The sequence below is a fragment of the Novosphingobium colocasiae genome, from assembly GCF_014652555.1.
In the GTDB taxonomy this organism is placed as follows: domain Bacteria; phylum Pseudomonadota; class Alphaproteobacteria; order Sphingomonadales; family Sphingomonadaceae; genus Novosphingobium; species Novosphingobium colocasiae.
Window position 1 is genome coordinate 1 of record NZ_BMZA01000009.1, and the last position, 57,093, is coordinate 57,093.

The window sequence follows — 57,093 nt, forward strand, 5'->3', positions numbered from 1 at the left end:
CCAGCCGAAACTTTCAACCCGTTGCACTTCGGATGTGAATCCACACCCGGATCAAGTCCGGGGTGACGTAACAAGACGAACTTCGGTTCCACCACGCCAGAAGCCGTGGGCGGCTCGGGATGACGAACGCGGTGATGTGGTGGCAGTCGCGTTCCGTTGGCCGCGATCAGTTCTCCGAGACGACCGGCTTGGGCGTTACCGCCTCTGCAGTTAGCACGCGGGGCTTGGCCGGTCCGCTGGCGATAGCAGTCGCCAGGGCCTGGGCTTGCGGGCAATCGTTGCCGCACAGGCTCTTGAGCCGCGTCAGGTTGCGGCCCGCCTTGTCGAGCGCGCCCTTTTCGGCCAGCGCCAGACCTTCGCCACTGATCGCGTCGAGGTTGCGCGGATCGGCTTCGAGCGCGGCGCGGTAGTAATGGACCGCCTTGCCCTGCATCCCGGTGCGCCGCGTCGCATCCGCCAGGCCCAGCAGCACGCTGACGCTGCCGGGCTGAACGGTTAGCGCCGATTCGTATGCGTCGATCGCACTATCGAGGTCGCCGGCACGCGCGGCAGTGCGCCCTTCCTCGACCAGCGCCGCGGCGCGAGGATCAAGCTGTTCAGGCGGGGCGGAAAACGATGCACTGGCGGAAATGGCCGCAACGAGCGACAGCGCCAGAGCAGCGGGAGTATAACGCATCAACAGGTCCTTGGCCGAGGGCAGCGTCCTCTTCATAGGGCTTCACGCTAACACAGCCGCTCGAACCGCGCGACGAAAAAGCCGTCGGTCCCGTCGTGCCACGGTGAAAGCCGCAAGCCGTGGCCGCGCGGTTCGCCGGCCGGCAGGCCCGGCGGATCGGCGCGCCAGCTATCGCCCCGATTGGCCAGAAACGCCGCCGCCTGCCCGGCACCTTCGGCATCCAGCAGCGAACAGGTCACGAACACCAACCGCCCGCCCGGCCGCACCAGCCGCGCGGCGATATCGAGCAGGCGGGACTGCATCTGCGCATAGCGATCGAGCTGCACCGGGGTCAGCCGCCAGCGCGCCTCGGGATTGCGCCGCCAGGTGCCGGTGCCAGAGCATGGTGCATCGACCAGCACCGCATCCGCTGCGCCTTCGACTGCCGCCAGCGCCTGCGCCTCGCGCTTCGGATCGAGCAGCAGCGTCTCGATCAGCGATGCCCCCGCGCGGGTCGCGCGTTCGGGCAGGCGGGACAGGCGCGCGCGGTCGATATCGCAGGCGAGAAGCCGGCCCCGGTTCGCCATCGCCGCCGCCAACGCCAGCGTCTTGCCCCCCGCTCCGGCGCACAGATCGACCACCGTTTCGCCCGGTTGGGCGGCAACGGCTTCGCAGGTAAGCTGCGAGCCGGTGTCCTGCACTTCGATCATGCCGGCCCGAAATGCCGCGCTTTCCTCAATCCGGCTGTCGGCGGGAAAGCGCCAGCCATGCGTCGCGACGGTGCGCGTGCCGCCTTCGGGCATTTCTGCCGTATCTGCGCGCAGGGTGTTAAGGCGCACGTCCAGCGGGGCGCGATCGAGCAGCAGTGCCGCATCGGTCAGGGCCACACCGCTCTGCTCCAGCCGCTGTTCCAGCCAGCCTGGTGCCACTCCTGCGGCGGCGGGGGTCTCATCAGCGCCGATCGGTGCCGGGGCATGTGCCGATCCGTCGAACAGCGCGGAAACCGCCGGATCATCGCTCGCCAGCCGCAGCATCGCCGCGCGGCCGCTGGCCGGAACCTCTCCACAGGCGCGGATAGCGCGATAGGCAAGCTCGCGCACGGCGCGACGGTCCTTGGAGCCGGCGAAGCGGCGGGTGCGGAACCAGTCTGCGATCAGCCGGTCAGCCGGAGCCCCGCCCGCCTGCGCGGCGGCGATCACGCCGTCGAGGATCTCGATGGCGGCCTGGACGCGGGCAGCCGGGGTCACCGGGCCGGCTCAGCGGGTCGGGTAGTTGGGTGCTTCGCGGGTGATCGTCACGTCGTGGACGTGGCTTTCGCGCAGGCCGGCATTGGTGATGCGCACGAACCTGGCGTTCTTGCGCAGTTCCTCGATCGTCCCCGCGCCGGTATAGCCCATCGCCGCCTTGATGCCGCCCACCAACTGGTGCAGCACATCGCGCGCCGGGCCCTTGTAGGCCACCTGCCCTTCGATCCCTTCGGGCACCAGCTTCATCTGGTCCTTGATATCGCCCTGGAAATAGCGATCGGCAGAGCCGCGACCCATGGCCCCGACCGAGCCCATGCCGCGATACGACTTGTAGGCGCGGCCCTGGTACAGGAACGTCTCACCCGGGGCTTCCTCGGTCCCGGCCAGCATCGAGCCGACCATGATCGTCGACGCACCGGCGGCCAGCGCCTTGGCGGCATCGCCCGAAGTGCGCAGGCCACCATCGGCGATGACCGGCACGCCCGACTTGTCGGCCTCTTCAGCGGCTTCCATCACGGCGGTAAGCTGCGGCACGCCGACCCCGGCAACAATGCGGGTGGTGCAGATCGAGCCCGGTCCGATACCCACCTTCACGCAATCCGCGCCGGCATCGATCAGCGCCCGCGCCGCTTCGGCGGTGGCGACATTGCCGGCGATGACCTGGGCGGAGTTCGACAGCTTCTTGACCCGCTCCACCGCCAGCGCGACATCGCGGTTGTGGCCGTGCGCGGTATCGATGACGACGACATCACACTCCGCCGCCAGCAGCGCTTCGGTGCGCTCGAAACCCTTTTCGCCCACCGTCGTCGCCGCCGCCACGCGCAGCCGTCCGGCCCCGTCCTTGGTGGCGTTGGGGTAAGTGACCGCCTTCTCGATGTCCTTCACGGTGATCAGGCCGACGCAGCGGAAGGCATCGTCGACGACCAGCAGCTTTTCGATCCGGCGCTGGTGCAGCAACCGACGCGCCTCTTCCTGCGAGACGCCGGTCTGCACGGTGGCGAGGTTCTCGTGCGTCATCAGTTCGCGCACCGGCTGGAACGGGTTATCGGCAAAGCGCACATCGCGGTTCGTCAGGATGCCGACCAGCCGGCCGGAGGCTTCGACGACCGGGATGCCGCTGATGCGGTGCGCGGTCATCAGGGCCTGCGCCTCACCCAGCGTCGCGTCAGGCGCGATCGTGATCGGGTTGACGACCATGCCGCTCTCGAAGCGCTTGACCGCCCGGACCGCCGCGCACTGTTCCTCTACCGTCAGGTTGCGGTGGAGCACGCCGATGCCGCCCATCTGCGCCATCACGATCGCCATGTCCGCTTCGGTCACGGTATCCATCGCCGAGGAGATGACGGGGATGTTCAGCCCGATCGTGCGGGTCAGGCGGCTGCGGGTATCGGCCTGGGTGGGCACGATGTCGGACTTGGCGGGACGCAGCAGAACGTCATCGAAAGTCAGACCGAGCGGAATTTCCATCAGTGCCACCTTGAGCGGTTGTCATGCCCACAGGAGGGCACAGCCGGGGAGAATCGTGGCGGCCCATGTAATCAAAGGGACCGTCAAGGGCTAGGCGGTATTTTCGCCGGCCCTGCCGCCCCTATCGCCCCTGCCCGGCACCTTTGGAAAGCGGCGTTGGCGGGACCTTGCGGACATCGGCGAACCAGCGCCCCAGCGCCGTCAGCATCTTCACGTCCTCCGCCGCGCCGCCCAGTTCGATCGGGTGCGACAGATCATCACCCGGACGGTGATAGTTGCCGTCGAAGAACGCGCGCATGAGATCGAGATTGCCGTAGGCGGTGGTCACCATCACCGCAGGAATATCGTGCTGGAGCAAGGCCCAGCCGTCCTGGCGGCGGACGAACTCGTTCGCGGCATCGCCATCGACCAGATTGAACCGCTCCGCCTTGGCGACACGGGCGATATCGCGGTCCAGCCCGGTCATCCCCCGGCCGACGACGGCGAACGGCGTCCCGCGCGGGGCGACCGCAACCGAATCGATGTTGAACGCCGCGACGATATGCGACAGCGGCAGCGGCGGATTGTCGGCAAAGGCATGCGCGCCGAGCAGGCCCAGCTCCTCACCGGTGGTGGCGAGGAAATAGACGTCGCGATCCAGTTGCGGCAGGCGCGACAGCCGGCGCGCCACTTCGGTCAGCGCCGCCACCCCGCTGGCGTTATCGACCGCGCCATTGCACACCAGGTCTTCGGCCGGCGGCTCGGCGCAGATGCCGAAGTGGTCCCAGTGCGCCAGGAACAGCACCGCGCCATATTCCGGATTACGGCCGGGCAGCCGGGCGATCAGGTTGTGGGTGTTGATCGTGGTTTCGCGGGTGGTAGCTTCCATCGATACGCTCAGGTCCAACGGCACCGGCAGGAAATCCGGGGAAGCGGCCTGCTTTTCGTACCAGTCCAGCGAATGCGGGCCGCCGGACATGACGTTGGCCATCGCATCCCGGCTGATGAAGGCTTCGAGATCGCCGCCCAGCGAATCCTGCGCCAGCGCATAGCCCGACCGCTGCCGCCGCGCCGCCACCTCATCCAGGTTGCGATCACCATCCAGAACGGTCAGCACCGCCGAGGCACCCGCCGCCAGCAGCGCGTTCTGGCGGGTGCTGTCCTGGCTGTCGGCATTGTTGCCGTCCAGCACGACCGCCACCCTGCCCGCCAGTTCGGTGCGCGAATAGTCCTGCCCCCGGGCGTAGCCCACGAACAGCATCGGCGCATCGCGCACCAGACTGCGGCGGCCCGAAGTCAGCACCAGCACCTTGGCCGGCATGTAGATCGCCCGCCGCCCCTTGCGCGCGAACTGAGCCACCGAATCGGCCGGCTCGCGGGCCACCATCGTCACCGGGGCGAACCATTCGTTGCCGGGATCGTTCGTGCCCGAAACCAGGCCGATATCGTACCACTGCCGGGCGATGTAGCGCAGCGTCTTGGCCTCACCCTCGGTCCCGGGCTCGCGGCCTTGCAGATCGTCGCTCGCCAGCACTTCGATGTGGCGGCGCAGTTGCGCTTCCAGTTCCTGATCCGCGCGACTGCGGGATGCCGCATTCAGCGGCGCGGCGGGGAGCAGGATCAGGGCGCAACTGCACAAGCACAGCGCGTGCAGCACCCCCCCTGCCCGACGCATCGCGCCGGCCAGCCCGCCCAAGTTTTCGGTTCCCACCCTGCCGCTGCGATTCACGCCCCGAATATACGCCGTTTGCGCAAGTTGGCGCGGGGAATCTGCGCGCCGACGGACCATACCGTCCTTTTCCTGCAAGCCGTGAAAGCTGCGCCGTGGGGGCTGTCCAGAACCAGCCGGCACGCTATGCGTTAGCAGCAAGCCGATCCATCGTTTCAAGGGTAGCCAGGATGCGTCTCGACAGGTTCAATCCCGCCAATGTCCGCGTCAGCAATTCCGGAGGCGGCGGGGGCTTTCCCGGCGGGGGTGGCGGAAAACTGGGCTGCGGCACGCTGATTCTGGTGCTGATCGGGGCCACCGTGTTCGGCATTGATCCTCGGCAGATGCTGGGCACGATCGACGCCGTCCAGCAGCAGACCCCGCAGCGCCAGGAGCAGCAGGCCGGGCCGCAGGACGCCGAAGCGATCTGCGCCGCCAACGATTACGCGCTGGAATCGTGCAACGCGCTCAGTTCGCTGAACACGACCTGGCAACCGCTGTTCGCCAAGGCCAACATCCCGTTCGAACAGCCCACACTTAACTTCTACAACGGCGGCACTCGGTCCGGCTGCGGCGCGGCGCAAAGTTCGATGGCGCCGTTCTACTGCCCGGCAGATCAGGGCATCTATATCGACACCAGCTTCTACGACCAGCTTGATCGCGAACTGGGCGCAAAGGGCGATTTCGCGCGGTACTACGTGATGGCGCACGAATATGGCCACCATGTCCAGAAGATGGTCGGCCTCGAAAATCACGTTCGCGAGGCGCAGCAGCGCAACCCTTCGCAGGCCAACGCGCTGCAGGTGCGGATGGAACTGCAGGCCGATTGCTACGCCGGGGTCTGGGCCGGCAAGCACAAGGACCTGATCGAGCCGGGCGACCTTGAAGAGGGCATGACCGCGGCCAGCGCCATCGGCGACGATACGCTGATGAAAAACGCCGGGCGCGAAGTCGCGCCCGAGAGTTTCACGCACGGCACCAGTGCCCAGCGGATGGAATGGCTGCGCAAAGGGCTCGACACCGGGAACGAGGACGCTTGCGACACGTTCGGTAACTGAGGGTCGGACGGGCTACCGATCAACAGGAGGATGAAATGCGCAAAGTCTGGTTGATCGCCGCTGCCGCCGGCACGCTGCTGGTCATGCCGGCACAGGCCCGGCAGGACAAGCCGGCAGATGCCAAGCAGGAAAAGGCCGAACGCCCGCTTACCGATGGCAATCCCAACCTTGTCGATGCCGCCAAGACCCCGCTCAGCGATCTCAACATCGACAAGAAGGACATCCCGCCGACGCTGACCAATGCCATCGCCGAACCCTATACGCTGGACGGGCTCAAGGGCTGCAAGAAGCTCAGCTCCGCGATTACCGAACTCGACGGCATCCTCGGGCCGGACATCGAAATGCCGCAGGAAGATCGCGAAAAGCTGAGCAGCGGCCGCATCGCCAAGTGGGTGGTGGCCAAGTTCATCCCGTTCCGTGGCCTGATCCGCGAGATTTCAGGTGCCAACGATCAGGAAGTGCAACTGCGCACCGCCGTTCAGGCCGGCATGGCCCGCCGCGCCTTCCTCAAGGGTGTCGGCGAAGCGCGCGGCTGCAAATATCCCGCTCGCCCTGCCCCCGCGAGCATGATCGCCGCCCGCAAGGCCGAGATCGTGGCAGCACGCGAACAGAAGAATGCCGACAAAGCAGAGGGCAAGACGGTTGCCAAGGCCGATTGACGGGCCGCATCAGTCGGACTGGGGCGCAACCTGCTTGCCGACAGTGCCCCAATCCACCCCGCGCGTCGCGTACATGACCCCGGCCAGCGCCACGAACAGCAGCAACGCGCCGATCATCAGTGACCAGGCCTCCAGATTGAGCAGTACGAACAGCAGCGCATAGAGCCCGACCAGCAGGGCCCCGATGAAGCGCGCGCGTTTCCAGGTTCGCAGCACGGCGGCGCTGTAGCAGGTGAGCAGGCCGATCATCGCCCCGCCCGCCACGACATAGGCGGGAGTGAACCCGATCACTTCGGCAAAGGCCAGCAACAGCACGAAGAACAGGACCAGCCCGGCCCCGGTCAGCAGGTATTCCACCGCCGCCACCCGCGCCCCGCCGACCACGTCGAACAGGAAAAAGGCAAGGAAGGTGAAGCCGATGAACAGGAACCCGTACTTCACCGATCGATCGACCTTGGAATAGAGGTTCACCGGCTCGATCAGGCTGATGTTCAGGCTGTGGCTCGGGCCCCCGACAACTTCGTTCGCGCCGCCAGCGGCAATGTCCACCGCGCTTGGCGCAATAGCTTCCGCCATGCCGTAGCTGTTCCCCGGCGGCTGGGGCAGGCCGAAATCCTGCGTCGCCACCGGCGGCTGGCCGAGCGCGAGCTTGTCCACCTCGTAATGCGCGGTGAAGCCCTTGTCCGACACTTGCGGTTTTTCGGGCAGGAACGAGCCGTCGAAGCTAGGGCTGGGCCATGCCGAGCGGACGTCCCACTCCGTCGATCCGCCGCGCGGGACCAGGCTTATGGTGCGGCTGCCGCGCAGTTCGAAGCCGTAATCGACATCGAGCGCGCCCAGCCCGTCCCAGGCGAGGAAAGCGAAGAAACCCTGTCCGCCGGACGATGCCGGGCCTTTGCCGGGCTGCACCTCCAGCGGCCGACCGTTGGCGAGGAGCCTGCCGCCCGTGGTCAACCCCCGCGCGTCGGAAGCGCCCATCCGCAATTCGGCACGATCCCACAGCAGGCGTTCACGCGTCACCCCGAACCGCGCCAGATCGCCCGGCAGCGCAAACCGCGCCTTGCCCTTGGTCTGCGCCACGAACAGCACCGAACGGTAGATCGACTTGCGCCGCTCCTGCGGATCGATGCGGGTCGTCGCGCGGTTGCTGACCGGCGAGATGTAGAGGTTCTTTTCCACCTCGACCACGCGGCTGACCTGCTTGCCGTCGACCGTTTCGTTCTGCGTCTGCGTGGTGCGGAACGGCACCACCAGCACCGGCCCGGATATGACCTGCGGCCCGCCCCACCCGGCGTTGATCGCCGCCTGCGCCGTGGCCGATTGTTCCTGCCGGTCATAGACGAGGGCGTAGACCAGCATCAGCGGCGCAATCAGCACCAGACTGACGAGACCGACGAACAGTAGCTTCATTCCGGGAGAACGCTCACGGCGCGGGGTGGGCTCGGTCATGTCCTCTCCTGCGGTTTATCGGTGCGGACGAACCGGATGACACACGCGGCCTGTGTTCCTGCCATCGCGCTGAACGGATACTATGCGGATTATCATCCAAGTCCATGGCCCACCAGCCAAACCGAGCAACTGCCATGCTCGCTGACAGGATTCATCTGTCATCGTCTTTGCGAGCGACCAAAGGTCGCGAAGCAATCCAGGGCCGGCGCAATCCGCCCTGGGTTGCTTCGCCTACGGCTCGCAACGACGAGGAACGGGAACGGATGAACCCGTTTCTCGGGGAGACAACAAGGCGCTGCGAGCCGATGCAACCAGATAGATCATGATTATATGGGCAGGCGTTGCCATAAAAAGCGTGTCCACCGCCGTATTGGCGATGATGAGACCCACGCCCGCGATACCCACACCGGCGATCGTGGTCACGATCCATGACCGTGCAGTTCTGTTGGCGTCCCATTGCCAGAGCGATGCAGGCAGTCTGCCAAACCCTATCATCAACACAGCACCTACCGTGGCCGAGATTGCTGCGATGATAGGATACCCGATTGTCGCACTGATGATTGGGATCCCCGCGCTATCTGCGCACAACGGCACATAATCACCGCGCCGGACGTCAAGGACAATACTAACAACGAAGCCGACCCAGCCGACAGCAAGCGCACAAAAACCCAGCACGAAATATGTCCGCCTAAGAACAGGCGTCGTAGGCCAGCGTCGGTCCCTATCGGGGAACATCTTAACGAGGAGAAGCAAGACGACACCGGCCAGGACTAGGCTGGCACCACCCTGCATAAGCGGATACCGCCAGGTCAAAAGCGGCAACAGCTCATCGTTCCATCCGGAACGATAACGGCCATCCAGCCCGCAAGCGGCCAGCTTGATCCGCCCGGCAAGTTCAGGGTTCTTGTAAGCCGGAAAAAACAGGCCGCTGGCGAAAATCAATCCGCCAGCGGCCGTAATTATTGCTGCAAGTTTGCCCGTCGTGAAGCCGGCCAGACCTGGCATGGCTCAGTAAACGCGCGCCTTCGGCTTGATGTATTCCACATCATCGGTCAGCGTGAATTCGTGGACCGGGCGGTAGTCGAGACGCACCGCGCCGCCCTTGCCGCCCCAGCCGTCGAACCAGCCCACGGTATGCTTCATCCAGTTCGCGTCGTCGCGGTTGGGGAAGTCTTCGTGAGCGTGGGCGCCGCGCGATTCCTTGCGGTTCTGCGCGCCGTGCAGGGTGACGGATGCCTGGCTGATGAGGTTGTCCAGCTCCATCGTCTCGACGAGGTCGGAGTTCCAGATCAGGCCGCGGTCCGAAACCTTGATGTCGGTCATGCGGGCATAGGTCGCCGCCAGCTTTTCCTTGCCTTCGACCATCAGCTCGTCGTTGCGGAACACCGCCGCGTGGAGCGACATCGTGCGCTGCATCTCGGTGCGGATTTCCGCCGTCGGCGAACTGCCGTTGGCGTTGCGGAAGTGATCGAGACGGGTCAGCGCCAGATCAGCCGAATCCTTGGGCAGTTCGGCCTGCTTGGCCATCGGCTTGATGTTTTCCTTGAGGTACAGGCCCGTCGCCCGGCCGAACACGACAAGGTCGATCAGCGAGTTCGAGCCAAGGCGGTTAGCGCCGTGGACCGAAACGCAAGCCGCTTCGCCCACCGCGAACAGGCCCGGAACCACGGTTTCGGGATCGCCATCGGGGCCGATGGTCATCACGCGGCCGTTAAAGTCGCACGGAATGCCGCCCATGTTGTAGTGGACGGTCGGCACGACCGGCAGCGGCTGGCGGGTCAGATCGACGCCGGCGAAGATCTTGCCGCTTTCAGTGATGCCCGGCAGACGTTCGCCCAGCACCTTGGGATCGATGTGATCGAGGTGCAGGTAGATGTGGTCCTTGTGCGGGCCCACGCCGCGGCCTTCGCGAATTTCCAGCGCCATCGAACGCGACACGACGTCACGGCTGGCGAGGTCCTTGGCCGAGGGCGCGTAACGCTCCATGAAGCGCTCGCCCTCGGAGTTGGTCAGGTAGCCGCCCTCACCGCGCGCACCCTCGGTGATGAGGACGCCGGCACCGTAGATGCCGGTGGGGTGGAACTGGACGAATTCCATGTCCTGCAGCGGCAGGCCGGCGCGCAGCACCATGCCGCCGCCATCGCCGGTGCAGGTGTGCGCCGAAGTGGCGGTGAAGTACGAACGGCCATAGCCGCCGGTTGCCAGCACCACGGCCTGCGAACGGAAGCGGTGGATCGAACCATCGTCCATGCACAGCGCGATCACGCCGACGCACTGGCCGCCTTCCATGATGAGGTCGATCGCGAAGTATTCGATGAAGAAGTCCGCATCGTACTTCAGCGACTGCTGGTACAGCGCGTGCAGCATGGCGTGACCGGTGCGGTCAGCGGCGGCGCAGGTGCGCTGCACCGGCGGGCCTTCGCCCATGTTCTGCATGTGACCGCCGAACGGGCGCTGGTAGATCGTGCCATCGGCGTTGCGGCTGAACGGCACGCCGGCGTGCTCCAGCTCGTAAACCGCGGCGGGGGCTTCGCGCACCATGTATTCGATGGCGTCCTGATCGCCCAGCCAGTCCGACCCCTTGACGGTGTCGTACATGTGCCAGGTCCAGTGATCGGGCGTGTTGTTGCAAAGCGAGGCGGCGATGCCGCCCTGCGCCGCGACGGTGTGCGAGCGGGTCGGGAAGACCTTGGTGATGCACGCGGTCTTCAGGCCCGCTTCGGCGGAGCCCATCGTGGCGCGCAGCCCCGAGCCGCCGGCGCCGACGACGACGGTGTCGTAAGTATGGTCGATGATCTTGTAGGCAGGCGCGGACATCAGGCGTGAGCTCCCAGCGCGAGGCGGATGATGCAGAACACGCCGAACGCGGCTCCGCCGAAAGCGGCAAGGTTCAGCGCGGCGATGCAGGCGAACTTGTTGGCATGTTCGTGGACATAGTCCTCCACCACCACCTGCAGCCCGAGGCGGGCGTGCCAGAAGGTGGAGATGACCAGCAGCGCCATCGCCGTGGCCGGCACCGGCTTGACGATCCATTCGATCACGCTGGCGTAATGCAGGTTGGGCAGCATCAGGATCGAGACGACCAGCCACAGCACCAGCAGCAGGTTGCCGATCGCGGTGAAGCGCTGCAGCAGCCAGTGATGCGCGCCGCTCTTCGCCGAGCCGAGGCCGCGCACGCGGCCGATGGATGTTCCGTTACCCATGTCTCAAAGCCCTCAGCGAAGCAGCAGGATCGCCCAGAAGGCGACGGTAAGCAGGATGCCGGCGACCGGCGCGAGGATCGAGCCCAGGCGGTTGACGCCGAGTTCGAAGCCGGCACCGATATCGAGCACGAAGTGGCGCAGCCCCGAAGACATATGGGTGAAGAACGACCAACTGATGCCGACCACGACGATCTTGAGGATCAGCTTGACGAGCCCGGTCAGAATGCCGGTGCCGCTCCAGTCGAGCGTGCCGAGATCGGCCCAGACCCAGCCTGCGAAGCTTTCATAGGCAGCAGGACCGCTGGCGAGCGCCCCCAGCCACCACAGCAGCAGCCCGAGGCCGGCGAACGCCAGGCCGCTGCCGCTGACGCGGTGCAGGATGGACACCAACATATGCGGGCCCCACCGCCAGATCTGGAGGTGCGGTGAAAGCGGACGGTTTTTCTTCGTACCGGCTTCGGCCATGCTCTTGCGAATCCCCTTGCCATCGGCGACGCGCACGCCGCCCATTCGCCCACCCCCTTAGCCGAAATGTTGCACCGCGCAAGCTGCGCCGAGCACATCGCCGGAACCGTCCTGCCGCCTAAAGCTGGTCCTTGCCCCGGTACGCGCCTAAAGCGCCCGGGTGACTCGCGCCATGATCCGATCCTTCGCCGCCCTGTCGCCGGGGCTCCTGGCCGCCTCGGCATTTCTGTCCTTACCGGCCGCCGCAAAGACGCCTGCGCCGGAGCCGCGCGCGCTGGCGGCAAGCTGCGCCGGCCGCGATGGCTGGGCTGACCCGGCACCACCGGCCCATATATATGGCAACACCTGGTACGTCGGCACTTGCGGCATCACCGTGCTGCTGGTCACATCGGCCAACGGCCATGTGCTGGTCGATGGCGGACCGGAGGAAGCGGCCCCGCTGGTCCTCGCCAATATCCGCAAGCTGGGCTTCGATCCGCGCGATGTGCGCTGGATCGTCGCCTCCCACGAACACCACGACCACGTCGGCTCGCTGGCGGCGCTGAAGGTGGCCACCGGTGCGAAAGTCGCCGCGCTGGGCAGCACCGCCGCCGCGCTCGAAGCAGGGGAGCCGACGCTCGACGATCCGCAGCGCGGGCTCATTGCGCGCGCGCCGTCGGTGGCGGTGGACAAGGTGCTGGCCGACGGGGACAGCGTTACGCTGACCGGGACCGGCCTGCCGCTGGTGCTGACCGCGCATGCCACCCCGGCGCATTCGCCCGGCTCGACAAGCTGGACCTGGCAAAGCTGCGACCCGGCGCTCACCTGCCGGATGATCGCCTATGCCGACAGCATCTCAACCCCCGCAGCGGATGGCTATCGCTTCAGCGCCCACCCCGATCGCGTGGCCCGGTTCGCGCTCGGCGCGGACGCGATCGCTGCCCTGCCCTGCGACATCCTGTTGACCCCGCACCCCGCCGCCAGCGCCATGTTCGAACGCTTTGCCGCGGGCGGCGCGCTGGTCGATGCCGCCGCCTGCGCCAGATATGCCGAAGCCGGCCGCACGCGCTTTGCCGCGCGCCTCGCCGAAGAAGCCGGAAAGAACAAGCCATGAGCTGGAAGATCACCGCCCTCGCCCCGCGCCTGCTGGTGGAAGCCGCGCTCATCGCGCACGAAGACGCGCTGGACTGGGATCATGATATCCTGATTTCGGGCAGCGAGGTGGCCGAGGACCAGCCTGACGACTGGCGTCTTGAAGCCTGGCTTTCGCGCAAGCCGACCAAGGCAGACAAGGCGGCGCTCGCCGCGCTGTTCGCCACCGAAGTGCCGCCGTTCGTGGTGGAGAAATTGCCCGAGACCGACTGGCTGGTCACCAGCCAGCAGGGGCTGGAGCCGATCAGCGCCGGCAAGTTCCATGTCCACACCCCCGATCACCCCGCCAGCGAAGATGCCGGCGTCGTCGATTTCGTGATCCCCGCCAGCCAGGCCTTCGGCACCGGCCAGCACGCCACCACCGCCGGTTGCCTGACGATGCTGACCCATATGAAAGCGCAAGGGCTGGTGGTCCGCAACGCTGCCGATATCGGCACCGGCACCGGCATCCTTGCTTTCGCCGCGCGGGCGCTGTGGCCGCAGGCCTATTATACCGCGAGCGATATCGACCGGGTCTGCGTCGATGTGGTCAGTGGCAATGCCGCCGCGAACGGGGTGCCGATGGGCAGCGGCGCGGGGCGGATCACGATGACCGTTGCCGACGGCATGGACCATCCGCTGATCGCGGCACGCGGGCCTTACGATCTGGTGATGGCCAATATCCTTGCCGGGCCGCTGGTGGCGCTGGCACCTGACTTCGGCGCGGCGCTGGTGCCGGGCGGGCATCTGCTGCTGGCGGGGCTGCTGGAAACGCAGGAGCCCGGCGTCCGGGCCGCGTGCCGTCGCGCCGGGTTGCGGCTGGCGGGGCGAATCGTGCGCGGTGACTGGTCGATCCTGTGGCTGCGCAAGCGTCCGATTCGCTGAAGGGTCGCGCGGTCAGCCGCGAACAAGCTTAACGGCACCCAGCACCCGGCCGTGGTTTTCCAGCGTCTTGCGCACGCTTCGCGCCAGTGGCGCATCGAACACCAGGGCGAACCGGTCCTCCACCACCCAGCGCACCCGACCCGCCACCGGCAGGGTCGAATCGAGCAGCACGAGCAGGACCTGCCCGACAACCGGCCGTGCGCCGAGGGCGACGAACTGACACCCTTCCGCAGACACGTGTCTGGGAATGCCTGTAAAATCGGCAAGATCATTGCCCGCCATCGGGCCCGAAACCTTATTCAATCCACCAGCTCCTGCTTGCCGCTACGGTAATTAATACAGGTAAACGCGGTGTAAAGCGGTTCCGAAATATTAATCTACAGGTATCAGGCTGAATTATCGAATAATTCAGTAAACCTACCCTGCATCATGTTAACCACAAAATGCAGTCAGTTGTTTACCTTTATGACCAAGAATTGAGACACCAAGGGGGGCTGGTAGCGGTAGCAACAGCTCGAGAGGTCATATGCTTCATACGGATAACATGCGTGCCCAGACGGTAGTCGGACCGCTGGGCGAGCCCATCAAGAAAGACACCCTGCCGCCACGCAACACCTCCCGGTGGGTCGTGCGGCGCAAGGCCGAAGTGGTGGCAGCAGTCAACGGCGGGCTGCTGACGATCAACGAGGCCTGCGATCGCTACAACCTCACATTGGAGGAACTGGCATCGTGGCAACGCGCGATCGAGCGTGAAGGCATGGCCGGTCTGCGCGCCACCCGCGTGCAGCACTATCGCCAGATGCACGAACGCCGGGCGCGACTGTCCTGAACCTCAGTGCCGGGGTTGAGCCTGAGTGATGCCACCTTGCATCTCCCCGGCGGGGCGGGGTTGGGGGTGGGGGAGCGATGCCGCCAGGCAACGCGTCGACGCTGGCGGCGGTACACCCCCCACCCAACCTCCCCCCTCAAGGGTGGAGGAGCAAGAGAGGATCACCCGGCTCTAAGGCAAAACCCTAACCCGCGTTGCGGACGATTTCGGCCCAAGCCGCTTCGTCGATCACCGGGATGCCCAGTTCCGCAGCCTTCTTGAGCTTGGAACCGGCACCCGGCCCCGCGACGACGAGGTCGGTCTTGGCGGAAACGGTCCCTGCCGCCTTCGCGCCCAGCGCTTCGGCCTGGGCCTTGGCTTCATCGCGGCTCATGGTTTCCAGCTTGCCGGTGAACACCACGGTCTTGCCGGCGACTTCGCTGTCCTTCGTCTCGACGATGTAGGGTGGCGGCGTCACTTCGCTGAGCAGATCGTCCCAGACGGTTCGGTTGTGCGCTTCGTGGAAGAAGTCTCCCAGCGCCTCGACCACCACGGGGCCGATGCCGTCGATCGCCAGCAGATCGGAGCGCGCCTCGTCATCGCCGCCATGCGCGCGCTCTGAGGCATCACGCAGCGCCGGCAGGCTGGCGAACCGCTTGAGCAGATCGCGCGCCGTCACCGCGCCGACATGTCGGATCCCCAGCCCGAACAGCAGCCGCGCCGCATCGGGGGCGCGCTTGTTTTCCACCGCTGCCAACAGGTTGTCCACAGACTTGTCCTTCCACCCCTCCAGCGCGAGAATGTCGCCTCGGCGCTGCCTCAGGCGGAAGATGTCGGCCGGGCTTTCCAGCCAGCCCCTGGCGAAGAATTCGTCGATCGTCTTTTCGCCCAGCCCCTCGATATCGAGCGCGGCGCGGCTGACGAAGTGCTTGAGCCGTTCGGTCCGCTGCGCCGGGCAGACCAGTCCGCCGGTGCAACGGACATCGACCTCGCCCTCTTCGGCCACCGCTTCGGAGCCGCATTGCGGGCAGTGATCGGGGAAGGCAAAGGCCGGGCGATCTTCGGCGCGGGTCCGGTTCTCCACTACTTGCGGGATAACGTCGCCCGCGCGCTGCAGCACCACCCGGTCTCCCACCCGCACCCCCAGCCGCGCGATCTCGTCACGGTTGTGCAGGGTGACGTTAGTGACGGTGACCCCGCCGACCAGCACGGGTTTCAGCCGACCCACGGGGGTGAGCTTGCCGGTGCGGCCAACCTGGATGTCGATCGCTTCGAGCGTGGTCTCGGCGCGTTCGGCGGGAAACTTGTGGGCCATGCCCCAGCGCGGGGCCTTTGCCACGAAGCCGAGCCGTTGCTGGTAATCCAGCCGGTCCACCTTGTAGACCACGCCGTCGATCTCGAACGGCAGCTCGGCCCGCCCGTCGCGAATGGCGCGATAGGCGGCCAGCATATCGTCCAGGGTATGGCACAGCCGGAACTGCGGCGAGACCGGCAGGCCCCAGCTTTCGATGATGCGGATCACTTCGTGCTGGCTGGCCCCGGGTACCGCGCTCGCCGCGCCCCAGCCATGCGCCCAGAACCGCAACGGCCGCCTGGCCGTAACGCTCGCGTCCTTCTGCCGCAGCGAACCGGCAGCAGCGTTGCGCGGGTTGGCGAACTGGCGAACCTTGCCCTCTTCAAATGCTTCGCCCCGCGCTTCCGCCTGCGCGCGGCCTTCGTCCATCAGCCGCGCGTTGAGCGCATGGAACGCGGCCTTTTCCATGTAGACCTCGCCGCGCACCTCGAACACTTCGGGCAGATCGGCACCGGCAAGCTGCTGGGGAATGTCGGCAATGTGGGCGACGTTGGGGGTCACATCCTCGCCCACCTGCCCATCGCCCCGCGTCGCCGCGCGCACCAGCCGGCCGTGTTCATAGCGCAACGAGCAGGACAGCCCGTCGATCTTGTCCTCCGCCGTGAACGCCACCGGCGCATCATCCGCCAGCGCCAGAAAGCGCCGCACGCGCGCGACGAACTCGGCCACTTCCTCGTCCGAGAACGCGTTGTCGAGGCTCATCATCCGAACCTCGTGCGCCACCTTGCCCAGCGGCGAAGCGGCAACCTCGTGGCCCACCTGCTGGCTGGGGCTGTCCGGCCGGATCAGATGCGGAAACGCCGCCTCCAGTTCGGCATTGCGGCGCACGAGCGCATCATACTCCGCGTCGGAAATCTCCGGCGCGTCCTCGGCGTGATAGAGCTTGTTGGCGCGATTGATCTGGCGCGCGAGCCGCATCAGTTCGTTGGCGGCTTCGGGTTCGGTCGGCCCGCTCATTCGGTGCCCTCGTTGTAGTTCAGTGCGAAGTCTTCGTAGACCCGGTCCTTGTCTCGCTTTCCGACGGCTACCACCAAAACCACGATGCGATCGTCGAACACCCGGTATACCAGTCTGAAACCCGCCTTGCGGAGCTTCACCCGGTAGGCATCACTGTAACCGCGCATTCGCGCCGCAGGGACGTGCGGGTTATCGAGAAGCTTGTCGAGCTTGCGAGCGAACTGCTTACGAATGTCGATATCGAGACGCCGCCACTGCCGCGCGGCATGGCGACCGAACCGCAATTCAAATCGGCTCACTTCAACAGGTCTTCGATCGACACTGTTTCTGCGTCGTCCACATCGTCGAGATGATCCGCCAACTCTCGTTCGAGTTTGCGCTCATCGAAAATATCAAGGATGTGGTCCCACACTTCGGGCGAGATGATGTAAGCGACCGCACGGTTGCGATTGGTAATCGCCACCTGCTGCCTGCGTGCTTCCTCGATAACGGCGGCGGGGTTCTTTTTCAGCTCGCTGATGCTAACCGCCACGTCGGCCAGGATTGGCAGCACGGCGGCAGGCTTAAAGGGCTTGTTCATGACCACATAGTAGGTCTCGAAACAGGTCTCGTCAACGGTACCGCCTAGCCGTGAGTTCGGCCTTAGCTTATCCAAGTCGGCTGTTCATCCTCAATCGTCCAGCCGCCATCCCTCCTGACGAGACGAGCACGAAATCCGTGTCCTCCAAGACGACCGACTGCATAATAGTATTCGACCCAACATCGCCGAAAAAGATCACAATCAACGCGGTCTACCCCCGCCAATGCTGCCCGCTCTCCGCGCGGACCTTTGAAGGGATCGAGGTCGGTTTTACATCTTTGGCCGGCGACTGCGCTGCCGCCGCCTTTATTCAAGCGGGTGAGCAAACTGGGGGACGCAAGCCTTTCGCCGACAAAAATGCAGACGGTCACATCAGGATTTTTGACAATACTCGATTTCCAGATGGCAAAAACAACATCGTCGGTGATGGGCACTGGAAACGTCTGATTAGCGAGCGTAACGGCACTGCCGGCAACTCCTAAAACGGCCACGCCGAGGATGATCCCTTTGAACCATCCCCGCACTACACCCCCTCCAGCAACCGATCCGCCTGCGCCCGCGCCTCATCGGTCACCTCGGCCCCGGACAGCATCCGCGCAATCTCCTCCTTGCGCGCGGCATCGTCCAGCAGCGCCACCGAAGTGCGCGTGACCGTTTCCTCGCTCGATTTGGCGATGAGGTAGTGTCGGTCCCCGCGCGCGGCGACTTGCGGGCTATGGGTGACGGCCAGCAACTGCCCGCCTGCCGCCAGCCGTGACAGGCGCTCGCCGATGGCGCTCGCCACCGCGCCGCCGACGCCGCGGTCGATCTCGTCGAAGATCACCGTTGCCGCCCCACCCTCCTCTGCCAGCGCCACCTTGAGCGACAGGATGAAACGCGACAGTTCGCCGCCGCTGGCAATCTTGGCGAGCGGGGCGAAGTCGGTGCCGGGGTTGGTCGAGATGAGGAATTCCACCGCATCCATCCCCATCGGCCCCCAACGATCTTCCGGCAGGCGCACCACCGAAGTCTGGAACCGCGCCGCGTCCAGTTTGAGCGGGGCCAGTTCCGCCTTCACCGCTGCGTCCAGCCGCACCGCCGCCGCGCGTCGCCGGTCGTGCAGCGCGCCAGCCGCCTCGCGATAGGCCAGCGCCGCCTTGTTCGCCGCGCGCTCCAGCGCCGCAAGGTGTTCGGTACCGCCTTCGATCGCGTCGAGCGCGGCGCGCATCCCGGCCATGCGGGCGGGCAGGTCGTCCACTGCGCAGCCGTGCTTGCGGGCTTGGGCGCGCAGTTCGAACAGCCGGGTTTCGATACGGTCGAGTTCAGCGGGATCAAACGTCAGAGCTTCCGCCGCGCGTTCCAGCCTCTCTTCAGCCTCGCCTGCCTCGATCACCGATCGATCCAGCGCCGCCAGCGCCTCGGCCAGCAGCGGGTGTTCGCCCGCGATCCGGTCCAGCCGTCGCGCCGCCGCCCGCAGCAGTGCCAGCGCCGAATCGGACCCGCTCCACAAGTGCTGCAGGGCGGCAAGATCATCGGCCAGCTTCTCGCCCTTCTGCATGTCGGCGCGGGCCAGGGCCAGCGCCTCCTCCTCGCCCGCTTCGGGGGCAAGCGCGGTGAGTTCGGCAAGGTGGGCGAGCAGCAGGTCCTGATCCTGCGCCGCCCGGTCCACTTGCGCGCGCGCATCGTCGAGCGCCTCGCGCGCGGAGCGCCAGTCCTTCCACGCGCGTTCGACCACCACCACATCGGCCCCGGCGAACCGGTCGAGCAAGGCACGATGCCCCCGCGCGTTGACCAGCCCACGTTCGTCATGCTGGCCGTGGATTTCGACGAGCGCCGGCGCAATCTCGCGCAGGAACGCGACGCTGACCGGCTGATCGTTGCAGAACGCGCGGCTGCCGCCATCGGCCTTCAACTGGCGCTTGAGAATGAGCGGCTCGCCCGGCTCGATCTCAAGCCCCGCCTCGTCAATGGCAAAACGGACGGTCGCCGGCAGTGCGGCGAATTCGAACGTCGCGGTGACGCCGGCGCGATCGGCTCCGGCCCGGACCAGCCCGCTATCGGCGCGATTGCCGATCACCAGGCCCAGCGCATCGAGCAGGATCGACTTGCCCGCTCCGGTCTCCCCGGTCAGCGCACCGAGGCCCGATGCGAACTCCAGGTCGAGCGCCTCGATCAGAACGATATTGCGGATGGAAAGCCGGGTCAGCATGTTCGCGAAGCGTTCTAGCGAAAGCTTCGGCGTCCGTCATCCGCATTGATGGTGCGCCATTACCCTTGGTGAACCAGCACGATGAACTGGGCCACACCGTTGATCCACGCCGCGATCAGCAGAGCGATCCCGGCCTTGACGTAGGGATTCCAGCGGTTGGCGGAAGATTCGTTGCGCAGCGCATTCGGCGTGCGCGGCATGTTCGAAGGCATCGTCGCTCCTGTCGCGTTGCCCCACCCTTGCTGTTTACAAAGCACATTCCGCGATTTTGTTGCCCGATACGCGCGACGAACCGCTCAGGGTTCCCCAACGAACGGCGGCTCGGTCGCGATCTTGTCGGCCAGGGTCAGGCGATCGAGCATCGCGGCAGTTTCATCGCGCAGCGTCAGCATCAGCCCGCGCAGCCGGCATTCCACTTCCGGCAGACAGTTGGCGCAGGTCTCATGCGCATTGCGGCTGGCGCAAGGGACCAGCGCCAGGCTGCCCCGGCAGAGGCGGATGATATCGCCATAGCGGATATCCACCGGCGGCAGCGCCAGTTCGTACCCGCCCGAGCGGCCGCGCTGCGACATGACGACACCTTCGCGCGCCATTTCCGAAAGGATCACGGTCAGGAACTTGCGCGGGATGTTCTGCGATTCGGCGATATCGTCCAGCCGCACCGGACCCTTGAGGTAGTGGTCCGCAAGGTGCTGCAAGGCACGGATCGTATAGCGAGTCTTCTGCGAAAGCATGAGACCGGCACAACAGGACGCGCCGGCAGAAATGTCAACCGGGACGGGGATGATTCCCCGACATTCCGGCGGATTGCCGGCGGTGCGATCAGGTCAGGTTTTCGGCGGCGTGCTTGCGCATGAGATCGTAGGCACGTTCGTACCACTTGCTCTGCGGATAGTTGCGCTCGAGCACGGCCGCCGCCTTCTGCGCTTCGGCCGGGATGCCGAGCGACAGGTAACCCTCGACCAGCCGGAACAGCGCCTCGGGCGTGTGGCTGGTGGTCTGGAAATTATCGACCACGTTGCGGAACCGCAGCGTGGCGGCCAGCCATTTGCCGCTGCGTTCATACGAACGGCCGATGGTCATTTCCTTGCCCGCAAGGTGATCGTTGACGAGGTCCAGCTTGAGCTTGGCGTCCGAGGCATAGCTGGTGGTCGGATAGCGGCGGGTAATCTCGGTCAGCGCGGTACGCGCCTGCTCGGTCGTCTTCTGGTCGCGGGTGACGTCGCTGATCTGTTCGTAATAGCACACCGCGATCAGGTAATAGGCGTAAGGCGCGTCCTTGTTGCCCGGGTGGATCGACAGGAAGCGCTGCGCCGAGGACACGGCCTTGTTGTAGTCGCGCGCGGCGTAATAGCTGAACGCGCTCATCAACTGGGCGCGGCGGGCCCAAGGGGAATAGGGATGCTGGCGCTCCACCTCGTCGAACAGGGCGGCGGCCTGCTTGGTGCGCCCCTGATCGAGCCGCTGCTTGGCGGCCGCATAGAGCGTATCGACATCGCGGGCGACGTAAGCGGTATCCTTCGCCTTGCCCCCCCGGCCGGCGCAACCAGCGGTGAGAACGAGCGCCCCGGTAGCGGCGGCGAGCATGGCGGTCCTGAAAGGCGAGCGTTCGAGCATGGCGGGGTCTATAACCAGCGACGCGGTGAACGCCAAGTGAAGTTGCGCAGGTGATCCACGGCGCGTGACTTTCGCCCCTCGATTGCCCTAAGCTGCTCTCATGGCCACAGAGACGCAGCTTTATTCACCCTTCCTGTCCGATGCCCTTGTCATCCTTGGCGCCGCCGGCGCGGTCATCCCGGTATTCGCCCGGTTTCGCATCACCCCTGTGATCGGCTTCATCCTGATCGGGCTGCTGGTGGGGCCGTTCGGCCTTGGCCGCCATGTCGGGCAATTGCCGTGGCTTTCGTACATGACGATCACCCGACCCGAAGAACTGGATGTGTTCGCCGAATTCGGCATCATCCTCCTGCTGTTCTCGATCGGGCTGGAACTGTCGTTCGGGCGGCTGTGGGACATGCGGCGGCTGGTCTTCGGGCTCGGCTCGCTGGAACTGATCGTCATCGGCTCGGCGCTCACCTGCGTGTTCTTCATGCTGGGCCAAGCGCTATCGGGCGCGCTGGCGCTCGGCCTCGCGCTGGCGCTGTCGTCCACCGCTCTGGTGCTGAAGATCACGAACACCAACACCCCGGTGGGCCGCGCCGCGCTGTCGATGCTGCTGTTCGAGGATATCGCGCTGGTGCCGATCATCTTCCTGCTCGGCGCACTCGCCCCCCATGCCGCAGAGGGTGGCGTGGGCAATCTGGTGACTACCGTGATGTGGGGTTCGCTCGTCGTCGGCGGCCTGCTGGTGCTGGGGCGCTATCTGCTGCCGCCGCTGTTTGCCCAGGCGGCGCGGACCAAGAGCCCGGAGCTGTTCCTGGCCGCCAGCCTGCTGGTCGTCATCCTCGCCTCGCTCGCCACCGCAGCGGTCGGCCTGTCGCCGATCGTCGGCGCGCTGGTGGCAGGGCTGCTGATCGCGGAAACCGATTATCACGCCGAGGTCGAGCAGATCATCGAGCCGTTCAAGGGCCTCGCCCTCGGGGTGTTCCTCATCACCATCGGCATGAGCATCGATCTCGCCATGCTATGGGACAACCTCGGCCCGATCCTGATGGCGACGGCGGGGGTGATCGTGCTCAAGGCGGTGGTCACCGGGCTGCTGCTGCGGATGATGGGCGCGCGGTCCAGCACCTCGGCGGAAACCGGGGTGCTGATGGCCAGCCCATCGGAAACGACGCTGATCGTGCTGTCCGCCGCCACCGCCGCGCAACTGATCGACCAGCCGACCGCGCAGTTCTGGCAGGTGGTGACGGCGATCGGCCTTACGGTGACGCCGCTGATGGCGCTGGCCGGGCGGATCTTTGCCCGCCGGATAGACCGCGCCGAACCGGCAGAGCAGCCGCCCGTGCAGGAAGGCCTGCCGCCGTCGATCATCGTCGGCTTCGGACGCGGCGGCAAGCTGGTGGCGGACCTGCTGATCCATCACAAGCGTCCCTATCTCGCCATCGAGGCCGATGTCGATCTGGTCGCCGCCGGGCGGCGCAAGGGCTACAATGTGTCCTTTTCCGACGCGGCACGGGGCGATGCGCTGATTCGCGCGGGCGTGGAACATGCCGCCGCCGTGATCCTGACGATGGACGAGCCGGTGATGGCGCAGCGCGTGGTGCGCAAACTGCGCGCCCAGTTCCCCGCCCTGCCGATCATCGCCCGCGCCCGCGACGTCGATCACGCCGCGCAACTCTACCGGGCCGGCGCGACGCACGCGGTACCCGAAACGCTGGAAAGCACCCTGCAGATGAGCGAGGCCGTGCTGGTCGAAACCGGCGTGGCGATGGGCCGCATCATCGCCTCCATCCACGAAAAACGCGACGAATTCCGCGATCGGATCATGAAGGACGGCGGGTTGGATGAAAAGCCGGCCCTGCGGACCGGATCGATGCCGGCGGCGGAGGGTGTTTGAGCGGAGAGCGCCCACCCCGCTGCGGCTAAGGCCTGCAGCCTAAGCCTCGCTCCCCTCCCGCGAGCGGGCGGGGATACTCGCGCTTGCCCTCCCGTTCACGGGAGGGCCGGAAGGCTTGATGATTCATCACCTAGCCGGACGGGGTGGGCACTCCCCACCACGACTCCGTTCACCCCCTCGGTTCGAACACTGACCAGCCCGTCTTCTGCACCAGCCGTTCCAGCGCCAGTTGCCCCAGATGCGAATTGCCGCTGGGGTTGAGGCCGGGCGACCATACCGCGATGCTGGCCACACCCGGTGCGACCGCTAGGATGCCGCCGCCCACTCCGGACTTTCCGGGCAAGCCGATGCGAAAGGCGAAATCGCCTGAATTGTCGTAGTGCCCGCAAGACATCATCAGCGCATTGATGCGCCGCGAGCGCCGCTCGGTGACGACGCGGTGCGCGCCAACCCGGCCACCGTCCATCAGGAAGCGCCCGGCCAGCGCCAGTTGCCGGCAGCTCATGGCGAGCGCGCAGAAGTGGAAATAGACGCCGAGCACCCGCTCCACCGGTCCGTGGATATTGCCGAAAGCGCGCATGTAATTCGCCAGTGCGAAGTTGCGAAAGCCGGTTTCCTGCTCGGCCCACGCCACCGTCTCATCGATCGCGATGCTGTCATCGCCCGCCAGTTCGCGCACGAAACGCAGCAGTTGCCCGATCGCCTCGCGCGGCTCCAAGCGGCCCAGCAGCACGTCGCACACGACGATGGCACCGGCGTTGATGAAGGGATTGCGCGGAATGCCCTGTTCGGTTTCCAACTGGACGATGGAGTTGAACGCCGACCCGGAAGGCTCGCGCCCCACCCGCTTCCACACCTGATCCCCCACCGCCCCCAGCGCCAGCGTCAGCGCGAAGACCTTGGAGATCGACTGGATCGAAAACGGCTCCTCGGCATCCCCCGCCGTGTGGAGCGAACCGTCGGCCATGACCACCGCGATGCCGAATTTGGTATGGGGCACCGAAGCGAGCGGCGGGATATAGTCGGCAACCTTCCCCCGCACTTCGGCGAAGCGCATTTCCTCGGCGATTTCGGTGATAATGGCGGACAAGTCAGCGATACCCACCTCCGTTCGTGCCCCCCCTTTTTCGTCATTCCCGCGAAGGCGGGAACCCATCTCCTGACGATCCCTGTTGCCCGATCGTCAGTTGGGTCCCCGCTTCCGCGAGGATGACGAGGTAGAGGTGATGGCAGCGGTCACCCCGCCAGCACCGCCCTCACCGCCGCGATCGCATCCGCTGCCTTGTCGCCATCCGGGCCACCGCCCTGCGCCATGTCGGGGCGGCCGCCGCCGCCCTTGCCGCCCAGCGCCGCAACGCCCGCGCGAACCAGATCGACGGCGCTGATCTGGCCCGTAAGGTCATCGGTGACGGCGGCGGCGATGCTTGCCTTGCCTTCGTTCACCGCGACCACGGCGGCGACGCCCGAGCCGATGCGCTGCTTGGCCTGATCGAGCAGGCCACGCAGTTCCTTGGGATCGAGGCCATCGAGCACCTGGCCGGAGAAGGTCACGCCGTTGACCACCTCGTCCGCGTTTTCGGCCTTGGCCGAGCCGCCGCCGAGCGCCAGCGCCTTCTTCGCCTCGGCCAGTTCGCGTTCCAGCTTGCGGCGCTCATCCAGCAGCGCGGCGACGCGGGCTTCGACATCCTCCGGCGTGGTGCGCAAAGCGCTCGCCGCGCCTTTCAACATATCCTCGCGGCCGACCAGCCACTGGCGCGCACCCTCGCCGGTCATCGCCTCGATGCGCCGCACGCCTGACGATACCGCGCTTTCCGAAACGATGCGGAACACGCCGATATCGCCGGTGGCGCGCACATGGGTGCCGCCGCACAGTTCGACCGAATAGGCGTTCTCACCCGCCTTGCGGCCCATCGATAGCACGCGCACCTCGTCGCCGTACTTCTCGCCGAACAGCGCCATCGCACCGGCGGCAATGGCATCGTCGGGCGTCATCAGCCGGGTCAGCACCGGCTCGTTGGCGCGGATTTCCGCGTTCACCTCGGCCTCGATCGCGGCAATATCATCGGCGGTGAGCGAGACCGGCTGAGAGAAGTCGAAACGCAGCCGCTCTGCCGCGACCATCGAGCCCTTCTGCGTCACGTGCCCGCCAAGGCGATTGCGCAGCGCCGCGTGCAGCAGGTGCGTCGCGGAATGGTTGGCACGAATGGCATCGCGGCGCTCGACATCGACGGTCAGCAGCACCGAATCGCCCACCCGGATCGTTCCGGCCTGAACCGTGCCATGCATCGCATGGAGGCGGCCCAGGGGCTTGGCAGTATCGGCAACCGCGATCTGCAGTTCGTCGTTGCCCGCCCCGGGCGCGCCGGTGATCGATCCGGCATCGCCGACCTGGCCGCCGCTTTCGCCGTAGAACGGGGTCTGGTTGGTCAGCACCACCACGGCATCACCCGCCCCGGCGCTCTCGACTTCCTTGCCGCCGACGACCAGCGCCACCACCCGGCCCTCACCGTGGGTGGCGGTGTAGCCGGTGAACTCGGTCGCGCCCTCGCGCTCGGCGATGTCGAACCAGATTTCGTTGTCGGCCGCCTGGCCCGAACCCTTCCACGCCGCGCGCGCCGCCGCCTTCTGCTGCGCCATCGCCGCATCGAAGCCGGCGCGGTCCACGCTCATCCCACGCGGCCGCAGCGCGTCCTCGGTCAGGTCATAGGGGAAGCCGAAAGTGTCGTAGAGCTTGAACGCGGTCTCGCCCGGAAGTTCGCCACCCTCGGCCATCCCCGCGGTCGCCTCGTCGAGCAGCTTGAGGCCGTTCGACAGGGTGCGGCGGAACTGCACTTCCTCGCGCTCCAGCGTTTCCTCGATCAGCGGCTGCGCGCGGCCCAGTTCGGGATAGGCCTGGCCCATCTCGGCGACGAGGGCGGGGACCAGCTTGTGCATCAGCGGGTCTTTCGCGCCCAGCAGGTGCGCGTGGCGCATGGCGCGGCGCATGATCCGGCGCAGCACGTAGCCGCGCCCTTCGTTGCTGGGCAGCACGCCATCAGCCAGCAGGAAGCTGGTGGAGCGCAAGTGATCGGCGATCACCCGGTGGCTGGCCTGCCGCTCGCCTTCCGCCTTCACGCCGGTCAGGCTTTCCGAGGCGGCGATCAGCGCCTTGAACGTATCGATATCGTAGTTGTCATGCACGCCCTGCATGACGGCGGATATGCGTTCCAGCCCCATGCCGGTATCGATCGACGGCTTGGGCAGGTTGCCGACGATCTCTCCGGCCGCCTGCTCGAACTGCATGAACACCAGGTTCCAGATCTCGATGAAGCGATCGCCGTCCTCTTCGGGCGATCCGGGCGGGCCGCCCCAGATGTGATCGCCATGATCGAAGAAGATTTCCGAGCAGGGGCCGCACGGGCCGTCATCGCCCATCGACCAGAAGTTGTCCTTGGTCGGAATGCGGATGATCTTCTGGTCGGGAAGGCCGGCGATCTTCTTCCACAGATCGAAAGCTTCATCATCGGTGTGATAGACCGTGACCAGCAGCTTATCGACCGGAAGCGCCCATTCCTTCGTCAGCAGGTTCCAGGCGTGGGTGATCGCCTGTTCCTTGAAATAATCGCCGAACGAGAAATTGCCCAGCATCTCGAAGAAGGTGTGGTGGCGCGCGGTGTAGCCGACGTTGTCGAGATCGTTGTGCTTGCCACCGGCGCGCACCGATTTCTGCGACGAGGTCGCGCGCGGCACGCTGCGCGTCTCCAGCCCGGTGAACACGTTTTTGAACGGCACCATGCCCGCATTGACGAACATCAGCGTCGGATCGTTATACGGAACGAGCGGCGCAGACTGCACCACTTCGTGCCCGTTCGAGCCGAAGTAATCGAGGAAGGACCGGCGGACTTCGTTAGTCGTGTGCATACTCGCGCCGATAAGCCACGCGCGCGGGTGGAGCAAGCGCGAACGCGCGGATATAGGGGGGCATTGCCCACCCCGTGCGGCTAGGCGGCAAGCCGCCAAGCCTTCCGGCCCTCCCGTGTACGGGAGGGCAAGCTCAAGTATCCCCTCCCGTTTACGGGAGGGGCGCGAGACTTGCGTGCGCAGCACGTTAGTCGCAGCGGGGTGGGCCTTCGCGACGGTGCGTTCTCAAGTGGCTTATACCTAACCCCGCTTTACCGCAAATCGAGCGTCGTGGCGCGATACGGGCGGCATGGCCAAGCTTCTCCCGCCCCTCCTACGCCGCCTGCGAGCCGATGCGCGCGGTGCCTCGGCGATCGAGTTCGCGATGATCGCGCCCGCGCTGTTCGCGGTGCTGGTGGCGACGATCGAGACCTCGCTGGTCTACCTCGCGCAGGACGGGCTGGAGACCGCAGCGGAAACCGGCAGCCGCCTGCTGCTGACCGGACAGGCGCAATCGGGGCTCACCGCGAGCCAGTTCAGGACCGCCGCCTGCAGTGCCCTGCCGCCGTACATGACCTGCGCCAACCTGATGGTCGATGTCCGCGTCGCCGGCAGCTTTTCGGCCGCCGATACCGGCATGCCTACGCTGACCTACGATTCCGGCGGCAACGTCACCAATGCCTTTTCCTATGCTACCGGCGCGCAAGGGTCGATCGTGGTGCTGCGCCTGCTCTATCTGTGGCCGACCAATGCCGGCCCGCTGGGGTTCGCGCTGGCCAACCAGCCGGGCAACAAGCGCCTGCTGGTGGCCACCAGCGTGCTGCGCACGGAAAGCTACTGAGATGGCATCGCGCCGCCCGGCGGAACTGCTGCGCGCCCTCGCCCGCGATTGCGGCGGCACCGCGTTGATCGAGTTTGCCTTCGCCTTTCCCTTCCTGCTCACGCTGTACCTGGGGGCCTACCTGTTCACCGATGCCAGCGCCTGCGATCGCAAGGTGACGATCACCGCGCGCGCGCTGGCCGATCTGGCCAGCCGCAGCGCCAGCCTGACCGAAAGCGACGTGACTGCGATCCTCAATGCCAGCGCGCAGGTCCTCTCACCCTATCGCTCCGCGAATGCGACGATGGTGCTGAGCGAGGTCCAGGTGACGGACGCCACCCACGCCAGGGTCATCTGGAGCCGCACCCTTAACGGCACCGCGCTGGTTGCGAATGCCAGCATCACGACGCCGTCCAACACCGCCGCGACCGGGACGTACATGATCCTGTCGCGAGTGACGTACCAGTACCGCCCGGTTGCCTGGCTGTGGCCGATGGGGCAGATCAACCTTGCCGATTCGATCCTGATGCTGCCGCGCAAATCCGATGCGGTGCCGTTGTCATGATCCGCCGCGCCCTCACACTATTGCAGCGCCGTTTCGCCCGCCTGCGGGCCGATGCGCGCGGGAACGTCCTGATCCTGACGGCGCTGGCGCTCGTGCCGCTGACGTTCGCGGTCGGCTTCAGCATCGACTATACCCGCGCCATGAAGCTGCGTACGCGGATGAACGCGGCGGCGGATGCGGCGGCGCTGGCGGCGGTCAACGTGGCGATGATGCAGCAGAGCGACAGCGCCGCCACGGCAGCGGCGCGGGCGATGTTCAATGCGCAGGTCAGCGGGCTGCCGGGGATGATCTACGATACCGCCAACCCGGCCAACCCCACCGTCACCATCGTGTCCAGCGGCGGGGTCAACATCGGGCGGAAGGTCACGGTCAGCTACACCGCGCAGTCGCGCAACCTGTTCGGCGGAGTGCTGGGCAAGGCAACCTTGACGATCAACGGCTCGGTCACCGCCGATGCCACCCGCGCGCCGCATGTCGATTTCTACCTGTTGATGGACACCTCGCCCTCGATGCTGCTGCCATCGACCACAACGGGCCTCAATTCGATTCGCACGGCGACCGGCTGCGCGTTCGCCTGCCATACCCAGAACCCGCGATCGGACGGGATCTATGTGCGCAATGCGGCCGGCCGCGACATCTGGCTCGACACGGCGAGCGGGAACTGGTGCCCGGTGAACGCGACCGACAGCACGTATATCTACTGCACCAGCGGCACGCGATACCGCAAATCAAACGGGCAATACGCCGACAGTTACTGGCTCACCCGCAATTTTTCGACATTGTTCGGCGGCAGCAACATCACCTTGCGGATCGACGACGAGGAAGCGGCGGCCCAGCAACTGATCCCGTTCGCGATCAACTCTGCCGCCGGCAACCGCGTGACGTACCGCTTGCAGATGTTCACCTATGACTGGACCCATCCGGGCAATACCCACCCGGTGAAAACGATCACCGGCACCATGGCGGACGTCAACACCCTGTCCGGCTACGATGTGCCCAATTTCTACGGCCTGCAGGATAACTGGTATATCAACAACTGCCCCACCAGCACCTATTGCAACAGCGACATGGGCAGCGAAGTGCACAACGCGCTGGTGCGGATGAACGCGGTGATGGCAACGCCGGGCGATGGCTCCACTGCCGCCGGCCCGCAGGGCGTGCTGTTCATCATCACTGACGGGATGGCTGATGAAGTCTACAGCGGCACCCGCTGGAACCGCGAATGGAATGCGCAGGACCTGGCGGACTGCACCACCATCAAGAACCGCGGCATCCGCATCGCCGTGCTCTATACCGAGTATCTGCCCGAATCGATGACCGGGGATAGCTGGTCACAAGCCAACGTCGCGCCGTACCTTGCCAATGTGGAGCCCGCGCTGCGCTCTTGCGCCTCGGCCCGGGCGGACGGCACCGCGCTCTACTACAAGGTCACCACCGACGAGAGCATCGCCGATGCCCTGACCTCGCTGTTTGCCCTGACCGTCCAGACCGCAAGGCTGACGCGGTAAGCGTCGGCTGAGCACCCCGTTTGCAACAAGGCCGCATGGCACCCCGTTACAGCTCGCCACCCGCATGTCCGCGCCCGTCGGGGCAGTGCCAACGCGAGCGTGTTTGCGCGCATTACTTCGGCTTGGCCCTCACGCTCATCCTTATCGACGCGATATGGCAGAGAGTTTTATCCTCACCATCGACGAAATTTCAGGCATCCGCCTTATGCAGAATTAACTGGTCAATTTTTCTATTAGAAAAAAGAGAGATCGCTCTACGTTCTGCGCAAAAACCGATAGATGCGCACTTGCCGATTATTTTTGCCAATGCCATTGGTTCGTCGTCGGGAGCTAGCTCATCATCACCATAAGCAAAACTACAAATTTCTTTTTCGGCAGAAACTGCACAAAAATGCATTACCTTTCGATCAAATTTTTCATCACTTGATCGATAGTTTATTTTAATATTTAAATCTAGGCGCATTATAATTTTACGCAAAAATGAAGAAGATCTATATTTATCATCGTCAATTTTTAGCGCAAGTAGTAAATCCTTAGCCTTGGCGCTCGCTCTATAAATTACGCAAATTTCCCCATCCATATGGCACCCTAAGGTTATGTGAATACGCGTCGCTAATGAGCATCACAGTCTATAGAACGCAGATTCCTTTTTCAAACAGTCTCTGCCGATCTTAGAGTTAGATCGAGGCGTCCGCACAAATGCCGAACGCGACATCTAATCGCGCCTGTAGCAGGCGTAGCCGATGTCGTGAACGATCGGCTGCGTAACAGTCGTGTGCAACGAAACCGACACACCAAACACAGGCCGACGCTTCTTGACATCCCTCGACATGGCAGAAAGTAACTGGCCCCTGCCCCGTTCATCCGCCCGACCAACCCACCCCCGCCCGATCGCCCAAACGATACCGCCCGCCGGTCCGGATGGACTGGCGGGCGGCTGCAAGCTTGCTTGGGGACAGCGCTTACTCGACATCGTCCTCTGCCGAAGGGCCGACCATCATCTCCTCGGCCAGGCCATCGGTCTGCGCGCGGATGGCCTTTTCCAGGCGATCGCAGACTTCGGGGTTCTGGCGCAGGTAATTCTTGGCGTTCTCGCGGCCCTGGCCGATGCGGATCGAATCGTAGCTGAACCATGCGCCCGACTTTTCGACCAGTCCGGCCTTCACGCCAAGATCGAGGATTTCGCCGATCTTGGAAATGCCTTCGCCATACATGATGTCGAATTCGACCTGCTTGAACGGCGGCGCGACCTTGTTCTTGACCACTTTCACGCGGGTGGCGTTACCGACGATATCGTCGCGGTCCTTGATCTGGCCGGTGCGGCGGATATCGAGCCGGACCGAGGCATAAAACTTGAGCGCGTTGCCGCCCGTCGTCGTTTCGGGGTTGCCGTACATCACGCCGATTTTCATGCGCAACTGGTTGATGAAGATCACCATGCAGCGCGACCGGCTGATCGAGCCGGTCAGTTTGCGCAGCGACTGGCTCATCAGGCGGGCCTGAAGACCGACGTGGCTATCGCCCATCTCGCCCTCGATCTCGGCGCGGGGGACCAGCGCGGCGACCGAGTCCACCACCAGCACGTCGATCGCGTTCGAGCGCACCAGCGTATCGGTGATTTCCAGCGCCTGTTCGCCGGTATCGGGCTGCGAGACGATCAGTTCATCGATGTTGACGCCCAGCTTCTTGGCGTAAACCGGATCGAGCGCGTGTTCGGCATCGATGAAAGCGGCGGTGCCGCCCATCTTCTGCGCTTCGGCGATCACGTGCAGCGCCAGCGTGGTCTTGCCCGAGCTTTCCGGACCATAGACCTCGATCACGCGACCGCGCGGCAGGCCGCCGACGCCGAGCGCGATGTCGAGCCCGAGCGAACCGGTGGAGATCGCTTCGATCTGCATCGTCTCCTTCGAGCCGAGCTTCATCGCGCTGCCTTTGCCGAAGGCGCGATCGATCTGGGCAAGCGCGGCTTCGAGCGCCTTCTGACGGTCCATGTTGTCCTTTTCCTTGCCTTCCTGGATCAGCTTCAACTGAGCAGCCATGTCACTTCCCCTTGTGCTACCGGCCCGGCCGGAAAGGTCAACGTCGTGGAAAGCGATGTATCCTCTTTGTTCACGGAGAACAAGAGGGGAACTTTGGCGGATTACCTATTTTTAACGGCGGTTCGCCGTCTGCGCGGTGCGGGCCAGAACATCCCCGACTTTTTCCGAGAGCTGCTGCACGCTGAACGGTTTGGGCATGAACCAGGCGTTGGCAAGGCTGATCTCCTTGCGCAACTGTTCCTCGGCATAGCCCGACATGAACAGCAGCGGCAGGCCGGGCCTGATCCGCCGTATCTCGCGCGCCATCGCCGGCCCGTCGAGCGTCGGCATGACGACATCGGTGACGACCAGATCGAACTCGCGGCCCGACTGGACGATTTCCAGCCCTTCCTCGCCATCGCCGGCGCAGGTCACCTCGTAGCCCTGCCGGGTCAGCGCGCGCTGCGCCACCATGCGCACCGGCTCTTCGTCCTCCACCAGCAGGATGCGTCCGCCGCCGGCCCACTGGCTGACCACCGGTTCCGCCCGCAACGACGCGGCCGACGTTGGCGCGGCGCCGGGAGCGGCGTGATAGACCGGCAGATAGACGATGAACCGGCTGCCCTTGCCCAGCTCGCTCTCGGCGAAGATGAACCCCCCCGATTGCTTGACGATGCCGTAGACGGTGGAGAGGCCCAGTCCGGTGCCTTTGCCCTGATCCTTGGTGGTGAAGAACGGCTCGAAGATCTTGCCCAGCACTTCGGGCGGAATGCCGCCGCCGGTATCCTCGACGATCAGCGCGGTATATTCGCCGACCGGGATGATCTCGCTGCGCATCGCGCGGACATCGGACGGGTTGACCTTGCGCGTGGCCAGCGTCAGCCGGCCCGCGCCGTCGCTGCCGCCGCGCGTCCCCGGCCCTTGGCCCTGCCCCTGCATCGCATCGCGCGCGTTGACCGCCAGATTGACGATGACCTGCTCCAGTTGGGTCGGATCGGCCCGCACCGGGCCGAGATCGCGATCGTGAGTTACGATCAGTTCGATCTTCTCGCCGATCAGGCGGCGCAGCATCTGCGAGACATCGGCCACCACATCGGGCAACTGCAACACCTCGGGCCGCAGCGTCTGCTGGCGGGAGAACGCCAGCAACTGGCGGGTCAGCGAGGCGGCGCGGTTCGAATTGGCGCGGATCTGCTGGATATCGTCATAATCGCTGTCGCCCGGCGTGTGCCGCATCAGCATGAGATCGCAGGTGCCCAGGATCGCGGTCAGCACATTGTTGAAATCGTGCGCCACCCCGCCGGCAAGCTGGCCGACCGCCTGCATCTTGGTCGCCTGCGCGACCTGGCGCTTGAGCCGCGCTTCCTCGGTACTGTCGGTCAGGCCGAGCAGCACCGCCGCCTCACCCAAGCCCCGCACGCCGGCGAGGCTGAGCGAAACCGGATCGTCCGGCTGCCCGACCAGCCGCACCGCGATATCGCCGGCGGTCGCGGGCCCCTGCGCAAAGCGGCGGATCGCTTCGGACAGCGCGCGCTTGTCCTCACGCACGGCAAGGTCGGTCGGATAGGTCGGCGGGGCCTGCCCTTCGCGACCGGCGGCGCGCATGAAGGCGGGGTTGGCGAACAGCAGCCGCCCGTCGCGATCGGCCATGGCGAGGCCGAGCGGAAGCTGGCCGAGCAGCGCTTCGAGATGCGGTGCGGCGGCCCCGCCGCCACCGCCCGAGCCGATCCCCGCCGTCGCATCGACGACGAGCATCAGCGATGGTGTGGTGTCCGGATCGGGCGGGGCATCGCTATCAGGATCGGCCACCGGCACGTGATAGAGCACCAGCGGCCCGCCACGATCGCCATCGCGCGCCCAGCCAATGCGATCGCCTTCGTCCTGGCGGAGCTGGGCGACGAAATCGTGCCCGGTCATATCGGCCAGCGCGTCTCCGGTCGCGCCCAGCGCGAAGCCGGCGCTGGCGGCGCGGATGGTGCCGTCGGGATCGACCAGCGCGGCGGCAATGCCGGCCCGCGCCAGCCCCCGCCCCAGCTTGCCGTCAAGATGGACGACCATGTCAGCAACCGGATCGCTGGTCGATGCGCGGGTAAAGCGCCAGACGAGGAAATCGTCCCCGCGCCCGCAGCGGCTCACCTCCACTTGCCACGACGATCCGCTCAGCCCCGCCTCGCCCTCGGCGCGGATATCGCCGCGCGCCGTGCCGTCGCGCCAGGCCTTGCGGGTCATTTCGGCCAATGCCTCGGCCGAAGCGTCGTTGACCGGCAGGCGCGGCGGGGCCAGGCCGGAGAACCACGCACCGAACGCCGCGTTGGCGCAGGTCAGCCGGCCGGCGCGGTCGGTCACGGCGATGGCCATGTCTTCGCGCTCGATCGCGGCGACGGTCACCGACCAGTCGGGCAGTGCGAACTCGGGTTCCGCCGCGCGCGGTTTGACGCGCGAGATATAGACGGCCAGCCCGGTCATCGCCGCCATCGCCGCCACGAACACCGCCACCAGCAGCCAGTCATCGGCCGTGAACCACACCACCGCCACGCTCAGCGTCAGCGCTGCGGCGACGATCAGGATATCGTAAGGGCGCAGCGGCGCATCGCCGGCGGGCTTGCCAAGCCCGGTCAAGCGACCTGCTCCGGCTCGGCGATCACCGCCTCATCGCTTGCAGGCGGCACGGCGCGCAGCGGGCGAAGGCCGCGCGCGCGGTGCTTGCGGCCGATCCAGTGCCGCCAGAACCAGGACGACAGCAGATAACCGACCGCTGCCGCCACGGTCGATATCACGAACAGCCCGAACACCAGCGCGGGCGCGGCGTCCGAGAGCAGCCAGCGCCCCCAGGCACCCAGCCCCGCGCCGCTTTCGTAAAGCGCGCTGAAGGTGGAGAGATCGGCATGAAAGCCCATGCGGTTGCCCAGCCAGATCGAGGCCGCCAAAATCAGCGGCGTGGTGGCCGGATTGGACAGGAACGTCATCGCCGCCGCCAGCGGAATGTTGCCGCGCACGGGCACGCACATCAGCGCCGCGCCGACGATCTGGACTCCGGGGATCAGCGCGAAGATGCCGATCAGCAGCCCCACCGCCACGCCGCGCGGGACAGAGCGGCGGGTGAAGCGGAACAGTTCCTGCCGACGCGCGAAAGGCGCGGTCAGGCGATTGGCCTCAAGCTCGGCATGGGTGGGCATCTGGCGGTGCAGGAAAGCACCCAGCCGCGACAGGATGCCGCTCATCAGCCGTGTTCCCGCATCAGGCGCGCCTGTTCGCGCTTCCAGTCCCGCTCTTTCACGGTATCGCGCTTGTCAGCCGCGTTCTTGCCCTTGGCCAGCGCCAGCTCCACTTTCGCGCGGCCCCGGCTGTTGAAATAGATCGACAGCGGCACCAGCGTCATGCCCTTGCGCTCCACCGCGCCCTGCAACCGCGAAATCTCCCGCTCGTGAAGCAGCAGTTTGCGCGGGCGGCGGGGTTCGTGGTTGAAGCGGTTGCCGTGGCTGAATTCGGGCACGTTCGAGTTGATCAGCCAGATCTCTCCGCCTTTCACCTCGGCATAGGATTCGGCGATCGTCCCTTCGCCGAAGCGCAGGGACTTCACCTCGGTCCCGGTCAGCGCGATGCCGGCCTCGAACTTGTCCTCGATATGATAGTCGAACCGCGCGCGGCGGTTTTCCGCGACGGTTTTCGCCTTGTCGAACAGAGAATGCTGGGGACGTGCCATTGTGAGGGCCATGTAGGCATGTCGCGGCGAAAAGGGAACCGGGCGTCCGCGCCATTTTCCGTGGACTGCCCCCTGTCCGGGAGGAAGCAGTTTTGCGCCATGACGGGTGCGAATTTCAGCTTGTTAACTTGAACGACGGTGCGCAACATCATCAACCGGAATCGAAAAAGCACCGGGGGGGGTAGACTTGCCGTTCAATCCGTTTTTCTCGCGCGCCGCAACGGCGGCCGCTGCCGCGCTCGGCCTGATGGCGGGGCCTGCGGCATTGGCCGCGCCGCCCGCGCCGCCGCCGCTGGAAGCTTACGGCGAGCTCGCCAGCATTTCGATGCTCACGATGTCGGAAGACGGGAGCAAAGTGGCGGCGATCGTGCGGGCAGCGAACACCAATGTGCTGGTGGTGTTCGATCCTTCGGGCAAGGTCACTCATAAGCTCGCCGTCGGCGATGCAAAGGTCCGGGGCATCCACTGGGTCGGAAACGACACGGTGCTGCTCGTCACATCATCCACGGTTGCCCTCGGCTTCGGGTTCACCACCGATCGTGCGGAACTGAGCAGCACGGTGATCATCCATCTCGACGGAGCAAAGCCCGAGGTCATATTCGCCGGCCGCAACAACATCGCCCAGACCACCACCGGCTTTTACGGCGTCCGCATGGTGGGCGGAGTGCTGCAGCCCTATATCGGCGGGATCGCTTACGAGGTCAGCAAGTTCGGGGCTGATCTGACCAACACCAACACCACACTCTTCCGTGTCGATACCCGCAGCAACGATCCCACCCGCATTGCGGCCGCCGCGCCGGTCGATCACTCGCGAGACTGGCTGATCGCACCCGATGGCACCGTGGCGGCGACACTGGACGTGGCGGAAAAGACCGGGGACTGGGTCATCAAGAATGCCAAAGGCCTGAAATTGGCAGCCGGCAATGACCCGACCGGCGATGTCAGTCTCTACTTCTTCGGCAAGGACGGCTCCACCGTCATCTACGGCAAGGCGGAAGAGGACAAGACGTTCAACTGGTACGAGGTCCCCCTCGCGGGAGGTACGCCAACGCCCTTCCTGAAAGATGAGGAAATCGAAACCACCTATACGGACCCGTTGACAGGAAGGCTGATCGGCTATCTCCCGGAGGGTGAAAATGCCAAGCCGGTCTTCTATGATGCCCGCCATCAGATGGTCGCCGGGCAGGTTTCCAAGGCTTTTGCCAAGTACCACATGCAAATGACCGACTGGAACGCGGACTTCTCGAAGGTCCTCGTGTACACTGATGGGGGCGACGGTGACAGCGGCACTTGGTTCTTCGTGGATGTGGGCAGCCTCAAAGCCAACGCAATCGGCTATGAACGCGAGAAAATCATGCCCGATCAGGTCGGGCCGATTTCCACCGTCACCTACAAGGCGGCAGACGGGCTGGAGATGGACGGCATCCTTACCCTGCCGCCGGGGCGCGATCCGAAAAACCTGCCGGTCATCATGTTTCCCCACGGTGGCCCCGCAGCTTACGACAGCCCCGCGTTCGACTGGTGGGCGCAAGCCTTCGCATCGCGCGGCTATGCGGTGTTCCAGCCCAACTTTCGCGGGTCCACGAACCGCGACAGCGCCTTCAAGCACGCAGGCGACGGCGAATGGGGCCGCAAGATGCAGACCGACATTTCCGACGGCTTGGCGGAACTGGTGCGTCGGGGGATCGTCGATCCCAAACGGGCGTGCATCATGGGCGCCAGTTACGGTGGATATGCGGCGCTGGCGGGAGTGACCTTGCAAACCGGGCTCTACCGCTGTTCCGTATCGGTGGCGGGGATCTCCGATGTCACGCGGATGTATTCCACCGACATGCGCGAGAGCAATTACAACAAGATGCTGCGCTCCGGCCTGCAAGAACAGCTTGGCGATCCCGCCAAGCTTGGCGAAGTGTCACCCCGCCGCTTCGCCGCGCGGGCCGACGCACCCATCCTGCTGATCCACGGCAAGGACGATACGCGCGTGCCATTCGTGCAGAGCACAATGATGGTGGATGCCCTCAAGGATGCGGGGAAACCCTACGAATTTGTGATCCTGAGGGACGAAGACCACTTCCTTTCGCGCAGCCCCACGCGCAAGCAGATGCTGGAAGCGGCCATGACCTTCGTCCAGAAATACAACCCGGCGGATTGAGCGAGGCTTGCGCAGAGTCCCACCCCGCTGCGACTAACGTGCTGCGCACGCAAGTCTCGCTCCCCTCCCGCAAGCGGGCGGGGATGCGCGGAGACGCCCTCCCGCGCGCGGGAGGGCCGGAAGGCTTGGCGATTTTATCGCCTTAGCCGGACGGGGTGGGCCATCCTCCCCCGTCGCCGACAGCTCCGAACTTACAGTATCCCCGCGTGAACCAGCGCCGCGTCCACCGCCCCACGCGCGGCCTCGCCGCAGGGGACCATCGGCAGGCGCAGCTCGTTCTCGATCCAGTCGTGCACCTGGGCCAGCGCATACTTGCACGGGCCGGGCGATGCGTCCTCGAACATGGCGTAGTGCAGCGGATAGAGCTTGTCGTTCAGCTCGCGCGCGCGGGCCAGATCGTTCGCGGCGCAGGCAGCCTGGAATTCTGCGCAGAGTGCCGGCGCGACGTTGGCGGTGACCGAGATGCAGCCAACGCCACCCGCCGCGTTGAACGGCAGCGCCAGTTCATCATCGCCGGACAACTGGCAGAACGCCTTGGAAATGCCCATCCGGTGATCGGTCACGCGCGACAGGTCGCCGCTGGCGTCCTTGATGCCGACGAACGTGCCGGGGAACCGCCGCGCCAGTTCGCACACGGTTTCCGGCTTGAGATCGGTCACCGTGCGGCCCGGCACATTGTAGAGGATGATCGGCAGCTCGGTATTCTCGGCAAGGTACGAGAAATGGGCCAGCAGGCCTTCCTGGCTCGGCCGGTTGTAATAGGGGGCAACCACCAGCGCGGCGGCGGCACCGCTCTTCTTGGAAAATTTCATGTGGAGAACCGCGTTCATCGTATCGTTGCTGCCGCAACCGGCGATGATCGGCACCCGGCCCGCCGCCTGTTCCACGCAAACCTCGATCACGCGGTGGTGTTCGGCGTTGGAAAGCGTCGAATTCTCCCCCGTCGTTCCGCACGGCACCAGCGCCGAGGAACCCGATTCGATCTGCCAGTCGACCAGCTTGCGAAAAGCTTTTTCGTCGAACGCTCCGTCGCGAAACGGCGTGACAAGCGCTGGAATCGAACCGGAGAACATGGACTTTACCTCTGCTGATGCGCCATGAATGCCGTTCGGCCGGGCCCCTGTGCCCGGCAACCGGATCATGTTCAGGGCCTGATAAGGAGCCTTTTCTCAAAATGTCCAGCATGCAGCGCGTTTCCGCTCTCCTTCTGGCAGCGGCGAGTTTCGCATTCGTGCCCCCGGCGTTTGCCGCCGAAGGGCGCGAATGGGATCTCGCAAGGGCCCAGTCGATGCAGGACCACGATCTTGTCGTCCACCAGTCGATCGACCGCTGGCGCCAGCTCCAGGCCGCCGGCCAGCTCGATTTCGGCACTTACGCCAACTTCCTGATGACCTATCCGGGCTATCCGCAGGAAGAAAAAATCCGCCGCGCGGCCGAGAAGGCTGTCGTCAATGACGCCTCCGATCCCAACACCGTGGTCGCCTTCTTCGATCGCTTCCCACCGCTCACCAGCGAAGCGGGCGGTCGCTATGCCACGGCCCTTTCGGCGATCCGCCGCTATGACGCGCCGACCAAGGCGGTGGCTGCCTGGCGGGCCGGCAGCCTTTCGCCCAACGCCGAAGCCACGTTGTTCTCGCTCTATCGCGATTTGCTGACCACCGCCGATCACGATGCCCGGATGAACGCCCTGTTGTGGCAGGGGGAGACGGCGCAGGCCGAGCGCGAGATTTCGTTCGTCTCCCCGGCGCGGCGCGGGCTGTTCATGGAACGGCTGACGCTGCTGCAGGGCATGGCCCCGGGATCGCTCGGCGTCGACCTGCCCGGCGATGCGCTGCGCGATGGCGGCTATGTGTTCAACCGGGTGGTCCAGGCTCGCAAGGCCGGCAACCTCCCCGCTGCCGCTTCGCTCCTCGCCAACCGCCCGCCGCTGGCCGCGCCGGTGCCGCAGCCCGAACGCTGGGTGAAGGAGCTTCTGGCGGCGGCCCGCGCTTCGGGTGCAGACATTGCCGTGCGCATTGCCAGCCAGATCGACGATGGCTTTGCGCCGGGCACCGATATCTCGCGCCTCAGCTATCGCCTGCGCGATGATTACACCACGCTGATGTGGCTGGGCGGCACCAAGGCGCTGTGGGGTTTGGGTGATGCGCGCCGTGCTGCGCCGCTGTTCTATCGCTATGGTGCCGCCGCGCAGACGCCGGGGACCCGATCCAAGGGGTTCTACTGGGCCGGCCGCGTGCTGGACGATGCCGGCGACAAGAGCGGCGCGGCCCGCTATTTCGAGCTGGCGGCGCAATATCCGCACTACTTCTACGGCCAGCTCGCCCTCGAACGGCTGGGCCGCCCGCTGCCCGATCTCGACACCCGCCCCAAGGCCGTGCCCACGGCATCCCAACAGAGCGCATTCATGGGCCGCCCCATCACCCGCGCGGTGATCGATGTCGCCCGCGACGGGGACTGGCGCACGACCGTGCAGTTCTTTCGCGAAATTTCAGACCAGGCGCAGAGCGAGGCGGACCATGTGCTGGTGGCGCAGCTTGCCCAGCAGATCGGCCGCCGCGATCTCGCCGTCATCCTCGGCCAGTCGGCCCATGCCGATGGCTTCGGCGATTTCGGGGCGATCGCCTTTCCGCTGATCCCCACCCACCCCGGTGCCAACTGGACCATGGTCCACGCGCTGACCCGCCAGGAAAGCCAGTTCGCCCAGAACGCGCTGAGCCACGCCGGCGCGCGCGGCCTGATGCAGCTTATGCCGGGCACCGCGCGCGAACAGGCGGGCAAGATGGGCCTTGGCTATGACCTGTCGGCGCTGGTAACCGACTCCGCCTATAACATCCGGCTGGGCGATGGCTATTTCGGGCGGATGATGGATTACTTCGGCGGTGCCACCCCGCTCGCCGTCGCCGCTTACAATGCCGGTGCGGGCAATGTGAACAAGTGGCTCGCCGCCAACGGCGATCCGCGCACCGGATCGATCGACTGGATTGACTGGATCGAGAAGATCCCGATCTATGAGACCAAGAACTACGTCCAGCGCGTGCTGGAAAACGCTGTCGTCTACGAAATGATGTATCCCGCCAAGTCGGACTACACCGGGCCCAATCCGCTTTCGCGGCTGATGCCCGGCAAGCGCCGGCCCGGCTGAGCAGCATAGCATGAAGCCCGATGGACCGCCGATCACCCCGGCCGGAATGGCCGCGCTGCGCGCGCGCTATGACCACCTGCTCGGCACCGAGCGCCCGGCGATCGTCGAGATCGTATCATGGGCTGCGGGCAACGGCGATCGCTCCGAAAACGGCGATTACCTCTATGGCCGCAAGCGCATGCGCGAGATCGACCGTGAGCTGGCCTACCTCGCGCGGCGGATGAAGGCGCTGCGGGTGGTCGACCCGGCGCGGCAGGAAGTGCGCACCCGTGTGTTCTTCGGCGCAACCGTGACCCTGGCCGACGAGGACGACGAGCAGCTCACCATCACCATCATCGGCGATGACGAGCAGGATGCGAGTGCGGGCCGGATCGGCTGGAGCGCGCCGCTGGCCCGCGCCCTGCGCGGTGCTGCGATCGGCGATCTGCGCCGCGTGAACCTGCCGTCGGGGGAGAAGGAATGGGAGCTGCTGGAGATCAGCTATCCCGCCGGCTGAAGCCGATCAGCTTTCCAGCAGCAACGCGTAATCGCGCATCAGATCGTTCGCGCGCACGTTTGCCAGCACCAATCCATCGCCGTCGCGCTCGCCGAAGCGCCGACCGAGGATGCGGCGAACTGCGGCAACAGCGCTGTCGTTCAGGCCGTATGTGGTCGCCAGCACTTCCACTGCGGCAGGCAGCGGCTGGGCCGCCAGCATCTCCAGATTGAGCGGGTGATAGCCGAACCCCAGCATCACCAGCCGCTGCGAATCCGCGACCACCGCCTGCATCGCCGCGACAAGACCGGTATCGGCCAATGTCTGCGCGCCGGTGCGGATGCCCGGAACCAGCGCCTGCATATCGCCCGGCACCTCCACACCCCATTCCAGCGCCGGCCCGGTGCCGGACTGCCATGGCAGCCTGCCCAGCGTGCCATAGGGATGGACTATGCGCAGCCGCTCGCTCACCAGTTGCTGCGCTTCTTCGAACGGCATCCCGAAGGCCATCATCAGCGCATGGGGCATGAAATGCTCGACCGACCGGTCATAGCAGAACGAGATCACCGAAACGGCATCAAGGCAGCTATCGACGCGCGACAGCGGCACCCCGTTCGTCACCAGTTGGCCGAACTGGTAAAGCCATGATTCCGTCCCTTGGATCGGCAGATCCCCGGTCACGCGCGGTGCCAGTCGCAGGATGGATTTGGCCTCACCCTGGCACAGGAAGTGGATCAGGGTCAGCTTGCCGCAGGCGACCACCAGCGGATCGGCATCGTGCTGGTCCAGCACAGCATCCACCGACCGGGCCAGCCGCGCCGCCAGCCGCAGCCGTTCCGCCGCCTTGAATGCAGCCGCCTGATCCTGCCCGCGCGCCGTTGCCAGCGAGGTGAAGTAGTGCGCCAGCATCGCGGTATCGCGCGACTGGGTGGGCGTGCCCAGGCGCGAGAATTCCAGGCTCTGCCCGATCTTGAGCAGCAACTCGTCGTTGGCCGGCATCGCCAGTTCGCTGGCGGCCCCCGCGCCGATGATGAAGGTGGTCCTGGTCCTGATCATGTTCTTTCCGGCCGCAAGCGCCCATCCGCCCGCGATGTGGTTAAGAATGCAATGCCCGCAAATGTTTAATTCCGCGTCACCGGCACCCGCAGGCGACAGCGATCAACCGCCGGCATGGTAGAAATCGTAGATCGCCCGCGCCACCGTGGCACTAACCCCCGGCGCACGCTGGAGGTCCTCCAGGCTGGCCGCGCGCACCTTCCCCGCCGTGCCGAAGTGCAGCAGCAGCGCCCGTTTGCGCGCCGGGCCGATGCCGGGGATTTCATCCAGCGGGCTGGCAGTGATCGCCCGGCTGCGCTTTTCCCGGTGCGCGCCGATGGCGAACCGGTGCACCTCGTCACGCAGCCGCTGAAGGTGGAACAGCACCGGCGAATTGACCGGCAGCATCTTTTCGCGGCCGTCGGGGAAGTGGAACACCTCGCGCCCCTCGCGGCCATGATGCGGCCCCTTGGCGATGGCGATCAGCGGCACGTCCTCTATGTCCAGTTCCTCAAGCGCATCCTTGACCGCGCTCATCTGGCCCTTGCCGCCGTCGATCAGCACCAGATCAGGCCACTGGCCGCCATCGCGATCGGGGTCTTCATCCTGCGCCCGCGCGAACCGGCGGGCAAACACCTCGCGCATCATGCCGTAATCGTCGTTGGTCTGCGCCTTTCGGATGTTCCACTTGCGGTACTGGTTCTTGATGAACCCCTCCGGCCCCGCCACCACCATCGCTCCCAGCGCATGCGCGCCCTGGACGTGGCTGTTGTCGTAGATCTCGACCCGCTGCGGCGCTTCGGGAAGGTCGAGAAACTCCGCCATCTCGCGCCAGACTTTCGCCTTGGTTCCGGTTTCCGCCATGCGCCGGTCCAGCGCCTCGACCGCATTGCGTGAAGCCTGCGCGATCAACCGCCGCCGGTCGCCGCGCTGCGGCACGCTCACTTCCACTTTGCCGCCCGCCGCAGTCGCCAACGCCTCGGCCAGCAGGTCCGCCTCGGGCAAATCGCGATCGACCAGGATCAGGCGCGCCGGGGGCACTTCTTCGTAGAACTGCGCCAGGAACGCGGTCAGCACCTCAGCCTCGGCCAGCCCCTCGGTGTGGGTCGGGAAAAAGGCGCGGTGGCCCCAGTTCTGCCCGCCCCGGATGAAGAACGCCTGGATGCCGACATGCCCGCCCTTGGCTGCGACCGCGAAGACATCGGCATTGGCGACACCGGCGGCATTGATCGCCTGGCTGCCCTGGATGAAGGTCGCCGCGCGCAGACGATCGCGCAGCATCGCGGCGCGTTCGAAGTCCAGCGCCTCGGCCGCTTCGGCCATCTGCGCTTCCATCCGGCGCTGCACCGCGCTCGATTTGCCGCCCAGGAACTCGCGCGCCTCGGCCACCAGTTCGCGATAACCCGCCGCGTCGATCCGGCCGACGCACGGCGCGGAGCAGCGCTTGATCTGGTACAACAGACAGGGCCGGTCGCGCCGCGCGAAGAAGCTGTCGGTGCAACTGCGCAGGAGGAAAAGCTTCTGCAGCGCATTGATCGTGGTGTTGACCGATCCGACGCTGGCGAACGGGCCGTAATAGTTGCCGGTCGCCCGCCTGGCACCCCGGTGCTTCATGATCCGCGGGAAGGCATGATCGGCGCGCAGCAGGATGAACGGGAACGATTTGTCGTCGCGCAGCAGCACGTTGTACGGCGGGCGAAAGCGCTTGATGAGCTGGGCTTCCAGCAGCAGCGCCTCAGCCTCGGAATTGGTGGTGACGATCGTCATCGACCGGGTCTGGCTGACCATCCGCTGCAGCCGCCCCGGCAGGCGTTCCCACTGCACGTAGTTGGCGACGCGGTTGCGCAGCACCCGCGCCTTGCCGACATAGAGCACATCGCCCCGGGCATCCTGCATGCGGTAGACGCCCGGCCGCGCCGGCAGCGTGCGCACCGTATCGCGAATGACCTCGGCCCCGCGTGCCAGATCGGGCGTATCGCTGCCGCGCACCGTCGTCACCGCCCGTTCCTCGTGGAAGCGTTCGGTTCCCTTCGGGTGGTCAGGGGTTCCGGCGGGTGTTCGGGCCATGCTGGCCAGATAGGGCTTCAGAGGCGGATTGGAAATGCGGCGCGCCCCCGGGCCCGGCACGAACCCGGGGAAACTTCCGCGATCAGACCGCCGGCTTGACCGCCCTTCCCCATTCCATCCAGCTCACGAAGCGCGGCGCTCCGCTGGCATAATGGGCACCCATCCGCTCGGGCGCGAAACCGGCGGCAGCGATCGCCGGGGTGACAGGGCGGGTCAGGTGGCAATTGCCGGCAAGGCTGCTCCACACCGGTTCGATCCGCGCCTGCCAGCGGGCGACGCCGGCGTCCGGCGCGTGGCCGTGCTCGGCATAGAGCAGCGCCCCGCCGGGCTTGAGAACGCGGCGCAGTTCCGCCAGCGTCCGGCCCGGATCGTCCACCGAACACAGCGTATAGGTGCAGACCACCGTATCGAAGCTGTCGTCCGGAAACGGGAGTTGCTCACCAGCGCCGGCCACGAATTGCGCATCGGGAACGCGGGCGGCTTCTCGCGCAAAGTCCAGCCCCTTGGCCGATGGATCGAGCCCGCAATAGGCCGTTACTCTGGCTGGATCGTAAAACCGCTGGTTGATCCCGCCGCCGCAGCCGATCTCGAACACCCGCCCCTCGGCAAGCGGCACCACCTGGCTGCGGACCTTCATCACCGACGGATGGCCACAGGCGCAGCGGATCAACCGCGGCACAACCTTGTCGTCCCACCAATGCCGCAGACCCATGCATCCCCTCCTTATCGCTTTGGTCCGGTCTACCGCGCCGGATGGGGTGCTGGCCAGCGCTATTGCCGGCGCTGGCCAGCCCGCCCCCGTGCCCTTCCGTAGTCTCCCCTTGCCCTGCGCTGGTGAATCGCTAGAGGGGGTCAGGAGTCGCGGCCCATGCCGCAGTGCAAAACGACGGGGACGATTGATGGCGCAGTTCACGCTTCCGGCCAACAGCAAGATCAAGAAGCAGGGCAAGGTCCACAAGGCCGAAGGCGCCACCCGCGTCAAAAAGTTCACCGTCTATCGCTACGATCCCGATTCAGGCGAAAATCCGCGTTACGACACGTTCGAGATCGACCTCGACACGTGCGGCCCGATGGTCCTCGACGCGCTCATCAAGATGAAGAGCGAGCAGGATCCTTCGCTCACTTTCCGCCGGTCGTGCCGCGAAGGCATCTGCGGTTCGTGCTCGATGAACATGAACGGCTCGAACGGCCTCGCCTGCACCACCGCCATCGAAGACCTCAAGGGCGATATCCGCATCACCCCGCTGCCGCACATGGACGTGATCAAGGACCTCGTTCCCGATTTCACGCACTTCTACGCGCAGTATGCCTCGATCCGCCCTTGGCTGCAGACGGTGTCGACCACGCCTTCGGGCAAGGAACGCCTGCAAAGCCCCGAACAGCGCGAGAAGCTGGACGGCCTCTACGAGTGCATCCTGTGCGCCTGCTGCTCGACCTCGTGCCCGAGCTACTGGTGGAACTCCGACAAGTTCCTCGGCCCGGCGATCCTGCTCCAGGCCTATCGCTGGCTGGCTGACAGCCGCGATGAAATGACCGGTGAGCGTCTGGATGAACTGGAAGATCCGTTCCGCCTCTATCGCTGCCACACCATCATGAACTGCGCGAACGTGTGCCCCAAGGGCCTCAGCCCGGCGCGTGCCATCGCCGAAATCAAGAAGATGCAGGCAGAGCGCCAGGTCTGAGGCTGAGCCCGGGCGAAGCGGTCGCGGCGACGTGAACGGCGTGTACGGCAGCACCACCAATCCTTCGGCCGACCGCGCATCGGCCGGACGGGGGGCCTGCGCATGAGCAGCCTTATGAACCGGTACGAGGCGCTGGTCGCCACCGGCGAACTGCGCCCCGATCCCGAGCAGGCCGCTGCGGCCGAGCATCTCAGCAAGCTGCAGCGCGCGCTGCACAAGGCCGCCGCACCGGCCGGGCTGCTGGCGCGGTTCAAGGCGCGCAAGAAGGCCCCCGGCCCGCGCGGTGCCTATATCTGGGGGGGCGTCGGGCGTGGCAAGTCGATGCTGATGGACCTGTTCCACCAGACGCTCGACATTCCGGGAAAACGACGCATCCATTTCCACGCCTTCATGATCGAAGTGCACGCGCTGTTGAACGAGGAGCGCAAGAAGGAAAGCGGCGACCCTATTCCGCCGGTGGCGGCCACCCTCGCGCGCGGGCTCCAGTGTCTGGCGTTCGACGAGATGGTGGTCAACAATTCCGCCGATGCGATGATCATGAGCCGGCTGTTCACCCGGCTGATCGTCGATGAAGGGGTGACCGTGGTCACCACCTCGAACCGCGCCCCGCGCGAGCTTTACAAGGACGGGCTCAACCGCGAGCATTTCCTGCCGTTCATCGCGCTGATCGAGACCGAGCTCGACGTGATGACGCTGAACGGCCCGACCGATTACCGCCTTGCGCGGCTGGGCGGCATGCCGACCTGGCACACTCCGCTGGGCGAGGACGCGACGGAAGCGACGCGTCAGGCGTTCTACCGCCTAACCGACTATCCCCCCGAAGACGCCGACCATGTGCCAAGCGAAGAGATCGACGTCGGCGGCGGGCGGCTGCTGCATGTACCCAAGAGCCTCAAGGGCGTGGGCGTGTTCAGCTTCAAGCGGCTCTGCGCCGAAGCGCGCGGCGCGGCCGATTACCTGGCGATCGCCCGGACGTTCCATACCGTCATCATCGTCGGCATCCCGAAGCTCGGCCCCGAAAACCGCAACGAAGCGGCACGCTTCGTGACGCTGATCGATGCACTGTACGAACACCGCGTCAAACTGATCGCCGCCGCCGATGCCGAGCCCGAACTGCTCTATCAATCCGGCACCGGGCGGTTCGAATTCGAGCGGACGGTCAGCCGGCTGAACGAAATGCAGAGCGCGCAATACATGGCGCTGGGCCACGGCGAGGACTGATTTCGTTAACGCCGCCGCGCATTCGAGCGAAAAATGGTTACCGAAATGCGAATCACTTGCTCGCTGAAGCCGTGCTCGATGGGATTTGACTGTGGCGCGGCTGCTGATTTCGTTCAGAAACGACCATTGCAAGATGAGAAATTGCAGCGCGATCTGCTCGCCTGATCCGTCAATTCAACAAATAACCGGAAACCAGAAAGAAGAAAGGCGAAGTCAAACCATCTGTTTGACTTCGCCTTTTCTTTTTTATGCGTCCACTTCGTGAATATATTCAGCGAAGTAAGATAGCTATTCAGCCACCCTTGGGACGACCTCCGATGTTACCGAGCATTTGACATTCCCCATGTGAACGACCGACAATTCGGTCGAACTCATGGATAACAAAGGGTTAAATGCTCGGCAAGAAAATTTTAACCGGTTCTTAAGGTTTCCCTCCGGCCCATCATCGTGATGAAATCGTCAAACGCGACAGGCCGGCTGATATAGTAGCCCTGGATCTGGTCACAGCGCAGGCGCTTGAGCAGGTCCAGCACAGCGGCGGATTCAACACCTTCCGCCACCACCTTGCGCTCCAGCGAGTGTGCCATTTCGATGATGGACTGAACCAGCAGGTAATCCTCGCGGTTGTTTTCCATCGCCGAGATGAAGACCTTGTCGATCTTGACCTCGCCCGCCGGCAAATACCGCAGATAGTCGATCGTCGCATTGCCGGTGCCGAAATCGTCGATCGAAAGCTTGAGCCCCATTTCGACCAGCGACTGCAGCATACGGAAAGTGCGCGAGCTGCGATCGAGGCGATCCGTCTCGGTGATTTCTAGCATCAGGTTGGCCGGTGCCAGGCCGTGGGTCTGAAGGCTGGCGCGGATCATTTCGGGCAGGCCGGGATTGCGCAGCAACTGTGCGGAGATGTTGACCGATACGATCAGATCGAAGCCCAGCCGGCGCAGCTTCACCGCCGAGCCGACCGCTTCGTCCAGCACGAAGCGGGTGATGCGCTCGATACGATGGTATTCTTCGGCGATTCGGATGAACTTTTCCGGGCTGATCGGCCCGCGTTCCGGATGCGACCAGCGCACCAGCGCTTCCATGCCGGTGATCCGGTTCGACGCCAGGTCCAGCTTGGGCTGATAGGCGACCCACACTTCGCCATTGTCGATCGCGCGATCGAGCGAGGTAAGCAGCGATATTTCCCAGTGCGCCTCGTGCTTGCGGCTATCGTGCTGATAGACCAGCTCGTCATTGCGAACCGCCTCTTCCGACGCCTGCATCGCGTTGGAAACGCGGCCGGCGACGGGGCGATCGAACTCGGAATCGAAGCCGCAGTTGAACGACAGGTCGATGTCACGCCCGGCAATCTGGATGCCGCTCTGGACGATCCGGTGCAGGCCTTCGAGATTGTCCATCAGGTCGAACGGGCTGCGGATCGAGGAGAGCCACAGGTACATGCCGCCTTCGTGATAGACGACCACGTCCGGATCGCTGATCCGGATCCGCCGCACCACTTCCGCTGCCACTTGCGCTTCGACCGGCTGCGCGAAACTGCCGATGATCGCGCCGTAATTGCGGATCTTGAGCGCGACGAGGATGCGATCGGCCGGTCCGTTCTGGTTGCGCAGCGCCTGTACGCTGGGCAGGCCCGATCCGGCATTGGTTTCGCCGGCGTTCTCCAGCTTGTCGAGCGACCGCATGCGGAACAAGGCGATGCCTGTCGCGGCAATCGCCGGGAACACATCGACTTCGACCAGCTTCATGTCGCAAACGAACGGGAACACGATCAGGATCGCGATCAGCGCGACCACGCGCTTCGCATCCAGCGAACTGCCCCGCTGCATACCGGTAAGCACGACGGCGAGCGCCAGGATCAGCGCGGGGAAGGCTCCAAGCCGGATAGGGATGCCATTACGCAAAGTCTCGGCGGCGATAGCGTAAAAGTATCCGCCGGGGACATGGCCTTGGCCAAGCAGCAGCCGGGTCGTGCCGAAAGCCGCAGCCGATGGATCTATGATCACATCGCGCCCAGCGATCACATCTGCATCGAACTTGTCGTTCAACACATCAATGTAGCTGACATCCGGAATGGAATCCGCCTGGATCGAAAAGTCGGGCCGGAATTCGCCGTCGGGTAGCGATTTAATCTCGGCAATCTTCGCAGGCATGCTGGGAATTTTGCCAGCCGCGCTGTTGGAGTAATAGAGGAGGCTGATCCCCATGTTGGATGTATGGAACATCGCGGCAAGGGAAACGGCTGCTTTTTGCCCACCAAAGGAGTTAAGCGGGACGGAACTGACGTAGTTGTAATGCTGCTCGGTGCTTTCGCCCGGTACGCCGAAGAAAATCTTATCGGGATACCGCGCGACGACTTCTGCAAGTTCGCCATCAAGTTGCGGGCCCGCCGTGTGGGTGTAAGCCCATTGGAAGAACACGCGCCTAGCCCCGGCCTTCAACAACGCGTCAGCAACGCGAGCGTCGTATTCCCGACCGATCTCGGAGGTCTTCAATTCGGCAACCGTACGGTCATCTTGTAAGACCATAACGATACGGCCATCGGAGCGGTGGCTGCGAACCATGTTGCGCGCCGCGATGATAAGGTCTTCCATCGGAGAATTCGCGGTCGGGCACAGGGCGAAGAACAGGCCGACTAGGCTGGCCCAGAGCACGATCCGCAGGCGCGGGTTTTTCCAGCGTTCGCGCAGTTTTTCCATGACCGCGCTCATGCCCCGGCCTCGCTGGCAGCACGGGCGGTCAAACAGCACGAGACAGGCCGATTTCTCAGCCTGTCTGCGTGGTTCTGAACCAGCCGGGTGCAACCAATTGCCTGCATGCTCTCTTTCGCAATGCCGATCTACAGGACCGCTCTAGGGCAATTGTGCTAAGATAGTGTTTAGTTAATTCGACGATCTGCCGTGAAATCCGGCGTCGCGAAGGGAGCCGTCAGGCGAGTCCCAGCACGGTAAATGACCGGTCGAGCATCAGCAGTTGCCACAGCAGCCGCGAATGATCGGCGCGGCCGGTGCGGTGCGCTTCGGCGATCGTCGCCAGTCGCCGGGTGTCGAACCATCCGGTCCCTGCCAGCGCCGCGCTGTCGGCAATCGCCCCGGCCGCCCCCGCCAGCGGCCCGCGAAACCAGCGCGCGATCGGGGTGACGAAGCCCTGCTTGGGGCGGAACAGGATGTCGTCGTCCAGGAACCGGCGCATCGTGTGCTTCATCAGCCACTTGCCCTGCCCGCCACGCACACGCAGGTTTTCCGGCAGGCTGGCCGCGAATTCGATCAGGCGATGGTCCAGCAGCGGCTCGCGCGCTTCGAGGGCGACCGCCATGCTGGTGCGATCCACCTTGGTCAGGATATCGCCCGGCAGCCAGAACTTGAGATCGGCGTACTGCGCCTGATCCAGCCCGGATCGCGCCGGAGCGCCACGCATCAGCGCCAGCATCTGATCCTCGGCCCGGTAATCGCCGCGCAAGCGCAGGTAGTCGGGCGAATAGAGGCTCTCGCGCAGCTCGGGCGGGGCAAAGGACAACGCCCGCGCATAGCCTTGCGCGCTGTCTCCGGCGAGCGAGAGCAAGGTGGTCTTGGCGCGCAGCGGCCGGGGTGCCCAGTCCGCCTTGGGATAGACCGCACCCAGCGCGCCGAACAATGGCCCGCGCAGCGCCTGCGGCATCAGCGCGCGCATGCGATCCTCGCCATGCAGGAACACCTGCCGCCGATAGCCCGCCAGCGCCTCGTCCGCGCCGTCGCCCGAGAGCGCCACGGTCACCGATTCGCGCGCGAGCTGGCACACCCGCCAGGTCGGCAGGGCGGAGGCATCGGCGAACGGCTCGTCGAACATCGCCGCGAGCGCATCCACCGCCTCGTAATCGTCCGATGAAACCGTGCGGCTCACATGATCGGTACGATACCGATCGGCGATGCGGCTGGCATAGCTCGTTTCGTCCAGTGCCGCGTCGTCGAACCCGATCGAGCAGGTGCGCACGGGCTGCGCGCTCGCCTCGGCCATCAGCGCGACAACGCTGGAACTGTCCACCCCGCCCGACAGGAACGCACCCAGCGGCACGTCCGCGACCATCCGCGACGATACCGCCTGCCGCATCAGGTGCAGCAGTTCCGCCTCCAGATCGGCAGGCTTGCCCTTGCGCCGTTCGCTGAACGACACGTCCCAGTATTGCACCGGCACCGGCATCGGCGCGCCGTGGCGCAGCAGCAGCGTGTGCCCGGCGGGCAGCTTGGTCACGCCCTTGAGCATCGAGCGCGTATCGGGGACGTAGCCCCAGGCAAGATAGTCCTCGACCGCCAGCGGATCGACTTCGCGCCGCAGCAGCGGATGCGCCAAAAGCGCCTTGAGCTCGGACCCGAACGCCAGGCTGCCATCGCTGAGCGGGGCCATGAACAGCGGCTTCACCCCCAGCCGATCGCGCGCCAGGAACAGCGTGCGGGCATCGCAATCATAGATCGCAAAGGCGAACATACCGTGGAGGCGGCTGACGCAGTCCGGCCCCCAGCGCTGCCAGGCGGCAAGGATCACCTCGCTATCGCCGTCAGTGCGGAACTGCGCGCCGTGCTGGCGCAGTTCGTGGCGCAGTTCGCGATAGTTGTAGATTTCGCCGTTGAACACCAGCATCGCCCGGCCATCCGGTGCCGGCATGGGCTGCGGCGATCCGGCCAGATCGATGATCGACAGCCGCCGATGGCCCAGCGCAACGCCCGGCGCGGTCCATACTCCGGCGCCATCGGGCCCGCGATGGGCGATGGCATCACACATCCGTGCGACCCGGTCAGGATCGACCGGCTTGGGCGTTTCGAGATGGTAAATACCGGCTATGCCGCACATGCGAAATCGATCCTATCGCAGCCGCGCCATGCGGTCCATCCACATATCGAGCGGGCCGCTGTCCTTTCTGAACCGGTCGATCGCGCGCTGGGCAGGAGCGCCGCGGCGGTCTTCGGCGGAAAGGATCAGCATCATCGTCGGCCGGGCGCGCAGCAGCAGGTGATCGGCCATCGCCGCCAGCTTGAGGCGGGCGTTGCTGGCGGTGGTCAGATCGCCGGTGCGGTACCAGGTGACGGCTACCCGCTCGACGTCAGTGCCACCCATCAGCCGCTCGCCTCGCCCGCCATCGACGCTGGTCGCGGCAGACTGCCAGGCCCAGGCGCTGTTGGGCATCAGCGCGCCTTGGCCAAAACCGCCCGCCTCGCGTCCTTCGCCCTGCCCGGCATAAAGCGCCAGGAATACGTCCACAACCATGCCATCAGGACCGGCATAGCGGCCTAACAAGCGGTGATCCGCACCCTCCGCGCGCGGTTCCCACCAGATGCGCGGGGTGTAATCCACCCGCTGCCACCCAGCCACCGCCGGCAGATCGATCCGGTCCGGCATCGGCGCGGCAAGGTCTTGCGCAGCCATTGCCCAGCCACGGGCCGTAACGACAACAAGGGCGATTGCGCAAAGCCCAGCGACTGGCGGGATGCTGGCGGCGGCGAGCCGGGTCAGCAGCGGGTTGGTGTTGATCGCCTCGGCATCGATCATCGCCGCGTCAGGGCGGCGGTCGAAGAACGGCCAGGCGGCGGCGATGACGATCGCCAGAACGACGGCGAAGAACACCCAGCCGTAGATGATGTGATCGATCCCGCCCGCCACTTCGACGCCGACGTACTGCGCTGCAAAGATGGTGCCCCACGCGCGCGCGCCGTTGGCAAGGATCGGCACGACCAGGCAGACCGCGAGCAGCACTGCCCGACGCACAGCGCTGACGAAACAGACATGCGCGGTCAGCACCCCGAAGGCGATCATGGCGATCAGGAACTTCACGCCGGAACAGGCTTCAGCGACCTGGAACAGGCCGGCGGGGGTATCGATGAACACCCCGTCGATCCGCGCGGGGATGCCGCTGAAGTGGGTCAGCGCGATCGTGATCTTGGCGGTCACCGTCTGCAGAAGCGGAACCAGCTCTTCCCCGACGGGGATCAGTAACGCCATATAGCAAAGGGGAAACAGCAGCCCCCAGGTAGCCCGCACACCCAGCAGCAGCGGCACGCAAGCGCCCAGCATGGCCACCGCCCCGGCCTGTCGCGCAAGGTCCAGCCCGGACAGCGCGCCGAGCAGCCACAGGAATGCCGCCCCACCCAGCAGGAGCAGCCCCGGCCACCACGTCTGCGGCGCGATCTGCGCCAGTTCGCGGCGGCGTTGCAGGGCCAGCCAGCCGATGATCGCCGGGATCAGCAGGATATGGTTGTACGTGGAAATGTCCCACCACTGCCGCAGCATCGCCAGCCAGTCGCCGCCGAACAGCACGATCAGCACCAGCCACGCCGCACCCAGTCGCAGCAGCGCCGCGCGCCATGGTGCGGGGACCGCCTGCCAGTCGATCAGGCGGCCGCTCAGGATGCGGGCGTCAAGCTGCATCGGCATGATGCCTCGTCGCCAGGCCAAGCCACCCGGCCAGGGGCGCGAGCGCCGCTTCCCAGCCGGCATGGCCGACGATCCAGGTCCGCGCGGCCGCCCCCATGGCATGTGCGCGGCCCGGATCGCCGGCAAGCGCGACAACGGCTTCGACCAACTGGTCGTCGCTATCGGCTATGGCGTAATCGTGCTGGTCCCGTGCCTCGATGCCGGTCGCGGCACCGGTGGTAAGCACCACAGGTAAGCGCATTGCCATCGCTTCGAGCACTTTGTTCTGCACCCCGCGCGCGATCTCCAGCGGCACCAGCGCGATATCGGCGGCGGCCAGCCAGGGGCGGACATCGGGCACCTTGCCCCAGACATGAACCCCGTCGCGCCCGTCGAGCGCGGTCAGCGCCGCAACCGGGTTGCGACCAACGATGTGGAGGCTGGCCCCCGGAATCCGGGCGCGGATGCGCGGCAGGAGCCGTCGGATCGCCCGGAGCGCCGCGTCGACGTTGGGGGCATAGTCCATCTGCCCGGTAAAGATCAGGCGCGGCCCGTCATGGCCGGCAAGGCGCGGTTCGGGCAGCACATTTTTCGCATCGAACAGCGCGCTGTCGATGCCGTTGCCCATCGCCGCGACCCGGCCCGCCGGGGCCGTCTTGTCGAGCCGTCCGCGAAACAGTGCCGCCTCCTGCGCGCTGATGAGCAGCGTGTGATCGGCAAGGCCCGCGATGCGCGCTTCCTCAGCGGCCAGCAGGCGCGCCTCGCGCTGTTCCATCCAGCCGCGAAAGCCCCCGCTTTTGGCGGCATAGGCCTCAAACTTGGCGGAATCGACATCGACCAGATCCGCGACGATGCGGCCGTCGAAATGCGGCGGCAGATATTGGCCCATCTGCCCCGAGAAGAGATAGATCGCGGCGATCGGCCGGGTCCGCAGCACCTCTGCGATATAGCGCGACAGGCGGGCGTCACGGAATGCGGCCAGGCTGATCGGCTTGGCCGTAATCAGTGCCTCCATCCCGGAGCGTGCCAGCGATTTGGTGCGCGGCAGCAGGCAGTGGCTGGCGGCCAGCCCGGCCAGCGCGCGTTCGTGGGCCATGTCATCGGCATCGTCCGCAAAGGTCGCGACGTGTACCGGCCCCAGCCGTGCCAGCGCCTGAAGCACGTTGAACGAGCGGATCTTGTCACCGCGATCCGGCGGAAAAGGAATGCGGTGCGACAGGAACAGGATTTCGGGCCGGACTGCGCCGGAACCACCTGCCCCTGACGGCACGGGAACCGCGTGCATCATCCGATACCGCGCGCGATCAGCGGGCCCAGCCGGTTGGCAATAGCCAGCGGCAGCTTCTGCCACAGCCTGATCTGCAGCGCGACCCGGGCGCTGGTCGGATCGGCATCGCGCGCAAGTGCGCCGGGAGCCGTCCAACCGGCGTAGGTCAGCGGCTCGGGCTCGAAACCCCAGTTGCGCTTGAAATGATAGGCCCCGCTCAGGGTCTTGGAGCGGCCGAAATCGAACCGGGCGCAGCCCTTCCGGCGGGCGTGCAGCATCAGTTCGTAATACATCCGGTCGTTGGCCCGCAGCGCCCGCGCATCGCGGGTGCCGCCGCCCCAATAGGGCATGACAGCGCCGTCATGGTAGAGACTAAGGACCCCGGCCACCGGACGCCCCTGATGCCAGACGGTCAGGATATCGGCATCCGCGCCGAATCCGTCGAGCACACTGTCCAGCAAGGCGCGCGGGAACACCGGGGTGCCGAGGTTGCGGTAGCTTTCGCAGAACACCGCATAGTGCGCGGCGCGGTCCCCCTCTTCGCGGCCGACGCGGACATCAAGGTCGATGCCGAGCGAACGGCGTACCTCGGCGCGCTGCTTGCGCGGGATGGCGAGCAGTTCCGCCTCGTCGTCTGCCGCCAGCGGCCGGGCGAAATTGCAGTGAGACTCGGTCTTGAGCGTCCAGCCTCCGCCCGCATCAGGCAACGCACCGCCGCGCAGTTCGATGGCGGGGCAAGACAGCCGCAGTGCCAGTTCCTTGGCCGCGCGGAATAACGCAGCGGGATCGGCACCGGGAGTGGCCAGCAGGCCGCCACCGACGGCAAACCCGCTGGATGCCAGCACCCGTCCGAATACCGGCGAATGGATCGCATCGAGCGGCAGCAGCCCGACGACTTCCCCGCCCCGTTCCTCCACCAGCGCAAAAGCCCGGTTGCCCGTGGCCTGCGCGACCGAAACGAACCAGCAGGGCCGATGGAACGGCGTACCGTGCGGGTGGGCCAGCACGAAGGCATCAAGCCGGCGCAGTTCGTTGACATCGCCCAGATCTGCCAGCCGGATGGTCCCGGCATGGGGTTTGAACGGCGCGTTCATGCCGCCATCCTCATCGCCCGGGCTGCTTCGCGCGCGGCCAGATCGTCCATCCGGCCCCAGCGGAATTCAGCCACGAGTTGGCGCAGCTTGGCTTCCATGACCGCCAGGTTGGTATAGTGGCGGATGCGCGAACGCAGCGGCGCGTTATCGATGCGCGGCTGGGCGGCGTCGATCTCCCAGGGGTGGAAATAGAACACCGCCGGCCGGCCTTCGCGGTTCACCTGGCGGATCGCCCAGCGCGAAAAACCGTAAGGCAGCACGCGGAAGAACCCGCCGCCGCCCGCCGCCAGCCGCCGACCGGCAAACAGCGCCGTGGTCACCGGGATCTCAATCAGGTCCGATCCCGGCAGCGGGTGAAAGGCAAATCGCGGCGCATCACGCCAGCCATAATGATCGTGCACCACCGGGGCGACGCTGGAGCTATAGGCATAGCCCTGTTCGGCCAGCACCTCGAAGGCCCACGGCGTGCGGGCATCGATCGAGAAGCTGGGGGCGCGATAGCCGGTCACGGGCGTGCCCGCCGCGTCCTCGATCGCCTTGCGGCTGCGGGTCAGATCCTCGCGAAACGCAGCGGCACCAAGCCGGAACACGCGATCATGATCCCAGCCGTGGCTGGCGATTTCGTGCCCGGCAGAGACGATCCGCCGCATCAGCGCCGGGTGCCGCTCTGCCACCCAGCCCAGCGTGAAGAACGTGCCCTTGACGCCACCGGCATCGAACAGCGCCAGGATAGCGTCGCAGTTACGCTCGACCCGATCGGCCAGACGCGGCCAGTCGTCCTTCGCGATCACCGTCTCGAAGGCACCGACC

49 protein-coding genes (1 of these 49 only partly in view) are annotated in these 57,093 nt (G+C 65.6%); 15 read left to right on the top strand and 34 right to left on the bottom strand.

What is annotated here, in order from left to right; all coding sequences use genetic code 11:
* Positions 1–166: 166 nt before the first annotated feature.
* The 4 genes from IE122_RS12010 to IE122_RS12025 form a co-directional block, all read right to left on the bottom strand.
* Complete coding sequence (locus tag IE122_RS12010) at positions 167–676, bottom strand: tetratricopeptide repeat protein (RefSeq protein ID WP_229814086.1); 510 nt, start codon at positions 674–676, stop codon at positions 167–169.
* Positions 677–723: 47 nt separating this feature from the next.
* Complete coding sequence (locus IE122_RS12015; protein WP_189621422.1) at positions 724–1,902, bottom strand: RsmB/NOP family class I SAM-dependent RNA methyltransferase; 1,179 nt, start codon at positions 1,900–1,902, stop codon at positions 724–726.
* A 9-nt stretch (positions 1,903–1,911) separates the two neighbouring features.
* Positions 1,912–3,369, bottom strand: coding sequence for an IMP dehydrogenase (gene guaB, locus IE122_RS12020; protein ID WP_189621423.1), 1,458 nt, complete (start codon positions 3,367–3,369; stop codon positions 1,912–1,914).
* 121 nt (positions 3,370–3,490) lie between these two features.
* Positions 3,491–5,023: a M28 family peptidase gene (locus IE122_RS12025; protein ID WP_189621544.1), complete on the bottom strand. Its 1,533-nt coding sequence runs from the start codon at positions 5,021–5,023 to the stop codon at positions 3,491–3,493.
* A gap of 224 nt (positions 5,024–5,247) precedes the next feature.
* Between IE122_RS12025 and ypfJ the strand changes: the two genes are divergently transcribed.
* A complete protein-coding gene (gene ypfJ / locus IE122_RS12030; protein WP_189621424.1) occupies positions 5,248–6,114 on the top strand; it encodes a KPN_02809 family neutral zinc metallopeptidase in 867 nt (288 codons plus the stop codon).
* A gap of 35 nt (positions 6,115–6,149) precedes the next feature.
* Positions 6,150–6,773: a hypothetical protein gene (locus tag IE122_RS12035; protein WP_189621425.1), complete on the top strand. Its 624-nt coding sequence runs from the start codon at positions 6,150–6,152 to the stop codon at positions 6,771–6,773.
* A 9-nt stretch (positions 6,774–6,782) separates the two neighbouring features.
* On the opposite strand, the gene creD is transcribed toward IE122_RS12035, so the two are convergent.
* The 5 genes from creD to sdhC all read right to left on the bottom strand — a co-directional run bounded on the left by creD (position 6,783) and on the right by sdhC (position 11,890).
* Positions 6,783–8,222, bottom strand: a complete 1,440-nt coding sequence (gene creD, locus IE122_RS12040) for a cell envelope integrity protein CreD (protein ID WP_189621426.1) — start codon at positions 8,220–8,222, stop codon at positions 6,783–6,785.
* 231 nt (positions 8,223–8,453) lie between these two features.
* Positions 8,454–9,227 (bottom strand): hypothetical protein, encoded by a 774-nt coding sequence (locus IE122_RS12045; RefSeq protein WP_189621427.1) that lies wholly within the window; start codon positions 9,225–9,227, stop codon positions 8,454–8,456.
* A 3-nt stretch (positions 9,228–9,230) separates the two neighbouring features.
* Positions 9,231–11,039: a succinate dehydrogenase flavoprotein subunit gene (gene sdhA, locus IE122_RS12050; RefSeq protein WP_189621428.1), complete on the bottom strand. Its 1,809-nt coding sequence runs from the start codon at positions 11,037–11,039 to the stop codon at positions 9,231–9,233.
* Positions 11,039–11,425 (bottom strand): succinate dehydrogenase, hydrophobic membrane anchor protein, encoded by a 387-nt coding sequence (gene sdhD / locus IE122_RS12055; protein WP_189621429.1) that lies wholly within the window; start codon positions 11,423–11,425, stop codon positions 11,039–11,041. The genes sdhA and sdhD overlap by 1 nt, the downstream gene beginning before the upstream one ends.
* A gap of 12 nt (positions 11,426–11,437) precedes the next feature.
* Positions 11,438–11,890, bottom strand: coding sequence for a succinate dehydrogenase, cytochrome b556 subunit (gene sdhC / locus IE122_RS12060; protein WP_189621545.1), 453 nt, complete (start codon positions 11,888–11,890; stop codon positions 11,438–11,440).
* A 172-nt stretch (positions 11,891–12,062) separates the two neighbouring features.
* Here sdhC and bla point away from each other — a divergent pair, with 172 nt between their 5' ends.
* Positions 12,063–12,983, top strand: a complete 921-nt coding sequence (gene bla / locus IE122_RS12065; protein WP_189621430.1) for a subclass B3 metallo-beta-lactamase — start codon at positions 12,063–12,065, stop codon at positions 12,981–12,983.
* The gene (locus IE122_RS12070; protein ID WP_189621431.1) at positions 12,980–13,885 is read left to right on the top strand and encodes a 50S ribosomal protein L11 methyltransferase; all 906 of its coding nucleotides are present in this window, start codon (positions 12,980–12,982) and stop codon (positions 13,883–13,885) included. The genes bla and IE122_RS12070 overlap by 4 nt, the downstream gene beginning before the upstream one ends.
* Positions 13,886–13,897: 12 nt before the next feature.
* On the opposite strand, the gene IE122_RS12075 is transcribed toward IE122_RS12070, so the two are convergent.
* Positions 13,898–14,188 carry a PilZ domain-containing protein gene (locus tag IE122_RS12075; protein WP_189621432.1) on the bottom strand — a complete coding sequence of 97 codons (291 nt, stop codon included), beginning with the start codon at positions 14,186–14,188 and terminating at the stop codon, positions 13,898–13,900.
* Between the two features lie 223 nt (positions 14,189–14,411).
* On the opposite strand from IE122_RS12075, the gene sciP reads away from it, so the two are divergent.
* A complete protein-coding gene (gene sciP / locus IE122_RS12080) occupies positions 14,412–14,714 on the top strand; it encodes a CtrA inhibitor SciP (protein WP_189621433.1) in 303 nt (100 codons plus the stop codon).
* Between the two features lie 184 nt (positions 14,715–14,898).
* Here the strand turns inward: sciP and ligA are convergent, their stop codons facing one another.
* Genes ligA through IE122_RS12095 form a run of 3 tightly spaced genes read right to left on the bottom strand, consistent with a single transcriptional unit; the run spans position 14,899 to position 17,584 of the window.
* Positions 14,899–17,004: an NAD-dependent DNA ligase LigA gene (gene ligA / locus IE122_RS12085; RefSeq protein WP_189621434.1), complete on the bottom strand. Its 2,106-nt coding sequence runs from the start codon at positions 17,002–17,004 to the stop codon at positions 14,899–14,901.
* Entirely contained in the window at positions 17,001–17,303 is a 303-nt protein-coding gene (locus IE122_RS12090; protein ID WP_189621435.1) for a type II toxin-antitoxin system RelE family toxin, read from the bottom strand. The genes ligA and IE122_RS12090 overlap by 4 nt, the downstream gene beginning before the upstream one ends.
* Positions 17,300–17,584 carry a type II toxin-antitoxin system Phd/YefM family antitoxin gene (locus tag IE122_RS12095; protein WP_189621436.1) on the bottom strand — a complete coding sequence of 95 codons (285 nt, stop codon included), beginning with the start codon at positions 17,582–17,584 and terminating at the stop codon, positions 17,300–17,302. Before IE122_RS12095 ends, IE122_RS12090 begins: the two co-directional genes overlap by 4 nt.
* 50 nt (positions 17,585–17,634) lie before the next feature.
* On the opposite strand from IE122_RS12095, the gene IE122_RS12100 reads away from it, so the two are divergent.
* Positions 17,635–18,066 (top strand): hypothetical protein, encoded by a 432-nt coding sequence (locus tag IE122_RS12100; protein WP_189621437.1) that lies wholly within the window; start codon positions 17,635–17,637, stop codon positions 18,064–18,066.
* Positions 18,067–18,107: 41 nt separating this feature from the next.
* Here the strand turns inward: IE122_RS12100 and recN are convergent, their stop codons facing one another.
* The 4 genes from recN to IE122_RS12120 form a co-directional block, all read right to left on the bottom strand.
* A complete protein-coding gene (gene recN / locus IE122_RS12105; protein ID WP_189621438.1) occupies positions 18,108–19,772 on the bottom strand; it encodes a DNA repair protein RecN in 1,665 nt (554 codons plus the stop codon).
* A 59-nt stretch (positions 19,773–19,831) separates the two neighbouring features.
* Positions 19,832–19,984 (bottom strand): hypothetical protein, encoded by a 153-nt coding sequence (locus IE122_RS12110; RefSeq protein ID WP_189621439.1) that lies wholly within the window; start codon positions 19,982–19,984, stop codon positions 19,832–19,834.
* Positions 19,985–20,068: 84 nt separating this feature from the next.
* Positions 20,069–20,506 carry an RrF2 family transcriptional regulator gene (locus IE122_RS12115; protein ID WP_189621440.1) on the bottom strand — a complete coding sequence of 146 codons (438 nt, stop codon included), beginning with the start codon at positions 20,504–20,506 and terminating at the stop codon, positions 20,069–20,071.
* Positions 20,507–20,594: 88 nt separating this feature from the next.
* Positions 20,595–21,389, bottom strand: coding sequence for an outer membrane protein assembly factor BamD (locus IE122_RS12120; RefSeq protein ID WP_189621441.1), 795 nt, complete (start codon positions 21,387–21,389; stop codon positions 20,595–20,597).
* Between the two features lie 100 nt (positions 21,390–21,489).
* Between IE122_RS12120 and IE122_RS12125 the strand changes: the two genes are divergently transcribed.
* Positions 21,490–23,271 carry a cation:proton antiporter domain-containing protein gene (locus IE122_RS12125; protein ID WP_189621442.1) on the top strand — a complete coding sequence of 594 codons (1,782 nt, stop codon included), beginning with the start codon at positions 21,490–21,492 and terminating at the stop codon, positions 23,269–23,271.
* A 169-nt stretch (positions 23,272–23,440) separates the two neighbouring features.
* Here the strand turns inward: IE122_RS12125 and IE122_RS12130 are convergent, their stop codons facing one another.
* Together IE122_RS12130 and alaS are read right to left on the bottom strand one after the other, a co-directional pair.
* Positions 23,441–24,370 carry a glutaminase gene (locus IE122_RS12130; RefSeq protein WP_373299137.1) on the bottom strand — a complete coding sequence of 310 codons (930 nt, stop codon included), beginning with the start codon at positions 24,368–24,370 and terminating at the stop codon, positions 23,441–23,443.
* A gap of 137 nt (positions 24,371–24,507) precedes the next feature.
* Positions 24,508–27,171, bottom strand: coding sequence for an alanine--tRNA ligase (alaS, locus tag IE122_RS12135; protein ID WP_189621444.1), 2,664 nt, complete (start codon positions 27,169–27,171; stop codon positions 24,508–24,510).
* Between the two features lie 289 nt (positions 27,172–27,460).
* Here alaS and IE122_RS12140 point away from each other — a divergent pair, with 289 nt between their 5' ends.
* Genes IE122_RS12140 through IE122_RS12150 form a run of 3 tightly spaced genes read left to right on the top strand, consistent with a single transcriptional unit; the run spans position 27,461 to position 30,043 of the window.
* Entirely contained in the window at positions 27,461–27,991 is a 531-nt protein-coding gene (locus IE122_RS12140; RefSeq protein ID WP_189621445.1) for a TadE/TadG family type IV pilus assembly protein, read from the top strand.
* A gap of 1 nt (position 27,992) precedes the next feature.
* On the top strand, positions 27,993–28,535 hold the full coding sequence (locus IE122_RS12145) for a TadE/TadG family type IV pilus assembly protein (RefSeq protein ID WP_189621446.1): 543 nt from the start codon (positions 27,993–27,995) through the stop codon (positions 28,533–28,535).
* Positions 28,532–30,043: a TadE/TadG family type IV pilus assembly protein gene (locus IE122_RS12150; RefSeq protein ID WP_189621447.1), complete on the top strand. Its 1,512-nt coding sequence runs from the start codon at positions 28,532–28,534 to the stop codon at positions 30,041–30,043. Before IE122_RS12145 ends, IE122_RS12150 begins: the two co-directional genes overlap by 4 nt.
* A 190-nt stretch (positions 30,044–30,233) precedes the next feature.
* Here the strand turns inward: IE122_RS12150 and IE122_RS12155 are convergent, their stop codons facing one another.
* The 5 genes from IE122_RS12155 to smpB all read right to left on the bottom strand — a co-directional run bounded on the left by IE122_RS12155 (position 30,234) and on the right by smpB (position 35,764).
* Positions 30,234–30,623 carry a hypothetical protein gene (locus IE122_RS12155; protein WP_189621448.1) on the bottom strand — a complete coding sequence of 130 codons (390 nt, stop codon included), beginning with the start codon at positions 30,621–30,623 and terminating at the stop codon, positions 30,234–30,236.
* Positions 30,624–31,005: 382 nt separating this feature from the next.
* The gene (gene recA, locus IE122_RS12160) at positions 31,006–32,082 is read right to left on the bottom strand and encodes a recombinase RecA (protein WP_189621449.1); all 1,077 of its coding nucleotides are present in this window, start codon (positions 32,080–32,082) and stop codon (positions 31,006–31,008) included.
* Positions 32,083–32,193: 111 nt separating this feature from the next.
* Entirely contained in the window at positions 32,194–34,680 is a 2,487-nt protein-coding gene (locus IE122_RS12165; RefSeq protein ID WP_229814088.1) for a hybrid sensor histidine kinase/response regulator, read from the bottom strand.
* Complete coding sequence (locus IE122_RS12170; protein WP_189621450.1) at positions 34,677–35,282, bottom strand: DUF2062 domain-containing protein; 606 nt, start codon at positions 35,280–35,282, stop codon at positions 34,677–34,679. Before IE122_RS12170 ends, IE122_RS12165 begins: the two co-directional genes overlap by 4 nt.
* Positions 35,282–35,764 carry an SsrA-binding protein SmpB gene (gene smpB / locus IE122_RS12175; RefSeq protein ID WP_189621451.1) on the bottom strand — a complete coding sequence of 161 codons (483 nt, stop codon included), beginning with the start codon at positions 35,762–35,764 and terminating at the stop codon, positions 35,282–35,284. Before smpB ends, IE122_RS12170 begins: the two co-directional genes overlap by 1 nt.
* 187 nt (positions 35,765–35,951) lie before the next feature.
* Between smpB and IE122_RS12180 the strand changes: the two genes are divergently transcribed.
* Positions 35,952–37,916: an alpha/beta hydrolase family protein gene (locus IE122_RS12180; RefSeq protein WP_229814090.1), complete on the top strand. Its 1,965-nt coding sequence runs from the start codon at positions 35,952–35,954 to the stop codon at positions 37,914–37,916.
* Between the two features lie 191 nt (positions 37,917–38,107).
* Here the strand turns inward: IE122_RS12180 and dapA are convergent, their stop codons facing one another.
* Complete coding sequence (gene dapA / locus IE122_RS12185) at positions 38,108–38,989, bottom strand: 4-hydroxy-tetrahydrodipicolinate synthase (RefSeq protein ID WP_189621452.1); 882 nt, start codon at positions 38,987–38,989, stop codon at positions 38,108–38,110.
* 101 nt (positions 38,990–39,090) lie between these two features.
* On the opposite strand from dapA, the gene IE122_RS12190 reads away from it, so the two are divergent.
* Positions 39,091–41,058, top strand: a complete 1,968-nt coding sequence (locus tag IE122_RS12190; RefSeq protein ID WP_189621453.1) for a lytic transglycosylase domain-containing protein — start codon at positions 39,091–39,093, stop codon at positions 41,056–41,058.
* 10 nt (positions 41,059–41,068) lie between these two features.
* Positions 41,069–41,554 carry a transcription elongation factor GreB gene (gene greB, locus IE122_RS12195; RefSeq protein WP_189621454.1) on the top strand — a complete coding sequence of 162 codons (486 nt, stop codon included), beginning with the start codon at positions 41,069–41,071 and terminating at the stop codon, positions 41,552–41,554.
* A gap of 6 nt (positions 41,555–41,560) precedes the next feature.
* On the opposite strand, the gene IE122_RS12200 is transcribed toward greB, so the two are convergent.
* The 3 genes from IE122_RS12200 to IE122_RS12210 form a co-directional block, all read right to left on the bottom strand.
* Complete coding sequence (locus IE122_RS12200; protein ID WP_189621455.1) at positions 41,561–42,589, bottom strand: hypothetical protein; 1,029 nt, start codon at positions 42,587–42,589, stop codon at positions 41,561–41,563.
* 102 nt (positions 42,590–42,691) lie between these two features.
* Positions 42,692–44,635 (bottom strand): excinuclease ABC subunit UvrC, encoded by a 1,944-nt coding sequence (gene uvrC / locus IE122_RS12205; RefSeq protein ID WP_189621456.1) that lies wholly within the window; start codon positions 44,633–44,635, stop codon positions 42,692–42,694.
* An 82-nt stretch (positions 44,636–44,717) separates the two neighbouring features.
* Entirely contained in the window at positions 44,718–45,347 is a 630-nt protein-coding gene (locus IE122_RS12210) for a class I SAM-dependent methyltransferase (protein ID WP_189621457.1), read from the bottom strand.
* Between the two features lie 187 nt (positions 45,348–45,534).
* Between IE122_RS12210 and IE122_RS12215 the strand changes: the two genes are divergently transcribed.
* Both IE122_RS12215 and zapE read left to right on the top strand, forming a co-directional pair.
* The gene (locus tag IE122_RS12215) at positions 45,535–46,317 is read left to right on the top strand and encodes a succinate dehydrogenase iron-sulfur subunit (protein WP_189621458.1); all 783 of its coding nucleotides are present in this window, start codon (positions 45,535–45,537) and stop codon (positions 46,315–46,317) included.
* A gap of 102 nt (positions 46,318–46,419) precedes the next feature.
* Complete coding sequence (zapE, locus tag IE122_RS12220) at positions 46,420–47,538, top strand: cell division protein ZapE (RefSeq protein WP_189621459.1); 1,119 nt, start codon at positions 46,420–46,422, stop codon at positions 47,536–47,538.
* A 410-nt stretch (positions 47,539–47,948) separates the two neighbouring features.
* Here zapE and IE122_RS12225 read toward each other — a convergent pair whose 3' ends face one another.
* The 6 genes from IE122_RS12225 to IE122_RS12250 all read right to left on the bottom strand — a co-directional run.
* A complete protein-coding gene (locus tag IE122_RS12225; RefSeq protein WP_229814091.1) occupies positions 47,949–50,240 on the bottom strand; it encodes an EAL domain-containing protein in 2,292 nt (763 codons plus the stop codon).
* A gap of 229 nt (positions 50,241–50,469) precedes the next feature.
* Entirely contained in the window at positions 50,470–52,365 is a 1,896-nt protein-coding gene (locus tag IE122_RS12230; protein WP_189621461.1) for an XrtA/PEP-CTERM system amidotransferase, read from the bottom strand.
* A gap of 12 nt (positions 52,366–52,377) precedes the next feature.
* Positions 52,378–53,937, bottom strand: coding sequence for an exosortase A (xrtA, locus tag IE122_RS12235; RefSeq protein ID WP_189621462.1), 1,560 nt, complete (start codon positions 53,935–53,937; stop codon positions 52,378–52,380).
* Positions 53,927–55,207, bottom strand: coding sequence for a TIGR03087 family PEP-CTERM/XrtA system glycosyltransferase (locus IE122_RS12240; protein WP_189621463.1), 1,281 nt, complete (start codon positions 55,205–55,207; stop codon positions 53,927–53,929). Before IE122_RS12240 ends, xrtA begins: the two co-directional genes overlap by 11 nt.
* Positions 55,207–56,283 carry a FemAB family XrtA/PEP-CTERM system-associated protein gene (locus tag IE122_RS12245; RefSeq protein WP_189621464.1) on the bottom strand — a complete coding sequence of 359 codons (1,077 nt, stop codon included), beginning with the start codon at positions 56,281–56,283 and terminating at the stop codon, positions 55,207–55,209. The genes IE122_RS12240 and IE122_RS12245 overlap by 1 nt, the downstream gene beginning before the upstream one ends.
* Positions 56,280–57,093, bottom strand: partial view of an XrtA system polysaccharide deacetylase gene (locus tag IE122_RS12250; RefSeq protein WP_189621465.1) — the 3' portion only. 56 nt of this gene lie beyond the right edge of the window; only the last 814 of its 870 coding nucleotides appear in the window; its start codon lies off the right edge, out of view; the stop codon is at positions 56,280–56,282. Before IE122_RS12250 ends, IE122_RS12245 begins: the two co-directional genes overlap by 4 nt.

What these genes read in the sequence shown, in the direction of transcription:
- IE122_RS12025 (WP_189621544.1), bottom strand. Translation starts at nt 5,023, where the DNA reads ATGCGTCGGGCAGGGGGGGTGCTGCACGCGCTGTGCTTGTGCAGTTGC.
- IE122_RS12035 (WP_189621425.1), top strand. Translation starts at nt 6,150, where the DNA reads ATGCGCAAAGTCTGGTTGATCGCCGCTGCCGCCGGCACGCTGCTGGTC.
- ligA (WP_189621434.1), bottom strand. Translation starts at nt 17,004, where the DNA reads ATGAGCGGGCCGACCGAACCCGAAGCCGCCAACGAACTGATGCGGCTC.
- IE122_RS12125 (WP_189621442.1), top strand. Translation starts at nt 21,490, where the DNA reads ATGGCCACAGAGACGCAGCTTTATTCACCCTTCCTGTCCGATGCCCTT.
- sciP (WP_189621433.1), top strand. Translation starts at nt 14,412, where the DNA reads ATGCTTCATACGGATAACATGCGTGCCCAGACGGTAGTCGGACCGCTG.
- bla (WP_189621430.1), top strand. Translation starts at nt 12,063, where the DNA reads ATGATCCGATCCTTCGCCGCCCTGTCGCCGGGGCTCCTGGCCGCCTCG.
- IE122_RS12210 (WP_189621457.1), bottom strand. Translation starts at nt 45,347, where the DNA reads ATGGGTCTGCGGCATTGGTGGGACGACAAGGTTGTGCCGCGGTTGATC.
- IE122_RS12230 (WP_189621461.1), bottom strand. Translation starts at nt 52,365, where the DNA reads ATGTGCGGCATAGCCGGTATTTACCATCTCGAAACGCCCAAGCCGGTC.
- guaB (WP_189621423.1), bottom strand. Translation starts at nt 3,369, where the DNA reads ATGGAAATTCCGCTCGGTCTGACTTTCGATGACGTTCTGCTGCGTCCC.
- dapA (WP_189621452.1), bottom strand. Translation starts at nt 38,989, where the DNA reads ATGTTCTCCGGTTCGATTCCAGCGCTTGTCACGCCGTTTCGCGACGGA.
- alaS (WP_189621444.1), bottom strand. Translation starts at nt 27,171, where the DNA reads ATGCACACGACTAACGAAGTCCGCCGGTCCTTCCTCGATTACTTCGGC.
- IE122_RS12010 (WP_229814086.1), bottom strand. Translation starts at nt 676, where the DNA reads ATGCGTTATACTCCCGCTGCTCTGGCGCTGTCGCTCGTTGCGGCCATT.
- sdhC (WP_189621545.1), bottom strand. Translation starts at nt 11,890, where the DNA reads ATGGCCGAAGCCGGTACGAAGAAAAACCGTCCGCTTTCACCGCACCTC.
- IE122_RS12120 (WP_189621441.1), bottom strand. Translation starts at nt 21,389, where the DNA reads ATGCTCGAACGCTCGCCTTTCAGGACCGCCATGCTCGCCGCCGCTACC.
- sdhA (WP_189621428.1), bottom strand. Translation starts at nt 11,039, where the DNA reads ATGTCCGCGCCTGCCTACAAGATCATCGACCATACTTACGACACCGTC.
- IE122_RS12095 (WP_189621436.1), bottom strand. Translation starts at nt 17,584, where the DNA reads ATGAACAAGCCCTTTAAGCCTGCCGCCGTGCTGCCAATCCTGGCCGAC.
- IE122_RS12240 (WP_189621463.1), bottom strand. Translation starts at nt 55,207, where the DNA reads ATGCACGCGGTTCCCGTGCCGTCAGGGGCAGGTGGTTCCGGCGCAGTC.
- recA (WP_189621449.1), bottom strand. Translation starts at nt 32,082, where the DNA reads ATGGCTGCTCAGTTGAAGCTGATCCAGGAAGGCAAGGAAAAGGACAAC.
- recN (WP_189621438.1), bottom strand. Translation starts at nt 19,772, where the DNA reads ATGCTGACCCGGCTTTCCATCCGCAATATCGTTCTGATCGAGGCGCTC.
- IE122_RS12150 (WP_189621447.1), top strand. Translation starts at nt 28,532, where the DNA reads ATGATCCGCCGCGCCCTCACACTATTGCAGCGCCGTTTCGCCCGCCTG.
- IE122_RS12200 (WP_189621455.1), bottom strand. Translation starts at nt 42,589, where the DNA reads ATGATCAGGACCAGGACCACCTTCATCATCGGCGCGGGGGCCGCCAGC.
- xrtA (WP_189621462.1), bottom strand. Translation starts at nt 53,937, where the DNA reads ATGCAGCTTGACGCCCGCATCCTGAGCGGCCGCCTGATCGACTGGCAG.
- sdhD (WP_189621429.1), bottom strand. Translation starts at nt 11,425, where the DNA reads ATGGGTAACGGAACATCCATCGGCCGCGTGCGCGGCCTCGGCTCGGCG.
- IE122_RS12170 (WP_189621450.1), bottom strand. Translation starts at nt 35,282, where the DNA reads ATGAGCGGCATCCTGTCGCGGCTGGGTGCTTTCCTGCACCGCCAGATG.
- creD (WP_189621426.1), bottom strand. Translation starts at nt 8,222, where the DNA reads ATGACCGAGCCCACCCCGCGCCGTGAGCGTTCTCCCGGAATGAAGCTA.
- uvrC (WP_189621456.1), bottom strand. Translation starts at nt 44,635, where the DNA reads ATGGCCCGAACACCCGCCGGAACCCCTGACCACCCGAAGGGAACCGAA.
- greB (WP_189621454.1), top strand. Translation starts at nt 41,069, where the DNA reads ATGAAGCCCGATGGACCGCCGATCACCCCGGCCGGAATGGCCGCGCTG.
- smpB (WP_189621451.1), bottom strand. Translation starts at nt 35,764, where the DNA reads ATGGCACGTCCCCAGCATTCTCTGTTCGACAAGGCGAAAACCGTCGCG.
- IE122_RS12115 (WP_189621440.1), bottom strand. Translation starts at nt 20,506, where the DNA reads ATGCTTTCGCAGAAGACTCGCTATACGATCCGTGCCTTGCAGCACCTT.
- zapE (WP_189621459.1), top strand. Translation starts at nt 46,420, where the DNA reads ATGAGCAGCCTTATGAACCGGTACGAGGCGCTGGTCGCCACCGGCGAA.
- IE122_RS12225 (WP_229814091.1), bottom strand. Translation starts at nt 50,240, where the DNA reads ATGGAAAAACTGCGCGAACGCTGGAAAAACCCGCGCCTGCGGATCGTG.
- IE122_RS12145 (WP_189621446.1), top strand. Translation starts at nt 27,993, where the DNA reads ATGGCATCGCGCCGCCCGGCGGAACTGCTGCGCGCCCTCGCCCGCGAT.
- IE122_RS12215 (WP_189621458.1), top strand. Translation starts at nt 45,535, where the DNA reads ATGGCGCAGTTCACGCTTCCGGCCAACAGCAAGATCAAGAAGCAGGGC.
- IE122_RS12155 (WP_189621448.1), bottom strand. Translation starts at nt 30,623, where the DNA reads ATGGATGGGGAAATTTGCGTAATTTATAGAGCGAGCGCCAAGGCTAAG.
- IE122_RS12245 (WP_189621464.1), bottom strand. Translation starts at nt 56,283, where the DNA reads ATGAACGCGCCGTTCAAACCCCATGCCGGGACCATCCGGCTGGCAGAT.
- IE122_RS12045 (WP_189621427.1), bottom strand. Translation starts at nt 9,227, where the DNA reads ATGCCAGGTCTGGCCGGCTTCACGACGGGCAAACTTGCAGCAATAATT.
- IE122_RS12190 (WP_189621453.1), top strand. Translation starts at nt 39,091, where the DNA reads ATGTCCAGCATGCAGCGCGTTTCCGCTCTCCTTCTGGCAGCGGCGAGT.
- ypfJ (WP_189621424.1), top strand. Translation starts at nt 5,248, where the DNA reads ATGCGTCTCGACAGGTTCAATCCCGCCAATGTCCGCGTCAGCAATTCC.
- IE122_RS12070 (WP_189621431.1), top strand. Translation starts at nt 12,980, where the DNA reads ATGAGCTGGAAGATCACCGCCCTCGCCCCGCGCCTGCTGGTGGAAGCC.
- IE122_RS12140 (WP_189621445.1), top strand. Translation starts at nt 27,461, where the DNA reads ATGGCCAAGCTTCTCCCGCCCCTCCTACGCCGCCTGCGAGCCGATGCG.
- IE122_RS12110 (WP_189621439.1), bottom strand. Translation starts at nt 19,984, where the DNA reads ATGCCTTCGAACATGCCGCGCACGCCGAATGCGCTGCGCAACGAATCT.